A 57,218-nucleotide genomic window follows, 5' to 3' on the forward strand; every position below is an offset into this window, starting at 1 on the left:
GGTGACCAGCGCGGCCGAGGCCCAGGAGGCAGACTCGTTGCGGTCCGGCAGGGCACGGTGCACGTAGCCGCGCAGCTCCTTGACGCCCTCGATCCGGATGGTGCGGTCCGTCTGGATGGAGATGATGGCGCCCATCTTCTGCAGGACGGCAATCAGGTCCACGATCTCCGGCTCCGTGGCGGCACCGGACAGCTCGGTGATGCCCTCGGCGCGGGTGGCGGAGAGCAGCACCTGCTCGGTGGCGCCCACGGACGGATACGGCAGGGAGATCTTGGTGCCATGCAGGCCCTTGGGCGCGGAAATGTGGATGCCGCCGGGGCGCTTTTCAACGACGGCGCCAAACTGGCGCAGCACGTTCAGGTGGTAGTCGATCGGGCGGTCGCCGATCTTGCAGCCGCCCAGATCGGGGATGAAGGCCTCGCCGATGGCATGGATCAACGGGCCGCAGAAGAGGATCGGGATGCGGGAATCACCGGCATGGGCGTCAATGGCCGTGCTGGGCGCCGTCTTGGCATCCTTGGGGTCCAGGGTCAGATCCCCCGTCACCGGGTCCTTGACCACCGTGACGCCGTGCAGCTGCAGCAAGGAGGTGACAACCTCCACGTCCTTGATCTCCGGCACGTTGCGCAGCACGGAGGGCTCGTTGCCCAGCAGGGCCGCCACCATGGCCTTGGGAACCAGGTTCTTGGCACCTCGGACCGACACCCGGCCGGTCAGAGGCACGCCGCCGCGGACGCTCAGAACACTGCTCATCAATACCCAATTCCTCATTTAGATTGCGGACCAGTTGCGCACAGGCATGGCCGCAAAGGTCTCAGCTAAGCATAGTTTCTTGCCTCCGGATGCCGAAACAGGCCCTCCCCGGAACGCGAAACGGCACGTGCGGACAGTGTTCGGGTGGAACACTGTCCGCACGTGCCGTTTCGGTGCACGTGACAGGCCAGGTTGTGGCTAGACCTTGGCCGGCAGGGTGGTCGGCTTGAACGACGGGCGCTTCGCCTCGAAGGCCGTGATGTCCTCCTCGTGGCGCAGGGTCAGGCCGATGTCGTCCAGACCCTCCAGCAGGCGCCAGCGGGTGTAGTCGTCGATGTCGAACGGTGCAACGACGGTGCCGGCGGTGACCATCTTGGTGTTCAGGTCGACGGTGACCTCGGTGCCCGGCGCGTTCTCCAGGACTTTCCAGATCAGCTCGATGTCATCCTGCGCCACCTCGGCGGCCAACAGGCCCTGCTTGCCCGAGTTACCGCGGAAGATGTCGGCAAAGCGGGAGGACAGGACGGTCTTGAAGCCGTAGTCCTTCAGCGCCCAGACGGCGTGCTCGCGGGAGGACCCGGTGCCGAAGTCGGCGCCGGCCACCAGCACGGAGCCGCGGCTGAACGGCTCCTGGTTGAGGATGAACTCCGGGTTCTTGCGCCAGCTGGAGAACAGCGCGTCCTCAAAGCCGGTGCGCGTGATCCGCTTCAGGTAGACGGCGGGGATGATCTGGTCCGTGTCCACATTGCTCTGGCGCAGCGGGACACCAATGCCGGTGTGGGTGGTGAACTTTTCCATGGTTTCTCCTACGCTGCGGTGGTGGCGGCCAGCGGGGCCAGGTCGGACGGGGAGCTGAGTGTGCCGCGCACGGCCGTGGCGGCCGCGACGACGGGCGAGACCAGGTGGGTGCGTCCACCCTTGCCCTGGCGTCCCTCAAAGTTGCGGTTGGAGGTGGAGGCGCAGCGCTCCCCCGGGGCCAGCTGGTCCGGGTTCATGCCCAGGCACATGGAGCAGCCGGCAAAGCGCCACTCGGCACCGAAGTCGGTGAAGACCTTGTCCAGGCCCTCGGCCTCGGCCTCGAGCCGGACGCGGGCGGAACCGGGCACCACCAGCATGCGGATGGCGGGGTCCTTCTCGCGGCCGCGGATGATGTCCGCCGCGGCGCGCAGGTCCTCGATGCGGGAGTTGGTGCAGGAGCCCAGGAACACGGTGTCCACCCGGATGGCCTTCATCGGCGTGCCCGCGGCCAGGTCCATGTACGCCAGGGCACGCTCGGCGGCGGCCTTGGCGTTCTCGTCGCCAAAGTCCTCCGGCGACGGGACGGCGTCGTTCAGCGAGACGCCTTGGCCCGGGTTGGTGCCCCAGGTCACGAAGGGCTCCAGCGTGTCGGCGTCCAGGTCCACCTCGGCGTCGAACACGGCGTCGTCCTCGGTCACCAGCGTGCGCCAGTACTCGACGGCGGCATCCCAGTCGGCGCCCTGCGGCGCGTGCGGGCGGTCCTTCAGGAAGGCAAAGGTGGTCTCGTCCGGGGCGATCATGCCGGCGCGGGCGCCCGCCTCGATGGACATGTTGCAGACCGTCATGCGGGCGTCCATGCTCAGGGCCCGGATGGCGGAGCCGCGGTATTCGAGCACGTAGCCCTGGCCGCCGCCGGTGCCGATCTTGGCGATCACGGCCAGGATGATGTCCTTGCTGGTGACGCCCGGGCGCAGCGTGCCCTCAACGTTGATCGCCATGGTCTTGAACGGCTTCAGCGGCAGCGTCTGGGTGGCCATGACATGCTCCACCTCGGAGGTGCCGATGCCGAAGGCCAGTGCGCCGACGGCGCCGTGGGTGGAGGTGTGCGAGTCGCCGCAGACCACCGTCATGCCGGGCTGGGTCAGGCCCAGCTGCGGGCCGACGACGTGCACGATGCCCTGCTCGGCGTCGCCGAGGGAGTGCAGGCGGACGCCGAACTCCTTGCAGTTGTTGCGCAGCGTCTGGATCTGGGTCCGGCTGGTGAGGTCCGCGATGGGCTTGTCGATGGCCAGCGTGGGGGTGTTGTGGTCCTCGGTGGCAATGGTCAGGTCCGGGCGGCGCAGCGGCCGGCCGGCCAGACGCAGCCCCTCAAAGGCCTGCGGCGAGGTGACCTCGTGGATCAGGTGAAGGTCAATGTAGAGCAGGTCGGGCTGGGCGGCGTCGCCCTCGCCTTCGCCCTTGCGCACAATGTGGTCGCGCCAAACCTTTTCGGCCAGCGTCTTTGCTGTCTGCGTGTCGGGTGTGGTTGCCTCGTTCACGGCCAGCTCCCTTCATCTGGTGGACCGCCGCATGGCATCTTGTGCCATGTTGCATGTGGGTCCGGTGGACTGTCTCTGCCTCCACTGAACCAGCCACGGCGCGCAGGGCGCCAGCTGGACAATTTGCATCTCACATAATGAGACGGCAATATCATTACATGGACAATTCTAGCGGCGTTGGCGTCATCGATAAAGCGGCCCAGGTTTTGGATGCCTTGGAGGCCGGCCCCACCACCCTGGCCCAGCTGGTGGCCGCCACCGGCCTGGCCCGGCCCACCGTGCACCGGCTGGCCCTGGCCCTCGTGCACCACCGATTGGTCAGCCGGGACATCCAGGGGCGCTTTGTGCTCGGCAGCAGGCTGGTGGAGCTGGCCTCCGCCGCCGGCGAGGACCGGCTCATTGCGGCCGCCGGCCCCGTGCTGCTGCAGCTGCGCGACAGTACGGGCGAAAGCGCCCAGATCTTCCGCCGGCAGGGCGATTCCCGCGTCTGCGTGGCCTCCGCCGAGCGGCCCATCGGCCTGCGCGACACCATTCCGGTGGGCACGCAGCTGACCATGAAGGCAGGCTCCGCCGCCCAGGTGCTGCTGGCCTGGGAGGACCACGAGCGCCTGCTCGAGGGACTGCACAACGCCCGCTTCACTCCCACGGTGCTCGCCGGCGTCCGCCGCCGCGGCTGGGGCCAGAGCCTGGGCGAGCGCGAGCCCGGTGTGGCCAGCGTGTCCGCGCCGGTGCGCGGCCCCTCCGGCCGTGTGATTGCCGCCGTCTCCATCTCCGGACCCATTGAGCGCCTGACCCGCCAGCCGGGCCGGTTGCACGCCGAAATTGTCTGCAACGCCGCGCGGGTGCTCTCCGAGGCCCTGCGCAAGAACGCCGACTAGCCCATGGCCACCTCGGCTGGCACTAGTGCTTCCGGCACGGGCTCCTTGGGCCGCTACGCAGTGTTCCTGCGCGGCGTGAATGTGGGCGGCATCAACATCAAGATGGCCGACCTGCGTGCGGCGCTGAAGACCTTGCCGCTGGCCACCTTCTCCACCCTGCTGGCCAGCGGCAACATCGCCTGCACCGCAAAAGCCTCGGCACCGGAGCTCAAGGAGCTGGTGGAGGCACTGCTGCGCGAGCGCTTTGGCTACGACGCCTGGGTGGTGGTGTTCACCGCCGCCGAAGTGGACGCCGCCATCAAGGCGTGCCCCTACCCGGCCGATTCGCCTCTGCTGCACAGCTACATCACACTCAGCTCCGAGCCGGGCGTGCTGGACGAGCTGGAAACCCTCGGCAGCGCGCTGGAGGACACGGAACTGGTGCGGATCGCCCCGCGCGCCCTGGCCTGGCAGGCGCCCGTCGGCGGCTCGCTGGCGAGCCCGTTCAGCAAGCTCTCCGCCAAGGCCAAATACAAAAGCACGACGACGACGCGCAACCTCCGCACGCTGCTGAAGGTCCGCGACGCCCTCGCCTAGCGGGTCCAGCGCGACCACTCCGGCCACCGGGGTCTCGACGGGCTCGACCAACGCAGCCGGGCTCGCCTAGCCGGCGTCGTCCAGGGCCCGGCTGAACTCCCGGAACCGTGCAAGCTCCGCCTCGGCGGGGTCCACCACCTCAAGCTCGGCCACCTCGGCCACGGCGGCCCGCATGCGTTTCCTGGCCATGGCGGCCCGCCCGCGCGCCCCCGCCGCGGCGATGGCCTTGGTGGCCACCGCCAGCACGATGCCCAGCGCCACGCCCGCGGCCACCAGCAGGGTGGGCACCGGCCAGCCCTCCACCCGCGGGGCTTCCGGGACCGGCAGCTGGAAATAGCCCAGCAGTGCCAAAACACCGAGCCAGCCCAGCCCCGCCACCGCGGCTGCCAACGCCGTCCATTGAAGAACAGAGAACGGCAGCCACCACCAGGAGCCCTTGTTCGCCCTGAGGTCGGCGGCGGCCACCGCCTGGTCCAGCCTGTCCCCCAGCGTGTCCCGTCCGCTGCGGGCCGCGGCCCGGATGGCGGCCCGCCAGGGCCCGGGGGCGCCGGCGCTGGCCGCATCGGAGAAGGTCCGCACCGCGGTGTCCAGCAGCGCGGTCCCGGGCACCCCGGCGTCGGGCAGCGAGGTCCTGTTCAGCTCCGCGGGATCCGCCCGGCGCAGGCTCAGGCGGCGCAGCGGATCCCGGCGCAGCCGCGAGATCCACCGCGTCACGGGCCAGCCGGTGTGCCTGGTGGCCTCCAGCTGGTAGGAACGGCGCACGGCGTCGGCCACCACATCCACCCGGGCGGCGGCGGAGAGCTGCTCGGCCAGGGCGCGGCGGTCCTGCTGGTGGATGCCGGCCGCCTCGCCGTCCCCGGAGGCCTCGCGCAGCCGGGCGGCCGCCACTGCCACGTCCGCGGACAGCCGGGAGGTTGCCGCGGCACGGGCCGACACCACCTTGGCGATGGCGGCCCGCAGGCCCTCGATGCCCTCCCCCGTCCGGGCGGAGACCGGCAGCACGGCCACCGGACCCAATCCATCCGCGGCCAGCAGTCCGCGCAGCGACTCCAGCACCGGCCCCAGCTGGCCCGGCGCCAGCGTGTCGACCTGGTTGAGCACCACCAGCGTCACGGCGCCGTGCGCGGCGTAGCGGGCGATGAAATCGTGGTGGATGGCGGCGTCGGCGTACTTTTGCGGGTCCAGCACCCAGACCAGCACGTCCACCTGGCCGGCCAGCCGCTCCACGATCACCCGGTTGGCGAGCTGGGTGGAATCGAAGTCGGGCAGGTCCAGCAGCACCAGGCCGGGGCCGCCGTCGCCAGCCAGGCCGGGCACGGCGCCCCCCTCGCGCCGTTCGGCCACCTCCAGCCAATCCAACAAGGCCCCGTTCCCCGGCGGACCCCAGATACTGGCCAGCGGCGCACTGGTGGTGGGCCGCCGGACGGCAACCCGGGCGGCGTCGGTGGCGGCGACGGCGTTGAAGAGCGAGGACTTGCCGCTGCCGGTGGCCCCGAAGAAGCCCACCACCGTGTGCTCGGCGCTCAGCGATCGGCGCGAGGAGGCCCGTTCGAGCACCGCGTAGACCTCGGCCAGCACGCCGTCCTCCAGCCGCCCCTCGGCCAGTTCCCGGGCACGGTCCAGGGCGTCCAGGCGCGCGTCAAGGGCGGAGGCGTCCCGGGCGCTGCGGTGCCGGCTCATCCGGCCCGTCCCAGTGCCGCCAGTTCCTTGGCGCGGCGCTCCAGCGTCTCCACCCGCGCCCCCGTCCCGCCGTGGTCCGTCCCGGGTGCCAGCCGGTCCAGGAAACGGCGCGACTCGCGCTCCAGCAGTCGTTCACAGCGCCGTTCCAGCCCTGCGCGGACCTCCTCGGCGAGCCGGCGGACCGCGTCCTCGCCAAAGACGGCCTCCAGCAGCTTCTGGCCGACGACGGCGGTGCCGCCGGCAATCCCCACCTCGACGCCGGTCAGGCCGCCGGTGACCGAGAAGACCACCACCATCAGCAGCACCCCCAGCCCGTTGACGCCGAAGGACATCCAGCGGGCCTGGGCACGCTTGTCGGCCCCCTCGGAGCGGATCAGCGCCAGCACGTCCAACTGCCAGGCGCGGATCTCCGCGGCCACCTCCTCGCCGAAACCCTCGCTGGCCCCGGAGAGGTCATCGGAGCCCAGCAGGGCCCGGCCGGCGGGGTCCGAGCGCCAGCGCTGGTCGGCGTCCTCGGCGGCCTGCGCACCCTGGTCCACGACGACGGCGGCCAGACCAGTCTCGATGGCCTCCTCAACCCTCACGGCGGGCGGCGGCTGGCCGCGGAAGAAGGCACCAATCCTGTCCCTGAACCGGCCAATGCCGCTCTCCAGCGCACGGAAGAACTCCCCCGTGCCGACAAAATCCTGCCAGCGGGCGAGCACCTCCCCGCGCAGCAGCGAGCCGTCCGAACTCGCGGCCCGGATGGTGGCCAAGGCGTCGCGGTAGGCGGCGTTGACGTCGTCGGCGAGCTGGCCGGCGGCCTCGTCCTGTTCCAGCGCGGCCCGGGCCACGGATTCCACCCGCACGGCCAGGGAGCGCACCGTACCGTCCAGGGTGCGCCGGGCAATCTCGGCCCGCCCGGCGGCATTGGCGGCAATCCCGGCCAGCCAGCGGCGGATGGGCTCGGCGGCAGGGGCCGGGAGCATGCCCAGCGGGTCAAGGCCGGCTTCGGGGATCACAAAAAGCTCCGCGCCACCCAGTCCCTCTTGCTGAAGCATCCGCGACAGGTCCTCGCTGACCTCCGCCTCGGCGCCGGGCGGCACCCGGTCCAACACCACTGCCACCAAGATGTCGCGGGAGGCGGCGTCCACCAGCAGCCGCCACGGGACGGCGTCGGCATAGCGGTTGGCGGTGGTGACAAAGATCCACAGGTCGGCCGCCGCCAGCAATTGGCCGGCCAGCGCCCGGTTGTCGTCGGAGACGGAGTCCACGTCCGGGGCGTCCAGCAGGGCGATCCCGGCCGGGACGGCGCCGTCGGCGAGCAGGACCAGTTGGGCCATGGCGGACGGGTCGGGCGTGACGCCGGCCGCCGACGCCGGCACCGCGGGCCCGGTGAGCGTCCCGTGGACGCGGGAAAGCGTGGGCAGGACCCGGTCGGAGGCAAACCACGCCTCATCCGCCGGGTGGTGCAGCAGGATCGGCTGCCGGGTGGTGGGGCGGATGGCCCCGGTCCGGGTCACGGGATGGCCCACCAACGCGTTCACCAGCGTCGACTTGCCCGCACCGGTGGACCCGCCCACCACGGCCAACAGCGGGGCGTCCAGGCTGCGGTAGCGGGGCAGGATGTAGTCCTCCAGCTGTCCCAGCGAGGCACGCATGCTCTCCCTGGCGGCCGCGGCCCCCGGGAGTTCCAGCGGCAGCGTGAGCCCGGACAGGTCCGCCCGCACCGCTTCAAGAAGCTCGACGGCGGCGCTCTGGGCTCCGGCGGTGCCGGTTGGGGTGGGGTCGGGTTGGAGGCTCACAGCATCATCATGCCAGCAGCCCCGCCGCACGGCCGGGCATTTGCCGGGGACTATTTCCACGGGTTAATGAAAAAACCTCCGGACCCTATTGGATCCGGAGGTTTCTTTTGTGACCCCAGCGGGATTCGAACCCGCGTTATCGCCGTGAGAGGGCGACGTACTAGGCCGCTATACGATGGGGCCCTAATACTTGCTTGCCAAGTCAATCCCCGGCCAGCTCAAAATACTTTACACGAAATCCACCCGGCCCGCCTCCCGGCGCGGTGTGTGATGCGCCACTCCCCGCAGGGACTTTGGCGGCCCGTGGCACCGGGCCAGTGGCGGCTGCGGATGGCTGCGAATGGCCCCGTGGGCGCCTGTCGGCGGCAACGAAAAAAGCCTCCGAAACCAAGTGGTTTCGGAGGCTTTTAGTTGTGACCCCAGCGGGATTCGAACCCGCGTTACCGCCGTGAGAGGGCAGCGTACTAGGCCGCTATACGATGGGGCCCTAATACATTTGCTTTTGCAAGCGCTGGGATACCAGGACTCGAACCTAGAATAACGGTACCAGAAACCGTTGTGTTGCCAATTACACCATATCCCAATGGCACTAAATGGACGCTTCCGTTCAGGTTTTCCCTGTTCCGTTAGCGGCCCTTGCGCCGGGATAAAACTATACATGACGTTTGGCCCAACAACAAAATCGGGGCCGGGCAGGCTCCCCCGTGGGCCAAAAACCCCGCCGTTCCGGGGATTCCAGCGCCCCTGGCCGGCCCGGATCCGCCCCTGCCCGCACCCCGGATGGACGGATGTGGCGCAGAACACGCGGCCGTGTTCCACAGCCGCCATCCGCCGTCGTGCTTAAACGCCAACTGCCCCGCAGATAACGCTCGCTTGGGGCTCCAAGCAAGCGATAAGTGCGGGACAGTTGTGGTGCTGGATGGGCCCACGAACGCGAGGGCCCCAAACGTGGGCCCCCTGTCGCGAGGGGCCCGTTGTGAGCGTGCGAACAACGGGAGCGACAGGGGACTTGCGAGTTTGGGGAGCGTTTGGGGATTAGCCGCGGAAGGTCTTCAGCCGGGTCAGCGAGGAATCCTTGCCCAGGATCACCATGGACTCGAACAACGGCGGGGAGATGCGGCGGCCGGAGATGGCCGTGCGGACCGGACCAAAGGCCAGCCGCGGCTTGATCCCCAGATCCTCCACCAGAGCCTGCTTCAGCGCAGCCTGGAGGTTCTCCGCCGTCCACTCCTGCACGGGTTCCAGCGCCGCCAGGGCGGCGTCCAGGACCTCGGTGAGGTTCTCGGGCAGACCCTTGCGGGCGTCGTCCGCCACGTCCACGGCGTCGTCGGCCTTGAACAGGAAGCTGAGCATCTCCGGTGCCTCGCCCAGCAGCGTGATGCGCTCCTGGACCAGCGGGGCCGCCTCGGTGAGGATCTGCTCCTGGCGGTCCGTGGGCTGCTCGGGCAGCACGCCGGCGGCCTGCAGGTAGGGCACCAGGCGGTTGCGGAAGTCGGTGGCCTCCAGCAGGCGCACGTGCGTGCCGTTGATGGCCTCGGCCTTCTTGACGTCGAAGCGGGCCGGGTTGCCCAGCACGTTGTGGACATCGAAGGCCGCCACGAGCTCGTCGCGGGTGAAGATGTCCTGGTCCGCGGAGAGCGACCAGCCCAGCAGGGACAGGTAGTTCAGCAGGCCCTCGGGGATGAAGCCGTGCTCGCGGTGCAGGAACAGGTTGGACTCGGGGTCCCGCTTGGAGAGCTTCTTGTTGCCGTGGCCCATCACGTACGGCAGGTGGCCAAACAGCGGCATGTACTCGGCCACGCCCACGGCGATCAGCGCCTGGTACAGGGCCACCTGGCGCGGGGTGGAGCTGAGCAGGTCCTCGCCGCGGAGCACGTGGGTGATGCCCATCAGGGCGTCGTCCACGGGGTTGACCAGCGTGTACAGCGGGGCACCGTTGGGGCGGACGATGGCGTAGTCCGGGACTGATCCTGCCTTGAAGGTGATCTCGCCCCGAACCAGGTCGGTGAAGGTGATGTCCTCGTCCGGCATCCGCAGCCGCAGCGCCGGCTGGCGGCCCTCGGCCTTGAACGCGGCGATCTGCTCAGCAGTCAGGTTCCGGTCGAAGTTGTCGTAGCCGAGCTTGACGTCGCGGTCTGCGGCCTTGTGGCGCGCCTCAACCTCTTCGGGCGAGGAGTAGGACTCGTAGGCAAATCCACCCTCCACCAGCTTGGCGATGACGCCCTGGTAGATGTCCCCGCGCTGGGACTGGCGGTACGGCTCATGCGGACCGCCCACCTCCACGCCCTCGTCCCAGTCAAGGTCGAGCCACTTCAGGGCCTCCAGCAGCTGGTGGTAGCTCTCCTCGCTGTCGCGGGCGGCGTCGGTGTCCTCGATGCGGAACACCAGCTTTCCACCCGTGTGCCGGGCGTAGGCCCAGTTGAACAGCGCGGTGCGGATCAACCCGACATGCGGGGTTCCGGTGGGCGAGGGGCAGAAACGGACGCGGACGGGCGTCTCGTCGGTGACAGTGGGGAGTGCGGCAGCAGTAGTCATGATGGTTTCAAGTTTAGCCACCCGACGCACGGAATACGGCATCAAACGACGGCCGGGAAACGGAAACGGGCGGCCACATCCAACCGAAGTTGTCAGTGGCCGCCCGCCTGGGCTTCCGTGGAATCTCTGCGCTAGCGGCGCACCACGGGGTTGGACAGGCGACCGATGCCCTCGATCTCGACCTCGTACCTGTCGCCGTCGGAGAGCAGGTCCACGCCGGCCGGGGTGCCCGTCATGATGACGTCGCCGGGCAGCAGGGTGAACGCACGCGAGACGAGGGAGACCAGCTCCGGGATGCTGCGGACCATCTGGTTGGTGCTGCCGTCCTGGCGCAGTTCACCATTGAGCCAGCCCTTGATGGAGAGGTCCTCGGGGTCAAGGTCCGTCTCAATCCACGGGCCCAGCGGCGCAGCGGTGTCGAAGCCCTTGGCGCGGGCCCACTGCTGGTCCTTATCCTGTATGTCGCGGGCGGTGAGGTCGTTTCCGCAGGTGTAGCCGAAGATGACCTCGTGGACGCGGTCCTCGGGGACGTCCTTGCAGATGCGGCCGATGACCACGCAGAGCTCGGCCTCGTAGGAGACCTCCTCGGAGAACTCGGGCAGCACAATGGGCTCGCCCGGGCCGATCACGGAGGTGTTGGGCTTGAGGAACATCAGCAGCGACTCGGGCACCTCGTTGCCCAGTTCGCTGGCGTGGTCGGCAAAGTTGCGGCCGATGCCGATGACCTTGCTGCGCGGGATGATCGGCGCCACCAGGCGCACATCCGCGAGGTTGAACTTGATGGAGGTACGTTCCACGCCATGGAAGAAGGGGTCACCCTTGATGACAGTGATGACCTCACTACCGGACTCCCCCTCTACGACGCCGTACATGGGATCAGAATCAGCTACAAACCGGGCAATACGCATGGGTCACACTCTATCGGGAATGCCACTGCAGGCTTCAACGCAAGAACCTGTTTTACGTGCTCAGGGCGTTGCCGGGCCAATGCAAACTGCCCCGCACTTAACGCATGCTTGGGCGTCCAAGCATGCGTTAAGTGCGGGGCAGTTGATGGTGCGGGGGTTAGACCAGGCGGGTCAGCCAGCCGTGGGTGTCCTCGACGGTGCCGGTCTGGATGCCCAGCAGCTGCTCGCGGATGCTCATGGTGATTTCGCCGGGCTTGGCGTCGGTGGAGCCGATCTGCTCGTTGGCGTCCTTGAGCATGCCGATCGGGGTGATCACCGCTGCGGTGCCGCAGGCGAAGACCTCCGTGATGTCGCCGGAGGCAATGCCCTCGCGCCACTCGTCCAGGGTGATCTTGCGTTCCTCCACGGTCAGGCCGCGGTCCTTCGCCAGTTGGATGATCGAGGAGCGCGTGACCCCCTCCAGGATGGTGCCGCTGAGCGCGGGGGTGGCCACGGTGCCGTTCTTGAAGACGAAGAACACGTTCATGCCGCCGAGCTCTTCGACGGCGTTGTCGTTGAACGGGTCCAGGAAGAGCACCTGCTTGCAGCCGTTGGCCTCGGCCTCGAGCTGCGGGACCAGGGACGCGGCGTAGTTGCCGCCGCACTTGGCCGAGCCCGTGCCGCCACGGCCCGCGCGGGCGTACTCGTGGGAGATCCAGATGGAGACGGGCTTAAGCTCGCCGCCGAAGTAGTTGCCCGCCGGGGAGGCGATGACGCGGAAGGAGACCTCGCGGGCCGCACGCACACCCAGGAACGCCTCCGTGGCGATCATGAACGGACGCAGGTACAGGCTCTCGCCGTCGCCGGAGGGCACCCAGTTGGCGTCCACCTGCACCAGGCCCTTGACCGCGTCCAGGAACACCTGCTCGGGGAGGTTGGGCAGGGCCAGGCGGGTGGCGGACTTGTTCAGGCGCGCCGCATTGGCCTCGGGGCGGAACGTCCAGACCGAGCCGTCCGCGTGGCGGTAGGCCTTGAGCCCCTCGAAGATCTCCTGGCCGTAGTGCAGCACGCTGGCCGCCGGATCCAGGGAGATCGGACCGTACGGCTCAATGCGGGCGTTCTGCCAACCGCCGTTTCCCTGAGCGTCAACCACATAGTCCACCACGGCCGTGTGGTCGGTGAAGTGGTCACCGAATCCGGGGTTGGCCAGGATGGCGGCGCGCTGGGCGTCGGTCTTGGGGTTGGTGGAAAGCTGCTGTGCGAACGCCAGCTCACTCACGCTCTGGGTCATGGTTCCTCCACATCGTTGTGCCTGCCTCAGTTACAGGTCACTCACTCTAATAGGACCAGCGTACTCCTGCCCAGCGGCCGGTTTGGGGGCCGGCCGCAGGTGGCTAGAGCGCTGCGGCGATGGCGTCGCCGATTTGGCTGGTGCTGCGGGCCCCGGCGCCGGCGCGGGTGGCGATGTCGGCCACCACGGCGGCGTCGATCTTCGCCGCCGCCTCCGCGTAGCCCAGGTGGTCCAGCAGCAGCGCGGCCGAGAGGATGGCCGCCGTCGGATCCGCCTTCTGCTGGCCGGCAATGTCCGGCGCGGAGCCGTGGACGGGTTCGAACATGGACGGCGCGGTGCGGTCCATGTTGATGTTGCCCGAGGCGGCCAGGCCGATGCCACCGGTGACGGCGGCGGCCAGGTCGGTGATGATGTCGCCGAACAGGTTGTCGGTGACGATGACGTCGAAGCGGGCCGGGTCCGTGACCAGGAAGATCATCGCGGCGTCCACATGCAGGTAGTCCACGGCAACGTCGGGGAACTCGGCGGCCACGGCCTCCACTGTGCGCTTCCACAGGTGGCCGGCGTGGACCAGCACGTTGTGTTTGTGCACGTAGGTGAGCTTCTTGCGCGGGCGCTCGCTGGCGCGGCGGAATCCGTCGCGGACCACGCGCTCGACGCCGAAGGCGGTGTTGACGGAGACCTCGGTGGCAATCTCGTGCGGAGTGCCCTTGCGCAGCACGCCGCCGTTGCCGACGTACGGGCCCTCGGTGCCTTCGCGGACCACCACGAAGTCGATGGTGCCGGGGTTGGCCAGGGGGCTGGCCACGCCGTCGTACAGCCGCGACGGGCGCAGGTTTACATAGTGGTCCAGGCTGAAGCGCAGCTTGAGCAGCATCTCGCGTTCGATCAGCCCGGAGGGGATGCTGGTGTCCCCGGGGGCGGCGCCAACCGCACCAAAGAGGATGGCGTCGTGGCCGCGCAGGGCATCCAGCGTGGTCTCCGGCAAGGTCTCCCCCGTGGCCAGCCAGTGCTCGGCACCGAGCGGGTACTCGGTGAGGGAGAGCTGGACGCCGTCCGCTGCAGTGACCTTTTCCAGGACCTTGACGGCCTCGGCGATGACCTCGGGGCCAATGCCATCCCCCGGAATTACGGCAATATCAATCGATGCGCTCATGCCATCCAGCGTAGCCAAGGCATCCACATGATGGGCAAACCGTCTCAAAATGCGGACACGGCAAATCTGTGGGGACGAAATCCGCGGCGTCGCGCGGCTGGCTCCATCCATGGCGCAGTTCCCGTGGCCTTGGCGCCCCCAAGACACGCCCCCAAGGCCACGGGAACTGCGCCATGGTTTGCGACATCACGAAGCCACCCCCTTCCGGCCTGTGGATAACCGGATTCCGGACCCGGGTGCGGCGCACCATGGCAAGATGTTCAAGCCCGCCCCGCTTCCCGATGGCCTGCCGAATGGCTCGTTCACGCTCCGGGCGGCACGTGCCCTGGGCGTCACGGACAGCCGCGCACGGGCCTCCGACCTCTACATCCCCAGCCGGGAAATCAGGGTTCCCCGCCGCGTCCCACAGCCGCTGCTCGACCGGGTGCGCCCATACCTAAAACTGTTGCCCGATGCCGCCGCCAGCCACACCACGGCAGCGGCCCTGCACCGGATTCCGCTGCCGCTGCGGCACAGCAGTGAACCGTTTCTCCATCTGACCCGTCCCGCCGGCCGGACCATCAGCCGCCGGCGCGGGTGAAGGGCCACCACGCAGTCCTTGGACCGGAGGAGGTGGTGGAGCTCGACGGCGTCGCCCTCACCTCCCTGGCCCGGACATTCACGGACCTCGCCCAAATCATCTCCCTGGACGACCTGGTGGCTGCGGGCGACCATCTGGTGTGCGAGCACCACCGCAGTTTCGGCCCGGCCATTCCGGCGCGGGTGCCGCTGGCCGACCTGGCCGCGTACGTTTCGGCGCGAAAGGGCGTTCCGGGGTTGCGGCGGGCCCGTCACGGCGCTGGGCCTGGTGCGGCCGGACGTGGATTCGCCGCCCGAAACCAAGCTCCGCCTGATGCTGGCGCGTGCAGGCCTGCCGGTGTTTATCCCGGACTACGGCCTGGAGGACGAGCACGGCATCGCGCAGCTGTGGGTCGATCTGGGCTGCCCGGCGTTCAAGGTGTGCGCTGAATACGAGGGCAGCCACCACCTGACACCCGCGAAGCAGGCCGAAGACAAGACCCGGGACCGGTTGACCGCCGACCTGGGCTGGCGGCAGGTGAAGATCTACGCCGCGGACATGCGCTTCGGCGACGCCTGGGTGGTGCAGCAGTTCATCCAAGCGCTCCGGGCCCATGGCTGGACGGGCCGGTAGGACGAATCCGTAGAACGGCGCAGAAACTGCGGCACCGGAACCCGCAGCATTGAATCTGTGGCGCAGCTCCCGCGGGCTTCAACGTCCCAAGGCCACGGGAGCTGCGCCATGGCTGGACCGGGCCCTTGATCTCCACCCACGGGCCGATTCCGCGGGCAGCGGCCGCCGCATAGAGTGATTCCAATGGTCATGCACTCCCTCTATGAATGGTTCCGCACGCACCGCTTTGCCGTCGACTTGGCCGGCATGGCCGCGCTGTGGCTGCTCTTCTGCGGGCTCGCGCTCGTGGGCGGGAACGTGCAGATGGGCGCCGTCGGCACCCTGCTGGTGGTGCCGCTGGCCTGGCGGCGCACCCGCCCCGCCGCGGCCGGTATGGTGATCGCCGCCGTCGCGCTTTTCCAGTGGGCCAGCGGGATCCAGCCGATGCCGGCCAACGCCGCCGTCGTGCTGATTGTCTACGCACTGGCCGCCTACGGCCCGCGCTGGGCCAGCATCGGCGGGCTGGTGCTGGCCCTGCTGGGCGGCGTCCTGTTGGTGACCCGCTACTACATAGACCTGTCCATTTCACCCGTGGCCAATCTGCCGTTCTCGGCCCTGCTGGTGGTGATGGTGTGGGTGCTGGTGCTCTTCTCGTGGACGCTGGGCGACCTCACCCGGACCCGGCGGCTGCGCGAGCAGGCGCTTGAGGAGCGGGCCAACCGGCTGGAGATCGAGCAGACGCAGGAGCGCGAACTGGCCGCCTCGGACGAGCGCGCGCACATTGCCCGGGAAATGCACGACATCGTGGCGCACTCGCTCTCGGTGATCATCACGCAGGCCGACGGTGCGCGCTATGCCGCCGCGGCGGATCCGCAGGTGGCCATCACCACGCTCAAGACCATTGCCGACACCGGCCGCGGCTCCCTGCAGGAGATGCGCCGGCTGCTGGGTGTGCTCCGCGGCGCCGATGAGGCCACCACCCGCCCGCTGCCTGGCCTGGCCGACGTCGAACAGCTGCTGCTCAGCATCCGCGCGCTGGGCCTGCCGGTCCAGTATGCGGTGGTGGGGACGGCACGACGGCGGCTGCCGCCCGGCGCCGAGCTCACCGTCTACCGGGTGGTCCAGGAGGGGCTGACCAACGTGGTCAAGCACGCCGGCCCGAACGCCGCCGCCACCGTGTCGCTTCAGTGGCAGTCCCGCGGGCTCAACATCAGGGTGGAGGACGACGGCCGCGGCGCCGCCGCCCACCCCCTGCAGGACACCGGCCCGCTCGCCGCCCAGCATCCCGCCCCGAGGGTCCCCGGCAGCGGCAACGGACTGCTCGGCATGGCCGAGCGGGTCAAGCTCTACGATGGACAACTGAGCGCCAAACCGCGCCCCGGCGGCGGGTTCGCCGTCGCGGCCTTCATCCCCTACACGGAAGCCTGACATGAACCTCTCCCCCGACACCGCCCCGCCGATCCGGGTGGCGCTGGTGGATGACCAGCAGCTGGTCCGCCACGGCTTCAGCATGCTCATCAACAGCCAGAGCGACCTGGACGTGGTGCTGCAGGCCGGCAATGGCCACGAGGCGCTCGCCGGGCTGGCCGCCACCGCCGCCGACGTGGTGCTGATGGACGTGCGCATGCCCGGCATGGACGGCATCGAGACCACCCGCCGGCTGATGGAGCGCACCCGCGCCGCCGTGCCGGGATCGTGGCTGGCGGAGCTGAAGATAGTGGTGCTGACGACCTTTGACCTGGACGAATATGCGCTCTCCGCCATCCAGGCCGGGGCCAGCGGCTTCCTGCTCAAGGACGCCCCGCCCGAGGAGCTGCTGGAGGCCATCCGCACGGTGCACCGCGGCGACGCCGTCATCGCCCCCTCCACCACCCGGCGCCTGCTGGACCATGTGGCGCCGCTGCTCAGCGCCCCCAGCCCGGCCCGGGACGCCCATTCCGCTGCGGTGGCGAGCCTGACCGCCCGCGAGCGCGAGGTCTTCGGCCTGATTGCCCAGGGGCTGTCCAACCCGGAGATCGCCGCGCAGCTCTTTGTCTCCGAGGCCACGGTGAAGACCCATGTGGGGCACATCCTGGCCAAGCTTGGCGCCCGCGACAGGGTGCAGATCGTGGTCATCGCCTATGAGACGGGCGAGGTCTCCCCGGGATAAGCGTCCCGGGATAAGCGTCCCGGGATAAGCACCCCGGAAGGAGCATGGGTTCCTCCACCCACGGGAGGAGGGACCGCCGTCGTCCGCGCCGCCGAATCCATCCCTGGGCCGATCCGCTCCCCCGGGGCAGGGACATAGCGTGGACCCATGATCACCTCCACCGAACAAATCCAGACAACGCACTTCGCCGTCACGGCGCGGGGACTGTCCAAGACGTACGGCCGCGGGGAAACGGCCGTCGCCGCCCTGAAGGGCATCGACATCTCCTTTCCGGCCGGCAAGTTCACCGCCATCATGGGTCCCTCGGGCTCGGGCAAGTCCACGCTGATGCACTGCCTCGCCGGGCTGGACACCGCCACCTCGGGCACCATCCACCTGGGCGGCACCGAGCTGACCGGGCTCAGCGACAAACTCCTGACCCAGCTGCGCCGCGACCGGATCGGCTTTGTCTTCCAGGCCTTCAACCTCGTCCCCACCCTGACCGCCGAGGACAACATCACGCTGCCGGTGGCGCTCGCCGGCGGCACCGTGGACAAGGAATGGTTCACGTTCATCACCACCACGCTGGGCCTCACCGAGCGCCTGGCGCACAAGCCGCACGAGCTCTCCGGCGGCCAGCAGCAGCGCGTGGCCGTGGCCCGGGCCCTGCTGACCCGCCCGCAGGTGGTCTTCGGCGACGAGCCCACCGGCAACCTGGACTCGCGCGCCGGCGCCGAGGTGCTGGGCATGCTCCGGCGCAGCAGCCGCGAAATGGGCCAGAGCATCATCATGGTCACCCACGATCCCGTGGCCGCCGCCTACGCCGACCGCGTGGTGTTGATGAGCGACGGCGAGCTGGTGGGCGAGCTGGCGAACCCCACCGCCGAGTCCGTGATGGCCGCCCTCGCCACGCTGGGGGCATAGCCGTGCTTGCCGTAGCCCTGGGGCAGCTCAAGACCCATTCCCGGCGGTTCATCGCCATCTCCCTGGCTGTCATCCTGGCCGTCGCCTTCCTCACCGCCACCCTGACCGTAAACGCCTCCACCCAGGCGTCGCTGAAGGCCAGCATCGGCCAATCCTTCGGCACCGCGGACCTGGTGGTCTCCTCCACAGATGGCACCCCGCTGGATGCGAAGGCGGCCGACGCCGTTGCCTCCGCCGCGGGCGTGCGGGCCTCCTATGCCCAGCAGCTGGCGTACGTCCAGGCATCCACCGGCACCGCCGTCGTGTCGGGCGTGGTCAGCAACCTGCCGGCCGCCATGGAGCTGGAAACGGCAAAGCTGGTCTCTGGAGTGTGGCCCGCGGCCGCCGGTGAGGTGGCCGTCGACGCCGCCACGGCCACCCGCAACCAGCTCGCGCTGGGCGATGCCATCACCCTGCGCTCACTTTCGGCTCCCGGCACCGGACAGGCCCCCGGAGTCCCCGCCACCATCACCGGGCTGCTGGCCCCCACCAACGATCCCCTGATGTCCAGCCAGTCCCAGCTGCTGGCCCCGGCCGCCACCGTGGCCCAACTGGCCGGCAGCCCCACCAGCTACAGGCGCATCACCGTGGCGCTCGCCCCCGGCGCGGATGCCGGCGCCACCCGGTCTGCCATTTCCACGGCGCTCACCGGCGCGGGAGCCGCCACGGCATCGGTGCTGACGGCCGATGAGCAGACCAAGGCGCTGGTGGCCAGCTTCACCGGCGGCTCCAATGCGCTGACCATGGTGCTGCTGGCCTTCGCGGCCATTGCGCTGCTGGTCTCCGCCCTGGTGGTCTCCAACACCTTCTCCGTGCTGGTGGCCCAGCGCACGCGCGAACTGGCGCTGCTGCGCTGCGTGGGCGCCAGCCGGGCGCAGATCCACCGCTCCGTCCTCCTCGAGGCCCTGGTGGTCGGCGCCATCGCCTCCGCCGCGGGTGTGGCACTGGCCGCGGGCGGGATGTCCCTCCTGGTTGCCGGGCTGGCCCAAAATCCCGACTACGCCTTTGCCACCCTGGATGTACCGCCGTCGGCCATCATCACCGGTCTGCTGGTGGGCATTGCGCTGACGGTGCTCTCCGCTCTGGCGCCCGCGCGGGCGGCCACCGCCGTCGCCCCGCTGGCCGCCCTGCGCCCGCAGGAAGACGCCTCGCTGGCCAACTCCCGCGGCCGGGTCCGCCTCGTGGTGGGTGTGGTGTTGCTGCTCCTGGGCGGCGCGGGGCTGGTGGTTGGCGGACTGACTTCCCAACTGCTCATTGCCCTCCCCTCGGGTGCCTTGTCCTTCGTGGGGCTGTTGATGGCGGCCAGCCTGTTCATCCCCCGGCTGGTGGCCGCGGCGGGCAAGCTGGCCGCACCTGCCGGCGTCCCCGGCAGGCTCGCCGCCGTCAACGCCGTCCGCAACCCCGGCCGCACCACCGCCACGGCGTCGGCCCTGCTGATCGGCGTCACCTTGGTGACGATGATGATGACCGGGGCTGCCACCGCGCGCACCGCCTTCGACAACTCCCTTGACGGCCGATATCCGGTGGACGTGGCTGTCGAGGGGGCGCAGGTGCCCTTCACGGCCGCGCAGCTCGACAAGGTCCGGTCGCTGGCCGGTGTGAGCGCCGTGGCCCAGCTGCCGGTGGTGGGCTCCGTGGAATCCAGGGGAGCCACCGAACCCGTCTACGGCATCACCGGCGCCGATGCCCGGGCCGTGCTGGTGAATGCCGCGAACCGGCCCGCCCCCGGCACCCTCGTGATGCGCAAGGGAACCAAGGACACCTCGCTGTCGGTCGCCGCCGGTGCCGTGCAGACACCGCTGCCCGTGGCCATCGCCACCAGTTCATCGTTCCCCGCTCTGGTGTCGCTGGACACGCTGCCTGCCCTGCCCGCACCGCAGGCCGGCGCACTGCAGTCCGGGGCGCCGGAGGCCGGCGGGATGGATTCAGTGGCCGGTCGGATGGCCGGCACCTCGGCGCTCTGGGTGGCGGTGGACCCCGGCATCAGCCAGGACACGCTGCTGGGCCTGCGCCAGCAGATTGCCTCCGCCCTGGGCGTGGAGGAATACCAGGTGCAGGGCGGCGCCGTGGAAAAGGCCATGTTCAACCAGGTCATCGACGTGCTGCTTCTGGTGGTGACGGGACTGCTGGCCATCGCGGTGCTGATCGCCCTGATCGGTGTGGCGAACACGCTTTCGCTCTCCGTGCTAGAGCGCACCCGGGAGAACTCGCTGCTGCGCGCATTGGGCCTGACCCGCGGCCAGCTGCGCGGCATGCTGGCCCTGGAGGCGGTGCTCATTGCCGCCGTCGCGGCCACCATCGGCTCCGCCCTGGGGGTGGTCTACGGCTGGCTGGGCGCGCAGTCCGCACTGGGATCCTTCACCATCGTCACGGCCACCATCCCGTGGGGCCAGGTGGGGCTGGTCATCGGCGTCGCCGCGGCCGCCGGCCTGCTGGCCTCGGTGGTGCCGGCGCACCGTGCCGCACGCCTCTCCCCCGTGGCCGGCCTCGCCGCGGAGTAGCCGGGGTACGCACCGGAAACTGCCACCGTTTCCGTGTTCTGCCACCGCTGCACAGCGGTGGCAGAACCCGGAAGCGGGCGCAGAATCCGGCGGCGCGAAGGGCCTACGCCTGGACGGGCTCCTCGTACTTGGGGAAGATCGGCGTCGGGGCGGGAAGCGCCGTTCCGGGGACCAGCGGGGTGCCGAACGCGGCGAACTCGCGGGCGCCGTCGTGCTCCTGGCCCAGCACATCCAGCAGCTGGCCGGCGGCACCGGGCATCACGGGCTGGACCAGCAGGGACACCATGCGCAGCACCTCCAGGGTCACGTACAGCACCGTCTCCATCCGGGCCACGTCCGTCTTGCGGAGCACCCAGGGGGCCTGCTCGGCAAAGTAGGCGTTGGTGTCGCCCAGCACCGTCCAGATCTGCTCCAGCGAGCGGTGGAAGTCCTGCTTCTCGTAGGCGGCGCGGGAGAGCTCCAGCAGCGCACCGGCGGCCTCAAGGATGGTCTTGTCGGCCACCGTGAACTCGCCCGGTGCCGGCACAGCGGCGCCGCAGTTCTTCGCCACCATGGACAGCGACCGCTGGGCCAGGTTGCCGAGGTTGTTGGCGAGGTCGGCGTTCATCCGGCCGACGACGGCGTCGTGGTTGTAGGAGCCGTCGGCACCGAAGGGGACCTCGCGCAGCAGGAAGAAGCGCACCTGGTCCAGGCCGTACTGGGCCACCCACTCGGCCGGGGCCACGACATTGCCCAACGACTTGGACATCTTCACGCCGTTGTTCTGCAGGAAGCCGTGGATCATCACGCGCTTGGGCAGCTCGAGCCCGGCGGACATCAGGAAGGCGGGCCAGTAGACGGCGTGGAAGCGCGAGATGTCCTTGCCGATGACGTGGACGTCGGCCGGCCAGAACTTCTTGAAGGTCGCGGACTCGGTGTCGGGGTAGCCGATGCCGGTGAGGTAGTTGGTCAGCGCGTCCACCCAGACGTACATGACGTGCTTGTCATCGCCGGGCACCGGGACGCCCCAGTCGAAGGTGGTGCGCGAGATGGACAGGTCCTCCAGGCCGCCCTTGACGAAGCTGATGACCTCGTTGAAGCGGCTGCGCGGGGCGCCAAACTCCGGGCGCTCCTCGTAGAGCGCCAGCAGCTTGTCCTGGTAGTTGGAGAGGCGGAAGAAGTAGCTCTCCTCCTCCGTCCAGGTCAGCTCGGTGTCGGTGACCTTTGAGTAGCGCTTGCCATCCGCGCGCTCCTCGGTCTCGTCCTCGCCGTAGAAGGCCTCGTCGCGGACCGAGTACCAGCCCTCGTACTTGCCCAGGTAGATGTCTCCGGCGGCTTCCATCTTGGCCCAGATGGCCTTCGACGCGGCGTAGTGGTCGGCGTCGGTGGTGCGGATGAAGCGGTCGTAGGAGATGTCCAGGGCCTTGTGCGCGGCCTTGTAGGCCAGCACGTTGCGGTCCACCAGCTCCTTGGGCGTGATGCCCTCCTTCTCGGCCGTGTGGGCAATTTTCATGCCGTGCTCGTCCGTGCCGGTCAAGAACATCACGTCATGGCCGTCCAGCCGCTTGAAGCGGGCCATTGCGTCGGTGGCAATGTACTCGTAGGCGTGCCCGATGTGCGGTACGCCGTTGGGGTAGGTGATGGCCGTGGTGATGTAGAAAGGCGTCTTGCCTGCGTCAGAAGATGTCACCTTAAGAAATTACCCCGTCCGCGGCGCAAAAGCTCATTTGTCGGTTAAACGACGACGGCGGCTGCCCTGGACCGGGCGGCACGGTACACCGCAACCACCACCATCAGGACCACCAGTGCCGGAATGTACTGCCATCCGCCGTCAACGGGATCAAGGCGGCCGGAGGCATTCATGGACCCATGCAGGAGGCCCAGAATGAGGATGCTGCCGCCCGTTTCGCTGTACACCATGCCCATCAGGTACCGCAGGACGAGGGCAAAGCCGAACAGGATCCCCCAGGAGATGGCCACGCTGGTCCAGGGTGTGGCGGCAAAACCCCGGTCGGCGAAGGCCTGCGGCAAGTGGATCAGGGCGAACGGAATGGCGGTCAGCAGCGAACCGGTGAGCACACCCCTGCGTTCCATCAAACGGCGCTGCACCACCCCCGCCCACGCCAATTCCTCCCACACGTTCCCCAGGAGTGCGCCGATGACCACAGCCTGCACGAGGTAGAGCCCCACCGCGGCAGCCCACCCCTGGCCGGGTTCCCGGAGCGTTCCCGTCACCGCGGCGGCAAGAAGGGTCAGGGCGGGCACGGCCACGAGGGCCACCACATACCAACCGGCACCAACCCGCCAGCGCACCACACCGCCGAAAAGGCGTTTGATGCCCGCACGGCCGTTGGCCGCCGCCGTCACCAGCACCGAGAGGCCCAGCAGGAGGACCAGTTCAACGATGAGTCCGGGTGTAATGTCGCCCAGCAGCCAGATGGCCAGGCATTGGGCCAGCCAGGTCAGTGAGATCAAGGGGATCAAAAGGGCCATCACCGGATGGGCCGTGATCCGGGCGCGGCGGCTGCCCGCAGCGGGCGGGCCGGAACCCCCCGGGTCCGGGGTGCCAGGAGGCGGAATGTTTCGCTCAACGCTCATGGTGAGCCCTCTAACCAGGCCTAAAATCACCAACTTGCTTCTCAGGAACAGGCTACGCCCCCAGCGCCCGCGGAGGGGTGGCTGGCGAACGGGAGCCGAAACCCGGTGGGACGGCCGGGTCTCGGCAAGCCCGACCAGCGAGGCCGGAGGTCTCGGTCCCCGCTCGACCGGCGAAACCCCGGGAGGTTAAACGACGACGACGACGGCACCCGCGAAGGGGCCGTCGTCGTCGTTCTACTGCGGAGGGGTTCAGTCCTCCAGGTCGACCTCGCGGGCCATTGTGGCGCCGATCTCGGTCTTGATGGCGTCCAGCACCTCCTGCGGCACGGAGCTGTCGACGGTCAGCAGTGACAGGGCCTGGCCGCCCACCGTGTTGCGGGCCACCTGCATGCCGGCGATGTTGATGCCGTTCTCGCCCAGGATGCGGCCCAGCGTACCGATGACGCCCGGACGGTCGGCGTAGGAGATGACCAGCAGGTGGTCGCTCACCGGGATCTCGAGGTCGTAGCCGTTGACGGCAACAATCTTCTGGATCTGCTTCGGACCGGTCAGGGTGCCGGAGACGGAAACCGTCGAGCCGTCCGAGAGCGCGCCGCGGACGGTGAGCACGTTGCGGTACTCGGCGGACTCGGTGGTCTTGATCAGGCGGGTGTTGATGCCGCGCTGCTCGGCCAGGATGGGGGCGTTGACGTAGGAAACCTGCTCGGAAACGATGTCTTTGAAGACACCCTTCAGGGCGGAGAGCTCCAGGGCCTTGACGTCCAGGGCGGCAATCTCGCCGGCCACCTCGACGTCGATCTGGGTGACGGAGTCGTGGGTAAGCGCGGTGAAGATCCGGCCCAGCTTCTCGATCAGCGGGATGCCGGGGCGCACGTCGGGGGCGATGACGCCGCCGGCAACGTTGACGGCGTCGGGCACCAGTTCGCCGGCCAGGGCCAGACGCACGGACTTGGCCACGGAGACGCCGGCCTTTTCCTGGGCCTCGTCGGTGGAGGCGCCCAGGTGCGGGGTGACGACGACGTTGTCCAAGGACAGGAACGGCACATCCTTGGCCGGCTCCTTGACGAACACGTCAATGCCGGCGCCGGCGATCTCGCCGGTGGTCAGCGCGGTGTGCAGCGCCTCTTCGTCCACCAGGCCGCCACGGGCGACGTTGATGACATAGGCGGTGGACTTCATCTTCTTGAAGGCCTCAGCGCCGATCATGCCGACCGTCTCGGGGGTCTTGGGCATGTGGATGGTGATGAAGTCGCTCTGCTCCAGCAGCTCGTCCAGGGTGACCAACTTCACGCCCAATTGCGCTGCGCGCGCGGATGTTACGTAGGGGTCGTACGCCAGGATCTCCATGTCGAAGCCCTGGGCACGGGCGGCGATCAGCGCGCCGATGCGGCCCAGGCCGATGATGCCGAGCTTCTTTTCCAGCAGCTCGGTGCCGGTGTACTTGGAGCGCTTCCACTCACCGTGCTTGAGCGCGGTGCTGGCGGCCGGGATGTGGCGGGCCAGGGAGAGGATGTGGCCGATGGTGAGCTCGGCGGCGGAGACGATGTTGGAGGTCGGTGCGTTGACGACCATGACACCGGCCTGGGTGGCGGCCTTGATGTCCACGTTGTCCAGGCCAACGCCCGCGCGGGCAATGACCTTCAGGTTCTTGGCGGCGGCAATGGCCTCGGCGTCGACCTGGGTGGCGGAGCGCACCAGGATGGCGTCGACGTCCACGATTGCGGAGAGCAGCTCGGATCGGTCCGCCCCGTCGCAGTTGCGGATTTCAAAATCGGGGCCGAGAGCCTCGATCGTGGCGGGCGAAAGTTCCTCTGCAAGGAGTACAACTGGCTTGGCGGTTGTCACCGGTGACCTCTTTAGCTCTCGTTTAATTCTGGTGGGGATTTTGGTGAATGGTTTTCGACAGAAAAGCCGGACTCCAGCCTAGTGGAGTCCGGCTTCCCCGCCGTAACAAAGGACGACGGCGATTGGCCTCGGGTGCCGGGTGGCTGCGCGCCCTTCGGCTGGGCCGATGCCCACCCCGCCCGCTTCGCGGACGCCCGAAGCCGCTCCCGGGTGGGCCATCGGCCCAACCTCAGAGCGGGCGCGCAGCCACCCTCCGACAATCGCCGTCAGTGCTCGCAATTAGCGGGCGACGGAGCCTTCGGTGTAGTCGTCAGTGGTCTTCCAGGAGAAGAGGCTGCGCAGTTCGCGGCCGGTGGCCTCGATCGGGTGGGCCTCGCCCTTGGCGCGCAGCGCCAGGAACTCCGGCGCGCCGGCATCCTGGTCGTCGATGAAACGCTTGGCGAAGGCACCGCTCTGGATGTCGGCCAGAACGGCCTTCATGTTCTCCTTGACCTCCGGGGTGATCACGCGCGGGCCCGAGACGTAGTCGCCGTACTCTGCGGTGTCGGAAACGCTCCAGCGCTGCTTGGCAATGCCGCCCTCCCACATCAGGTCGACGATCAGCTTGAGCTCGTGCAGGACCTCGAAGTAGGCGATTTCCGGCTTGTAGCCGGCCTCGGTCAGGGTCTCGAAGCCGTACTGGACCAGCTGGGAGGCGCCGCCGCAGAGGACTGCCTGCTCGCCGAAGAGGTCGGTCTCGGTCTCTTCGGTGAAGGTGGTCTCGATGACGCCGGCACGGGTGCCGCCGATGGCCTTGGCGTAGGACAGTGCCAGTTCCTTGGCGCCACCGGTGAAGTCCTGCTCCACGGCGATCAGGTCCGGAATGCCGCGGCCTGCCTCGAACTCGCGGCGCACGGTGTGGCCCGGAGCCTTCGGGGCAACCAGGGCGACGTCGACGTCGGCCGGCGGGGTGATGTAGCCGAAGCGGATGTTGAAGCCGTGGCCGAAGAACAGGGCGTTGCCGGCGGAGAGGTTCGGGGCGATGTCCTCTGCGTAGACAAAGCGCTGGACCTGGTCCGGGGTCAGGATCATGATCAGGTCGGCTTCTGCCGTTGCTTCGGCAACGCTGAGAACACGCAGGCCCTCTGCCTCGGCCTTGGCGATGGACTTGGAGCCTTCCTTCAGGCCGACGCGGACGTCGACGCCGGAATCGCGCAGGTTCAGCGCGTGGGCGTGGCCCTGGCTGCCGTAGCCGATAACGGCGACCTTGCGACCCTGGATGATGGACAGGTCTGCATCGTCGTCGTAAAACATGTCGGTCACTTGTAACTCCTCATTAAATGGTTTGTACTGCTAAGTTTTTGCATTTAGTTTTCCCACCCACTGCACAGGCAGCGGGAAAACGGGAAAGCGCTTAGGAAGCGCGAAGTGCCCGGTCGCTCATGGAACGGGATCCCCGTCCAATGGCCAAGGTGCCGGATTGCACAATCTCACGGACGCCGAACGGCTCCAGCACGTTGAGCAGTGCTGCGAGCTTCTCCGGGTGGCCGGTGGCTTCAATGGTCAACGAGTCGGTGGACACGTCGACAACCGAAGCGCGGAACAGGTCTGCGGCTTGGGTGACCTGCAGCCTTGTTGCGGCGTCCGCACGGACCTTGACCAGGATGTGGTCCCGTTGCACGGAATTGTCTGAGACCAGTTCAACAATCTTGATCACATTGATCAACTTGTTGAGCTGTTTGGTGACCTGTTCGATCAGGTCGCCCTCGGCGTCGACCACCACAGTCATCCGGGAAATCCCGGGGACCTCGGTGGGGCCAACTGCCAAAGAATTGATGTTGAAGGCACGGCGGGCAAAGAGGCTGGCCACACGGGTCAGCACACCGGGCTTGTCTTCAACCAGAACGGAAAGTGTATGCCGGGTCATCTCTAGTCCTCCTCTTCCCACACAGGGGTCATGTTGCGGGCAACCTGGATCTGGTCATTGCTCACTCCGGCGGGCACCATCGGCCACACCATGGAGTCGGGGCTGACCACAAAGTCGATCACCACGGGACGGTCGTTGATGGCCAGGGCGGCCTCAATGGTGGCGTCGATGTCCTCGGTGCGCTCACAGCGCAGGCCGACGCAACCATAGGCGTCGGCCATCTTGACGAAGTCCGGGATGCGGACGGTGTCGTGGCCGGTGTTCAGGTCCGTGTTGGAGTAGCGGCCCTCGTAGAAGAGGGTCTGCCACTGGCGGACCATGCCCAGGGAGGAGTTGTTGATGATGGCAACCTTGATCGGAATGTTGTTCAAGGCGCAGGTGGCCAGTTCCTGGTTGGTCATCTGGAAGCAGCCGTCGCCGTCGATGGCCCAGACCACGCGGTCCGGGTTGCCCACCTTGGCGCCCATGGCAGCCGGGACGGAGTAGCCCATGGTGCCGGCGCCGCCGGAGTTCAGCCAGGCGTGGGGGCGCTCATACTTCACGAACTGGGCGGCCCACATCTGGTGCTGGCCCACACCCGCCACGTACACGCCCTCGGGGCCGGTCAGGGCACCGATCCGGGAGATGACGCGCTGCGGGGACATCAGGCCGTCTTCGGGTTCGGTCCAGCCCAGCGGGTAGGTTTCCTTGAGGTTGTTCAGGAACGCCCACCAGTCGCCCAGATCCGGGGTGCCCTTGGCCTCGAACTCGGCCTTCACGGCGGCGGTGAGGTCCGGGATGATCTCCTTGACCGAGCCAACAATCGGCACGTCCGCGATGCGGTTCTTGGAGATCTCCGCCGGGTCGATGTCCGCGTGGATGATCTTCGCGTGCGGGGCAAAGGTGGACAGCACACCGGTGACGCGGTCATCGAAGCGCGCGCCGAGCGTGATGAGCAGGTCCGCCTGCTGCAGTGCCGTGACGGCGGAGACCGTTCCGTGCATGCCGGGCATGCCCACGTGTTGCGGGTGCGAGTCCGGGAAGGCGCCGCGGGCCATCAGCGTGGTGGCCACGGGGGCCCCGGTCAGCTCGGCGAGGGCCAGCAGCTCCTTGGAGGCGTGGGCCTTGACGACGCCGCCGCCCACGTAGAGCACGGGCTTCTTGGCCGCGGCGATCAGCCGGGCGGCCTCACGCAGCTGCTTGGAGTGGCCGCGGAACACCGGGCGGTAGCCGGGCAGGTCGATGGTGGGCGGCCAAGAGAAGGTCATCTGGCCCTGCTGGGCATCCTTGGCCACGTCCACCAGGACGGGGCCGGGGCGCCCGGTCGAAGCCAGGTGGAAGGCCTCGGCCATGATCCGCGGGATGTCGTTCGGGTTGGTCACCAGGAAGGAGTGCTTGGTGATGGGCAGCGTGATGCCCACGATGTCCGCCTCTTGGAAGGCGTCGGTGCCGATGACACCGCTGGAGACCTGGCCGGTGATGGCCACCAGGGGCACGGAGTCCATGTGGGCGTCCATGATCGGGGTGACCAGGTTGGTGGCACCGGGGCCGGAGGTGGCGATGCAGACGCCCACCTGGCCGGTGACCATGGCGTAGCCCTGGGCGGCGTGGCCGGCACCCTGCTCGTGGCGGACCAGGATGTGGTTCAGGCTGGAGGCCATCAGCGGGTCGTAGGTGGGAAGGATCGCGCCACCGGGCAGGCCGAAGATGTCCTTGACGCCGAGCTCTTCAAGCGAGCGGACGATGGCCTCGGAGCCGGTCATCTGGATGGGGGCAACAACATTGTTGGGACCCATGACGGAGGAGGCGGGAAGCGCGGCGATATTGCCTGTGGGGGCTGCGCCGGCATGGCCGGGAGACTTTGCTGCCAGCAGCGAGGGGCTGGCGGGCGATCCTTTACTCATCGGATTCTTCCTTAGTGGAACTCAGGTTCACGTATAGAGATAGTCAGGGCGTCGTTCATGGTTCATGTGGTCTTGAGTTGCCGCTGGTGGTGGAAACAAAAAAACCCCTCAGCCTGTGAGGCTCGTGGAGGGGTTCGCACGTGATCGTAGTTCGACCCGGTTTGTGCCGGAGAGACGTAATCTTGTGGATTACTTTACGTCACGCGCTAGCTAATGACGACTACGAGTTTCAGTTGCATATCTGTAGTTTTCCTTTTAGGTCTCCGCAGTGTCAAACAGTGCAGCCAGCGTCTCACATATTGGACACGAGCGTCCACTAGGTGGTCATGCCGGTTGAGCGTGCCGGGGCCAAAGGGGCCTCGGCACGCTCAATCGGCGCGGACGGCTGCTAGCCGCAGTAGGCGCCCGTGGAGGCGCTGTTGACCAGCTTGGCGTACTTGGCCAGCACACCGGTGGTGAACTTGGCCGGCAGCGGCTTCCAGCCCACCTTGCGGGCCTCGAGCTCGGCCTCGTCCACCAGCAGGTCGAAGCTGCGGCCGGCGATGTCCACGCGGATCTTGTCGCCATCCTGGACGAACGCGATCGGGCCGCCGTCGGCGGCTTCCGGAGCCACGTGGCCGATGCACAGGCCGGTGGTGCCGCCGGAGAAGCGGCCGTCCGTCAGCAGCAGGACATCCTTGCCCAGGCCGGCACCCTTGATGGCGCCGGTGATGGCGAGCATCTCGCGCATGCCCGGGCCACCCTTGGGGCCCTCGTAGCGGATGACGACGACGTCGCCGGCCTTGATCTGGCCGTTGTCCAGTGCCGCCAGCGCACCCTGCTCGCGGTCGAAGACGCGGGCGGTGCCCTCAAAGACATCGGCATCGAAGCCGGCGGACTTCACGACGGCGCCTTCCGGAGCCATCGTGCCGTGCAGGATGGTGATGCCGCCGGTCTTGTGGATCGGGTTGTCCATGGCGCGCAGGATCTTGCCGTCAAGGTCCGGCGGGTTGATCGAGGCGAGGTTCTCCGCCACGGTCTTGCCGGTGACGGTGAGGCAGTCCCCGTGCAGCAGGCCGGCGTCGAGCAGGGCCTTCATGATGACGGGCACGCCGCCGATCTTGTCCACATCGGTCATGACGTAGCGGCCGAACGGCTTCAGGTCACCCAGGTGCGGGATCTTGTCGCCGATGCGGTTGAAGTCCGCCAGCGTCAGGTCGACGTTGGCCTCGCGGGCAATGGCCAGCAGGTGCAGCACGGCATTGGTGGAACCACCGAAGGCCATGGTGACGGCGATGGCGTTCTCGAAGGCCTTCTTGGTCATGATGTCGCGGGCGGTGATGCCCAGGCGCAGCAGGTTGACCACTGCCTCGCCGGACTTGCGGGCAAAGTCGTCACGACGGCGGTCCGCGCTCGGCGGCGCGGCGGAGCCGGGCAGGGACATGCCCAGGGCCTCGCCGATGCAGGCCATGGTGTTGGCGGTGTACATGCCGCCGCAGGCACCCTCGCCGGGGCAGATGGCGCGCTCGATGCGGTCCAGGTCGCCACGGCTCATCTTGCCGGCCGCGCAGGCGCCGACGGCCTCGAAGGCGTCGATCAGGGTGACTTCCTTTTCGGAGCCATCCTCCAGCTTGACCCAGCCGGGCATGATCGAGCCGGCATACAGGAACACGCTGGCCAGGTCCAGGCGGGCGGCGGCCATCAGCATGCCGGGCAGCGACTTGTCGCAACCGGCCAGCAGCACGGACCCGTCAATGCGCTCGGCCATCATGACCGTCTCCACGGAGTCGGCGATGACCTCGCGGGAGACCAGCGAGAAGTGCATGCCCTCGTGGCCCATGGAAATGCCGTCGGAGACGGAGATGGTGCCGAACTGCATCGGGAAACCGCCACCGGCGTGGACGCCTTCCTTGGCGCCCTGGGCCAACCGGTTCAGGGACAGGTTGCAGGGGGTGATCTCGTTCCAGGAACTGGCCACACCAATCTGCGGCTTGGCGAAATCGTCGTCACCCATGCCGACGGCGCGGAACATGCCGCGCGCGGGGGCGGCATGAATGCCGTCGGTGACCGCACGGCTGCGCGGCTTGATATCTGGCTTGCCGTCGGCGGTGAATACCTTGGGCGTATTTGAATTTGTTTCCACACTCATGGGATGAGTCTATGACCGCCGCCGGAGGGCTAACCATCCTTGGGGCATCTTGGATCACTTTGCGGGCAGATTCACCGCCTATTACGCATGCGCGCGCCAGCATGGCGGCCCGGCCTGCCCGGCCCCCTCCCCCGGGACCTGGAACCACCGGCGCACCCGGCGCCACAGCCACTGGCCAGCCCATCGGCCCGTGGCTGTGAACTGCATCTCTCTTCGCTGCCGATCCGGCCCAAAAAGGCTCCGTGGAACCCCGGAACAGATTTTCCCGTGGGGCCGTCCAAGGGCCGGGATCCGCACGTTTCCGGGATTTTTGGGTCCGTGCACCTAGGCTGAAACCCCCTGTACACCTCCGGTTCGGGCCCCGATTTCACACGCGCCCCAAATCCATGTATAGTTTCATGTCGTTGCGGGGTACGGAACGGGGAAACAAACCGGGAAGTTGCCACAAAACATGCCAAGCACTCCTAGCTCAATTGGCAGAGCAATTGACTCTTAATCAATGGGTTCCGGGTTCAAGTCCCGGGGGGTGCACTGCAAAGAACCGCTCCACCACTGGCCGCAAAGCCGTGGTGTGGCGGTTTTCTTTTTGCCCTATTAATAGTGCGGAGCCCATAAAAAGCACGGGGGTGCGGGGAGACCCTTCCCCGCCAAACCGCGGATCCTGGCGCATCCCGCCGGCGCGGATGGGCAGGTGCACACGCAACCCAAAACATCGTGTATAGTTTTAGATGCGCCAAGCACTCCTAGCTCAATTGGCAGAGCAATTGACTCTTAATCAATGGGTTCCGGGTTCAAGTCCCGGGGGGTGCACAGAGGCAAAGACCCCCGATTCGCTCCGGCGAATCGGGGGTCTTTTTTCACGTTGCAAACATTAGGAGCTTTCATGTCCGCGCACCTGACCGCCGGCGGCACCGCCCCCGCCTTCACGCTGGCAGATTCCACCGGAGCGCTGCACAGCCTCTCCGACTATGCCGGCCGCAAGGTGGTGGTGTACTTCTACCCCGCAGCGTCCACGCCCGGTTGCACCAACCAGGCGTGCGATTTCCGCGACAGCCTGGCCGCACTCCAGGGCGCCGGCTACGAGGTGCTGGGCATCTCCCCCGACCCCGTGGCCAAGCTGGCCAAGTTCGCTGGCAAGGAAGAGCTGACCTTTCCGCTGCTCTCGGACGAGGACCACGCGGTGGCCGAGGCCTACGGCGCCTGGGGCGAGAAGAAGAACTACGGCAAGACCTACACCGGCCTGATCCGCTCCACCGTGGTGGTGGACGCCGACGGCACCGTGGCGGTGGCACAGTACAACGTGCGCGCCAAGGGCCACGTGGCCAAGCTCCGCCGGGACCTGAAGATCGACTCAGCGGTGTCCGCCGCAGCGTAGCACCGCGGGTAGAATGGATGACGGCCAGCACCTGCCGCAAGGCAGCGGTGCGGTCCGCGCGCGAGTGGTGAAATTGGCAGACACGCAGGATTTAGGTTCCTGTACCTTCGGGTGTGCGGGTTCAAGTCCCGTCTTGCGCACACATTGCCTGCCAACCCCATTGGGCTGCAGGCATGGGAAAGGCCCCTGGCAACAGGGGCCTTTCCCATGCCTGCAGGCCTTCGACGCACCTTCCGGAGCCCGCGCCAAGTGTCCGAAGCCACCGGCGGACCTCCAGCGTGCGTCCATGGGCGTGGCCTAGAATGGGCGGTTGGTGGATTGATCGTCCACCCCGGTTTCAAGGGAGTGGTGTCTGTAGTGCGTGGTGTGGCGGCTCGACGAGCGATTGCGGGACTGGCTGCGCTGGCGCTCATTGCCCCCTTGGCGGCCTGCACCTCCACCGCCGATCCGAGTCCGGCGGCCAGCACCAGCACCGCCACCGCCGCCCCGTCCGCCGTGTTCAACTTTGGCACGGGGGCCGAGCCGGCCGGGCTCGATCCGGCGCTGGTCAAGGACGCCGAGTCCTACCGTGTCACCCAGCAGGTCCTGGAGGGGCTGGTCACGGTGGATCCCACCACCGGCGATCCCGCCCCCAGCCTGGCCACCAGCTGGAGCGAAGGCAACGATGGCCTGTCCTACACCTTCGCCCTGCGGGACAAGGTGCTCTTCCAGGACGGCACGCCGCTGGACGCGGGCGCCGTCTGCACTAACTTCGAGCGCTGGTACACCCTGCCGCCGGCCACCCGCGGGGACTCCGGTGCCGTGACCTTCAAGCAGCTCTTTGGCGCGTTCTCCGAGGACCCCGAGCACTCGATCTACAAGAAGTGCACGGCGGTGGATCCGGCTCATGTGAAGATCGAGCTGGGGCTGCGGCTGACCGGTTTCCTGCAGGCGATGACGCAGCCGGCCTTTGCCATCTCCTCGCCCAAGGCCCTGGCCGCGCTGGACGCCAACAACCTCAAGGACCAGGTGGGCGGCCGCAAGGTCTCCGCCTATGGGCTGCACCCGGTGGGCACCGGGCCCTTCACCTTTGGTTCGTGGAAGGACGGCCGGATCACCCTGACCGCGAACCCCGGTTATTGGGGCGACAAAGGCCAGATTTCGGTGCTGAATTTCATCACCTACGACCAGCCCGAGAACCGCCTGCTGGCCCTGAAGGACGGCAGCATCGACGGCTTCGACCCGGTCACGCCGGGCAACTTCGACGAGCTGGTCAAGAACGGCACCCAGATCCTCCAGCGCGATCCCTTCTCCGTCATGTATTTGGGCATCAACCAGAGCATTCCGGTGCTGGCCGATGAAAAGGTCCGCCAGGCGATGGCCATGGCCATCGACAAGGACACCCTGATCCATGACTTCTTCATCGATGGCACCGGTGCCGCCGCGCAGTTCATCCCCCCGAAACTGAGCGGTTTCAACAAGTCCGTCACGAAGTACGCGTTCGACCCCGACAAGGCCAAGAAGCTGCTGGCCGAGTCCTCCTACAAGGGCGAGCCGCTGAAGTTCTACTACCCCACCAATGCCACGCGCGCCTATCTGCCGACGCCGGAAAAGGTGTACGCGGAGATCGCCCGCCAGCTCACCGCCGTCGGCTTCACCATTGTGCCGGTGCCCGTGGACTGGGCCGACGACTACGTGGGCAAGGCCGCCGGCAGCCCGGACCATGCGCTGGACCTGATGGGCGTGAACGGGCTCTACGCGGATCCCGACAACTTCGTCGGCACGCTTTTTGGCACCCCCAACACCGAGCTTGGCCTCAATGATCCCCAGCTGGTGTCCAAGATCATCCGCGCCCGCTCGCTGCCCAACGGCGCCGAGCGCACGGAGGCCTACCAGTCCATCAGCGAGCAGATCGCCAAGACCGTCCCGGCCATCCCGATCGCGTTCCCGATTTCCGCCGTCGCCCTCTCCTCCCGGGTGTCCAGCTACCCCGTCAGCCCGGTGCTGCACGAGGTTTTCAACAAAATCACGCTCACCGACCAGCGGTAGTTGACCCCCTGTGACGCAGGTCGCCTGATTTAGGCTTCCTCCCCGGGGCGCGATACGCTTCTTCCGCTAGGACAAGCCGCTACCGGAGATGGACTGTGACCTTCATTTCGAACACCCAAGACGCCGACGTCGTTCTCATCGGAGGCGGCATCATGAGCACTACGCTCGGTGCCATGCTCAAGCAGCTGGAGCCGACCTGGAAGATCGCACTCTTCGAGCGCCTCGACGAGGTGGGCCTGGAAAGCTCCAGCCCGTGGAACAACGCCGGCACCGGCCACGCCGCGCTCTGCGAGCTCAACTACTCCCCCGCGGCCAAGGATGGCTCCGTCGATCCGGCCAAGGCCATCAGCATCAACGAGCAGTACCACCTGTCCCGGCAGTTCTGGTCCCACCTGGTGACCAACTCGATGGTCGGTTCGCCCAAGAAGTTCATCCACACGGTCCCGCACATGAGCTTCGTCACAGGCGCCGCCCACACCGCGTTCCTGAAGACGCGCTTCGAGGCCCTCAAGCCCAACGCGCTCTTCTCCTCCATGGAGTACTCCGAAGACCACGACCAGATTGCCCGGTGGGCGCCGCTGGTCATGAAGGGCCGCGACAAGTCCCAGCAGGTGGCCGCCACCCGCGCCGCCGAGGGCACCGACGTCGACTTTGGCGCCCTGACCCGCGAGCTGGTGGACTACCTGGCCGCGAACGGCGCCGAGATCAACTACGGCACCGACGTCACCGATGTCCAGCGCGACGCCGACGGCCGCTGGGACGTCTCGCTCAAGCACCTCGCCTCCGGCGAGCACGGCAGGATCAAGGCCCGCTTTGTCTTCATTGGCGGCGGTGGCGGCGCCCTGCACCTGCTCCAGCGCTCGGGCATCCCGCAGGGCAACGGCTTTGGCGGCTTCCCGGTCTCGGGCCAGTTCTTCCGCTGCACCAACGAGGAGCTCGCGGCGCAGCACAGCGCCAAGGTCTACGGCCAGGCCTCCGTGGGCGCCCCGCCCATGTCCGTCCCGCACCTGGACACCCGCTACGTGGACGGCCAGCGCTCGCTGCTGTTCGGCCCGTACGGCGGCTTCTCCACCAAGTACCTCAAGACCGGCAGCTACCTGGACCTTCCCGGCTCCATCCGCCCCGGCAACATCATCCCCATGCTGGCCGTGGGCAAGGACAACCTGGGCCTGGTGAAGTACCTGGTCTCGGAGGTTCTGAAGACCCGCACCGCCAAGGTCGATGCCCTGCAGGAGTACTTCCCCGAGGCCGACGGCGGCGACTGGGAACTGATCACCGCCGGCCAGCGGGTGCAGATCATCAAGAAGGACACCAAGAAGGGCGGCGTCCTGCAGTTCGGCACCGAGGTCATCACGTCCTCGGACGGCTCCATCGGCGCCCTGCTGGGTGCCTCCCCGGGCGCCTCCACCGCCGTGCCGATCATGCTTGAACTGCTCCAGCGCTGCTTCCCGCGCAAGTTCAAGCTGGAATGGCAGGACTCGCTGCGCACCATGATGCCCACCTACGGCATCAAGCTCAACGACAATCCGGACCTTGCCGCGGAGACCCTGGCCAAGACGGCCGTGGCTCTGGGCCTGAATACCGACACCGTCTAAGGCCCACCGCAGTCCGCGCCGGCGGATAGCATGGCGGGACAGGCCAGCACCTTTGGGAGTGTACTTATGTTCCGCCTTGCCAAAATGTCCCTCGGAAACCGGGCGCTGATCGCACTCATCACCATCTTTGCGGTGGTGTTCGGCGTCATCACGCTCGGTTCCCTGAAACAGGAGCTCATCCCCTCGATCGAGTTCCCGCAGATCACCGTCGTCGCTGCCATGCCCGGCGCGTCCCCCGACGTGGTGGACAAGCAGGTCAGCGGGCCGCTCAATGCCGCCCTGGGCGCCGTCGAGGGGCTGGAATCAAGCACCGCCACCTCGCGCAGCGGGCTGTCCACGATCAATCTGGCCTTCGCCTACGGCACCAATCTGGACCGTGCCCGGAACCAGATCGACCGTGCCATCTCCAACGCGCGCTCCGCACTGCCGGATTCCGTCCAGCCGCAGGCCATCGCCGGCTCCATCGCCGATTTCCCGATCGTCTTTCTGGCCGTGTCCTCGGACAAGTCCCTGGGTGAGTTGAACTCGAACCTGCAACGCCTGGTGGTGCCCGCGCTGCTCAAGATCGAGGGCGTGCGCAGCGCCGATGTCACGGGCGCCAATGCGGCGCACATCGCGATCCTGCCCGATGCCGGCAAGCTGTCAGCGGCGGGCGTGGGCCCGGGCGCCATCGCCAGCGCCCTGTCCAGCAACGGCGCGCTGGTGCCGATCGGCTCGCTCAGCGGCGACGGCAGCACGCTCCCGGTCCAGGCCGGCAGCCCGGTGGATTCCCTCGACGCCGTCAAGGCGCTGCCGCTGGCCGGCTCCAAGTCCGCCGGCGGCGGACCGGCGACCATTGGCGACGTCGCCGATGTCAACATTGCCGATGACGCCACCACCTCCATCACGCGCACCAACGGGCTGCCCACGCTGGCGCTCTCGGTGACCAAGAAGCCCGAGGGCGACACCGTCGCCATCTCCCGCCAGGTCAAGGAGCAGCTGCCCGCCCTGGCCGCCGCGCTCGGGTCCAACGCGAAATTCACCACCGTGCTGGACCAGGCGCCGTTCATCGAGAAGTCCATCAAGGACCTCACCACCGAGGGCCTGCTGGGGCTGGGCTTCGCCGTCGTCGTGATCCTGCTCTTCCTGCTCTCCGTCCGCTCCACGCTGGTCACGGCCATCTCCATTCCGCTCTCGCTGCTGATCACCTTCATCGGGTTGTGGGCCACCGGCTATTCGCTGAACATCCTCACCCTGGGGGCGCTGACCATCGCCATCGGGCGGGTGGTGGACGATTCCATCGTGGTGATCGAGAACATCAAGCGGCACCTCAGCTACGGGGAGGACAAGCGCACGGCCATCCTCGCCGCCATCCGCGAGGTGGCCGGGGCCGTCACGGCCTCGACGCTGACCACCGTTGCGGTGTTCCTGCCGATCGCCTTCGTGGGCAGCCTGGCCGGCGAGCTCTTCCGGCCGTTCGCGCTGACAGTGACCATTGCCCTGCTGGCCTCCCTGGCCGTGGCGCTGACCATCGTGCCGGTGCTGGCGTACTGGTTCCTGAAGTCCCCGCAGCCGGGCAGCGGCGCCGCCGGCACCGTTGGCGGTCCCGGCGCCCTGGGCGGTTCCGGCGCCGGCAAGGCGCTGGCGGGCAAGGCGCTGCTGGACGCCGTCGAGGCCAAGGAACGTGCCTCCTGGCTGCAGCGCGGCTACCTGCCCGTCCTGGCCAAGACCCAGAGGCACCCCGTCATCACGCTGGTGGCGGGCGTCCTGATCCTGGTGGGGACCTTGGCCATGACGCCGCTGCTGCCCACCAACCTGCTGGGCAATTCCGGCGAGAATTCGCTCTCGATCAAGCAGTCCCTGCCCCCGGGCAGCAGCCTGGAGGCAACCTCGGCGGCGGCCAAGACGGTGGAGGACAAGCTGAAGGGGATCGAGGGCGTGAAGGACGTCCAGGTCACCATCGGCAACGCCTCCGGCGGCTTCTCCGCGCTGCGCTCGGCCGGTGCCTCGACGGCGTCGTTCCAGGTGGTCACGGACGAGAAGGCCAACCAGGGGGCACTGGCCGAGACGGTCCGCGCCGCGCTGAAGACCACCACCGGCGCCGGAACCATCACCATGGGCTCCGCCGGCGGCGGCTTCGGCACCTCCAACAGTGTCGACGTCACCATCAAGGCCTCCACGGGAGCGGACCTGCAGACCGCCGCCGATGCCGTAACCGCCGCCATGTCGGGCATCCCCGGCGCCGCCAGCGTCACCTCCAACCTCTCCGCGGCCCAGCCGGTGGTGCAGGTGTCGGTGGACCGGACCAAGGCCGCCGCCAAGGGTCTGACCGAGCAGCAGGTCACCGGCCTGCTGGCCGGGACCGTCTCCCCGCTGCCGGGCGGCACGGTGCGCATCGACACCACCGACTACCGGGTGCTCATTGGCACCGGGACGGCGTTCACCAGCGTCGAGGCCCTGCGCGCCGTCCAACTGCCCACGCCCGCCGGACCCATCGCCCTGGCCAGCGTGGCCGCCGTGCAGCAGGTGGACACCCCGCTGTCCGTCACCTCCGCCAATGGCCAGCGCACCGCCACCGTCTCCATCACACCCTCGGGCAGCAACCTGGGGGCGCTCAGCGCCGACGTCGCCAAGCGCTTGGCCGATGCCACGCTCCCGGCCGGCGCCACGGCCGCCGTCGGCGGAGCCAGCACGCAGCAGGCGGAATCCTTCGGCCAGCTGGGGCTGGCGATGCTGGCCGCCATAGCCATCGTCTACGTGATCATGGTGGCCACGTTCAAGTCGCTCATCCAGCCGCTGATCCTGCTGGTCTCCATCCCCTTCGCCGCCACCGGCGCCATCGCCCTGCTGCTGGTGACCCAGGTGCCGCTGGGGCTGCCGTCGCTGATCGGCATGCTGATGCTGGTGGGCATTGTGGTCACCAACGCCATCGTGCTGATCGACCTCATCAACCAGTACCGCAGACCCTCGGCGGACCGGCCGGCCATGAACGTCGCCGATGCCATCGAGCATGGTGCCCGGCAGCGTCTGCGGCCGATCCTGATGACGGCGCTGGCCACCATCTTCGCCCTGACGCCGATGGCGCTGGGCGCCACGGGCGGCGGCGGATTCATCTCCCAGCCGCTGGCCATTGTGGTGGTGGGCGGGCTGGTCTCCTCCACCGCCCTGACGCTGGTCCTGGTGCCGGTGCTCTACCGCCTGGTGGAGGGCCGCCGGGAGCGCAAGGCCCTGGTGAAATCGCTGCATGTGCTCCACCAGCCCGTCGCCACCGTGGTGCACAACAACGGCAAGACCCCCGCCATGGCCTCCGTGCTGGTGCCGGCCTCGCAGGACTGGACCACCGGGGCCATCCCGAAGGTCCGCGGCCGCCGCGCCGCCCCAAACGAGTAGCCCCGGCTAGCCTGGAGCAACTGGGTGGGCCCACGGTTGCGAGGGCCCCGCAGCGAGCCCGCGAGCTGTGGGAGCCCGGGAGCTGTGGGAGCAACTGGGGCGCACCAACTGTTGAAAATCCGCGGATTTCGTACAGTTAGTGCGCCCTAGTTGCATCCCGTCCAACCGGAGTCGCGCAGCGCCCTCCGGACCTTGGCGACGGCGGCGCGGGCATCATTGTCCATGTGGCGCTTGGAGATCCGCACCTGGGTCCAACCGCCGTGCAGGTAGTCCTCTTCGCGACTGATGTCCCGTTCGATCTGCAGCGGATCCGAGTGTCCACGGCCTTCGTATTCCACAGCCACTTTGAATTCGGGAAACGACAGATCGGGTTCACGTTCGACGGCGCCGGCCAGAGGGACGGCTATGTTCAGGTCCGGTTCCGGGAGGCCTGCCCGGACCAACGCCAACCGGAGCCTCGTCTCCGGCGCAGAGTCGGCACCGGCCCGGGCCTGGTCCAGGGCGAGCCTGGCTTTGCGGATCCCCGGCGTCCCTTGTGGCGGTCCAGAATCTGCTCAAGATCCGCCCTGACAGCGTAGGGCTCGGACCGGCCCTCGAATTGTGGGCGCGGCCGCCGCAGCAAATGGTCCGCAACAACCGTCAGCTCGTCGATGGCCATGCGCCGGGCGCAGTCAAGCCACGTCCGGACGCGGGTGGTGATCCAGAACCCATCGGTAAAGACCACCTCGCCATCGAAGAATGCGGTCTTGTGGCCGACCACTCCAACACGGCGCAGCGTGGTGTGCGGCGACTGCCGTGCGATGTGGATCCCGGGCTTGACCGACGGCGGGAGGAAACCGGGGAAGCCCCAGATCCGGAAGGCCGTCTCGTGGGACACGGCAGAATAGCCGGTGACCAGGCTGTAGGGGCGGGCCAGCAGCGCCAGCGAGGCATCGCCGTCGTCGTCCAGTGACCGGATGCCGCGGCTGAGCCGCAGGATCCGTCCGTGCCGCAGCTGGCCGTCCGTGAGCTTCAGTGCACGCGCTTGGGCGACAGTGAAGGGTCCTTCGCGCAGCTGGGGCGGCAATCGATCGGGATCGAACATGGCCCCATGATCGCAATTTCCCGGCAACGGCGCAGAAGTTGTCCACAGCTGGCCCGCTTGACTGCCGGAGAATGCAACTGAGGCGCGCCAACTGCACGGAATCCGCCGGTTTTGTGCAGTTGGCGCGCCCCAGATGCTCCCGCAGCTCGCACGCTCACTGTGGGGCCCTCGCATCCGTGGGCCCACCCACTTGCTCCCGCAGGTGCCGCGCCTCACACGCCCGCCCGGGAACATATTGCCGCCGGGCCCGGTTGAGCAGTATATTAGATGCAAACGCATATATCTCCGGGTGGTTTCTCCCGGGGGCTGAGGAGAGAAAAATGCAGTTCGGGATTTTCAGCGTCGGGGACATCACCATGGACCCCACCACCGGCCGGACCCCCACCGAGCACGAGCGCATCAAGGCGATCACCACCATCGCCAAGCATGCCGAGGACATTGGCATGGACGTCTTTGCCACGGGCGAGCACCACAACCCGCCGTTCTACCCCAGCTCCCCCACCACCATCCTGGGCTACATCGCCGCCCAGACGGAGAGGATCATCCTCTCCACCTCCACCACGCTGATCACCACCAACGATCCGGTGAAGATCGCCGAGGACTTTGCCACCCTGCAGCACCTGGCCGATGGCCGCGTGGACCTGGTCCTGGGCCGTGGCAACATGGGCGCCGTCTACCCCTGGTTCGGCAAGAACAACCAGAATTCGGTGGAACTGACGGTGGAGAACTACAACCTGCTCCGCCGCCTCTGGGACGAGGAAGTGGTCAACTGGGAGGGCAAGCACCGAACTCCGCTGCGCGGCTTCACCGCCACCCCCCGCCCGCTCGACGGCGTGGCCCCCTTTGTCTGGCACGGCGCCATCCGCACGCCCCAGGTGGCCGAGATCGCCGCGTACTACGGCGACGGCTTCTTCGCGAACAACATCTTCTGGCCCAAGGAGCACTACCAGCAGCTGATCAACCTCTACCGCGAGCGCTACGCCCACTACGGCCACGGCACGCCGGACCAGGCGATCGTGGGCCTGGGCGGCCAGTTCTTCATCCGGCCCAACTCCCAGGACGCCGTCAAGGAGTTCCGCCCCTACTTTGACAACGCACCGGTCTACGGGCACGGCCCGTCGCTGGAGGACTTCACCTCGCAGACCCCGCTGACCGTGGGCAGCCCGGCGGAGATGATCGAGAAGACACTCGCCTTTGCCGACTACTTTGGCGACTACCAGCGCCAGCTCTTCCTCGTGGACCACGCCGGTCTGCCGTTGAAGACGGTGCTCGAGCAGCTGGACCTCTTCGGCGCCGAGGTGCTGCCCACGCTGCGCGCCGAGTTTGCCGCCCGCCGCCCCGCCCACATCCCCGATGCCCCCACCTTTGCCAACCGCAAGGCTGCCTTGGCAGAGAAATTGGCAGCGAAGACTGCGGACACGGACGCCACGGCGGCCGTTGACGCATCGGCGGCCCTCTGATGGCCAGCGCTGCCACCCACCGCAGGCTGGCCACGGAGACCTGGGAGTCGCTCTTCCGCACCCAGGTGACCATCATGCGCCAGCTGAGCCAGGAACCGGCGTTCAAGAAGGTGGGCGCCGGCGAGTACGACATCCTGTACACCCTCACCCGCTGCCCCAGCGGCTGGCTGCGGCTGAACGAGTTCAACGACAAGGTCCTGATCTCCCAGCCCAGCATCTCGCGCATGGTGGAGCGGATGGAAAAGCGCGGGCTCATCCAGCGCAGAACCGCCGACGGCGACCGCCGGGGCGTGCTGATCGGCCTGACCGAGGCCGGCGCCGCCCTGCAAAAGGAAGTGGGCCGCGAGCACGTCAAGCACGTCGCCGAGCTGTTGGGCGCGGGGCTGGACGAGGACGAGATGCACACCCTGTTGGCGCTGACCACCAAGCTGCGCACCGCCGTCACCGGCAAGTAGCCCCCGCCGCGCCCGCCGGCACCGGCGGGCGCGGCGGCGTTCTATGCTGGACGGAGGCAGCCACACGGTCCGGGTCCTCCGGGGCGCCGCTGCCCGGCAAAGGAGTGCGCCAGTGCAGGGATTCAGTGCCGGCACCATGGCCGACCAGCAGGGCAAGTCCGTGCTGGTCACCGGGGCCAACAGCGGTCTGGGCTTCGCGGCCGCGCTGGCGTTTGCTGCCAAGGGTGCCGCGGTGACGCTCGGTTGCCGCAACATGGAGCGCGGCCGGGCGGCCTTGGAGGGGATCCGCTCCACCACCGGCACCACCACCGCCACGCTGGCCGAGCTGGACCTGGCCAGCCTGGATTCGGTGCGGGCCTTCGCCGCCGGGTGGGACGGGCCGCTGGACATCCTGGTCAACAATGCCGGGCTGATGGCCCCGCCCCGCTCCACCACCGTGGACGGCTTCGAGCAGCAGCTGGGCATCAACCACCTGGGCCATTTTGCGCTCAGTGGCCTGCTGCTCCCGGCGCTGCGCCGTGCCCCCGCCGCCCGGGTGGTGGTGGTCTCCAGCATCGCCCACCGCCGCGGCGTGATCAATTTCGACGACCTCATGAGCCAGAGCCGGTACCGGCGCTGGCAGGCCTACAGCCAAAGCAAGATCGCCAATCTCTACTTCGCCATGGAGTTTGCCCGCCGGCTGTACGAGCACGGGGAGAACATCATCGTCGCCGCCGCGCATCCGGGCGTGGCCAACACCAACCTGCCGGCCAGCATGGGACGCGACCCGCTGGCCCTGATCACCGGTGCCGTCATGAGGCTCACCGCCCAGCCCGGCAGCACCGCCGTGCTGCCGGTGCTTTATGCGGCCGCCGCCGCGGATGTGCGCGGCGGCGATTTCTACGGCCCCAGCGGGCTCTACGGCGCCGCCGCCGGCGGAGTCTCCATCGAGGCGCCGGCGGCCCGCGTGGCGGACCACCTGGTGGCGCTTCGCCTCTGGGAGGTCAGCGAGGCCCTAACCCAGGTGCACTTCGCGGACCTGCCCCCGGTGGGCGGCTAGCCGACCTTCAGCGAGGTGATCATCCGGGCGATGTTCTGGAACTCGCTGGTGAGCATATAGGCCTGCGCCTGGGCCAGGGTGTCGAAGGTGCGCAGTCCGGCGGCGCCATCGGGCGTCCCGGAGAACTCCTGCACATCGCCGAACATGTAGTGCCCCATCCCGGTGTCGCTGACCGTGTTGTAGATCTGGCAGGCCTTGCCCCCGGCGCCGGCGATGTGGTCGGTGATGCCGTAGGAGGCATAGAACGCCGTGGTTCCCTGCACCAGGCGGTAGACGAAGCGCGGCGAGACCGCGCCGCCGTCGTCGCTGGTGGAGGGAATGCCCATCGGCACGCTGGCCAACACCGTGTAGTCGCGGGCGTCCTCCGGCGCGCAGCCGCCGCCCAGGACCGCCGGACTGGTTTTGAAGGTGGCCACCACCTCGCCGGCGGAATTCTTCACCTCCACGGTGGTTTCGGCCACGGCGGTGGCCGTGGGCCGTTGGGTGGTCCACTCCTGCGGCAGCTCAAAGCTGATCTTGCGGTCCGGGTCGGTGTAGGTCTTCCACGCCGACGCCGTGGGTCCGGCCGTGGGTGCGCCGCCGGATGTGGCCGCCGACGACGACGGTCCTGCCGTGCCGCTGGTGGACGCGGCCGCCGTGGAACCTGCCGGGCTTGAAGCCGCCGTCGATTGCGTGGCCGAGGGCGCTGGCGCACTGCCGCCGTCGCAACCGGCCAGGGCCACCACTGCCGCCACTGCCATGCCCAGGATCAACGCCCGCTGTGCCATGATGCCTCCTGCCGGTGCCAGCAGCCGCCGAGACCGGAACCGGCTGGTACGGGCCATCCTAGCCCCGCACCGCGGCCGGCGGCAGTCCCCCGCCGGGGCGCGCCGGGCGGTGCGGGAGCGTAGCGGCCGCGGCGTAATCTGGGCGCGGGGATCGCCCCGGAAGGTAGGATGTCCGCATGACTTCCGCCGTTTACCGCATCGCCCGTGTCCGCCCGCTGGATTCCGTTGCCGGCACCCCCGGGATGGACGAACAGTTCTTCGTCCGCAACAACGCCGCGGACTTCGCCTCCGCCGAAGGAAGCGTCTGGGAGATCGTCCCGACGCCGTTCACCGGCTCCTGGGCCAACCAGAACAGCCCCGCGCGCGGCGCCTGGACCGTGGGCAACACCGTTCCCGAGGACGAGTTCACCTTCCTGGCCCCCTGCTCCCCGGCCAATGTCTTCGGCATGGCACACAACACCGGCGCCGCGGGCCGCGCCCTGCCGCCGCAGGCCTTCCACAAGGCCGCCACCTCCGTGGTGGGCCCCGGCGAGGCCATCGTGCTCAGCTCCACCGTGGGCTATGTGGACCCCGAGGCCGAGCTGACGGTGGTGGTGGGCACGCACAGCCGCAACCTCACCCTGGACAACGCCCGGGACGCCATCCTGGGCTTCACCATCGGCAACGATGTCTCCGCGCGCGACCTGCAGAAATCGGACGAGCTGTGGATCAGTGCCAAGAGCCAGGACACCTTCACCCCGCTGGGCCCGTGGATCGTCGTCGGCCTCGACGACGCCGACGCCGCGATCTCCATCGTGCACAACGGCACCGAACTGGCCGCGGCCAGCAGCAAGGACCTGGGCTGGGGCGTGGACGAGATCCTGGTCTACCTGAGCTCCTTCATGACCCTGCACCCGGGGGATGTGGTGCTGACCGGATTCCCGTCCGAGTGCCGCCAGATCACTCCCGGCGACACGGTGGTGTGCCGCGTGGCAGGCATAGGCGATCTCAGCAACCCCGTGGTGGCCCTCTAGTCCTGGCCACAGCCGGTTCACAGCCGGTGCATGGTCCGCCCTCGGACTAGTGGCAGAATCTTAGGAGCATGGCAACCACAATGGAGGACGACGCGGCGGTCCCGGCACCCGGGACCGGGGTCGAACACACCCTGTCCGAGCCGACCCTCCCCTGGCCGGTGCGCACCGGCGCCGCCGATCCCCGGCGTTTTGCCACGCTCCGCCACCAGGTGCGCTCGTTCCTGGTGGTGGCCGTCATCTGCACCGCCACCTCCGTGGCCATTTTCGCCGCGCTGCGGCCGGCGACCGGCGTGCAGTGGGCCAATGGCATCTCACTGGTGCTCTGCTCCGTGCTGAACACGGAGCTGAACCGGCGGATGAGCTTTGGCATCTCCGGGATCAAGGACTGGGTCAAGGACCAGCGCCGCGGCCTGTGGGTAATGCTGCTGGCCCTGGGGCTGAGCAGCGGCAGCCTCTGGCTGCTGCACGAGCTGGCCCCGGACGCCAGCATGGCCACCGAGCTGGTGGTGATCACGGGGGCGAATGTGGTGGCCGCCGTAACGCGGTTTATGCTGCTGCGCTACTGGATCTTCCGCCGCGTGCGCCGCGCCCGCGCACTGTAGCGAGCGCGTCCACCAATTTTTCCACCGCCGCGTCCAGGTCTTCGGCCGCAATCCCCGCACCAAAGCTGAAGCGCAGCGCCGTCTGGGCCACCTCCGGGGCGATCCCGCAGGCCAGCAGCACCGGCGATGGCTCATCCGAGCCCGCCGCGCAGGCGGAGCCGGAGGAGCACAGCACGGAGGCGCGCTCCAGTTCCAGCAGCACCGATTCCCCGCTGGTGCCCGGGAAGACGAAGGACGCCACGGAGGGCAGCCGCTCGCTGCGGTGGCCGGTCAGCCGCGCCTCGGGGACCCGGGCCAGCACCGCGGCGATGAAATCCTCCCGCAGCGCCGCCACCCGCCCGTGGGCCTGCGGCCGCTCGGCCTCGGCCAGGCGCAGGGCGGCCGCCAGTGCCGCCGAGAAGGCCACGTTTTCCGTCCCGGACCGGGCGCCGTGCTCCTGGCCGCCGCCATGGACCAGCGGCTCGGCGTGGATCCGGCTGCGCAGGAACAGCACCCCCACCCCCTTGGGTGCACCCAGCTTGTGCCCGGAGATGCTCAGGGCATCCACCCCCAGGGCCGCCACGTCCAGCGGCAGCCAGCCGGCCGCCTGCACGGCGTCCGTGTGGAAGGGCACCCCCGCGGTCCGCGCCGCAGCTGCCAGCTCCGCAATGGGCTGGACAGTGCCGATCTCGTTGTTGGCGTACATCACCGAGGCCAGGGCGACGTCGGGCCCCAGCAGGGCCGCAAAGGCCGCCGGCGCCACCCGGCCGTCCGCATCCACGGGCACGGTGTCGACCGCAAAGCCGTGGACGCGGGCCAGATAGTGCGCGGATTCGGCCACCGCCGGATGCTCGACGGCGGAGACCAGCACGCGGGTGCGCCGCGGGTCCTCGGCCCGGCGGGCCAGCGCAATGCCCTTCACCGCCAGATTGTCCGCCTCCGTGCCGCCGGCGGTGAAGACGATTTCCCCGGGCAGGCAGCCCAGCACGGCGGCCACCCGTTCCCGGGCCTCCTCAAGCGCCCGCGCCGCCTCCTCCCCTAGTCCATAGTGGCTGGAGGGGTTGCCGAACTGGCTGGTCAGCAGCGGCCACATGGCCTCGATGGCCTCGCGGCGGACCGGGGTGGTGGCGGCGGCGTCGAGAAAGATCATGTCGGTCAGGCCTCGATGGCGATGTCCAGGCCCAGGTCCAGGGCCCGGACGCTGTGGGTCAGGGCGCCCACGGAGATGATGTCCACGCCCGTGGCGGCGATGCCGGCGATGGTGGACAGGTTGACGTTGCCGCTGGCCTCCACCAGCGCTCGTCCGTTGACCTGGGCGACGCCGGCGCGCAAGCCGGCCAGGCTGAAGTTGTCCAGCATGATGGTGTCCACCCCGGCGGCCAGCACGGGCTCGATCTGCTCGGCGCTGTCCACCTCCACCTCGAAGTGCACCGTGTGGCCCAGCTGCGCGCGCACGCCCGAGAGGGCCTCGGTCAGCTTGGCGGGATCCCCGCCGGTGAGCACGGCCAGGTGGTTGTCCTTGGCCAGCACGGCGTCCGAGAGCGAGAAGCGGTGGTTGTGCCCGCCGCCGCAGCGCACGGCGTAGCGTTCGAGCACGCGCAACCCGGGGGTGGTCTTGCGCGTGTCGGTGACGCGGGCCTTGGTGCCGGCGAGCTGCGCGGCGTACTGGGCGGTGGTGGTGGCGATGGCGCTCATCCGCTGGACCAGGTTCAACCCCACGCGTTCGCCGGTGAGGACGGCCCTGGCCAGTCCCTCCACCTTGGCCAGCCGCGCCCCGGCGGCAAAGGCTTCGCCATCGGCCACCAGCAGCTCCACCACAGCGGCCGGATCCTGGGCAACCATGGCCGCGGCAAAGACGGCTCCACCGGAGAAGATGCCGCTCTCGCGCGCCACCAGCCATGCCGTGGCCCGCGCGGTGGCCGGCAGCAGCGTGGCGGAGGTGATGTCCCCGTACGGGGCGTCCTCGGCAAACGCCGTGGCCAGGACGCGGGCGACGGCGTCGGCCGGGAGCGCGGGCAGCGTCGCCGGGTGCCAGGTGGCGGCTTCGGCCAGGGTGGGTTCGACGGCGTTCATGCGCTCTCGCTTTCGGTGGAACTGTGGGTGGACGCGCCCACCAGCGGGCGGCCAATCTCATCGGTGGCGGCGGCAAAGTACTGCGAGCGCCGCCCGCCGGCCGCGGGTGCGGACGGGAAATCAACGCGCACGTGCGCGCCGATGGAGTTTTCCCGGGCGGCCGCCGCCTGGACCAGCAGGGCGGCGGCGAGGTGCAGGTTGGCCAGCTCGCGCTCCGCCACCGTGGCTCCGGCAGGGTCCTGCACCGGCGCCGTGCTGCCCGCCAGGCGGTCGGTGGCCCGGGCCAGTCCGGCCCCGCTGCGCACCACGCCGGCCTCGGCGGACATCAGGCGGCGCAGGCCGGCCCGGTCCAGGGGTGCGGATCCTGCCGGGGCTGGTCCGGCCGGTGCGGCGCCGTCCAGTGCCGCACCCTCCAAGGCCGCACCGTCCAGCGGCGCGGCCGCGAAGGCCACGGGCCAGCCCAGGCCCGCGCCGCCGTCGCCGGCACCGCCATCGGAACCGTCAAACCCGCCGCCGTGGAAGCCGCCGGCAGCCGTGCCGCATTCGGCCAGATAGGCGGCCACGGCGCGGCGGCCGAACACCAGCCCCTCCAGCAGCGAGTTGGAGGCCAGCCGGTTGGCGCCGTGCACGCCGGTGCAGGCCACCTCGCCGGCGGCGTACAGCCCCGGGATGGAGGTGCGTCCGTGCAGATCGGTGGCCACGCCCCCCATCCAGTAGTGCGCGGCCGGGACCACGGGCAGCCATTCACGGCACCAGTCGAAACCCAGCGCACGGGTCTGCGCGTCGATGGTGGGGAACCGGCGGGCCAGGTAGCCCTCGCCGTTCTCCGCCTCCACGCCCGTGGCGTCGAGGAACACGGTGGCGCCCGGCGCAGCCCCGGTCGAGCGCAGATGCGCGGCAATGGCGCGGGAGACGACGTCGCGCGGGGCCAGGTCCGCCAGCGGGTGGTGGTCCGGCATGAACCGGTGGTCCGCGGCGTCGCGCAGCACTGCGCCGGCGCCGCGGACGGCCTCGGAGATCAGGAAGTTCCCGCCCACGGCCAGCGCCGTCGGGTGGAACTGGAAGTATTCAAGGTCGGCGACGGCGGCACCGGCCCGCCAGGCCAGTGCCAGACCGTCCGCCGTGGCGACTGCGGGGTTGGTGGTGAACTCGAAGAGCTGGCCCGCGCCGCCGGTGGCCAGCAGCACGGCGCCGGCGTCCAGCCGGTGGAGAGCACCATGCTGGAGGTAGCGCACACCGGTGGTGCGCGCGGCGGTGGTGCACAGTTCGGTGGCGAAGGCGTGCTCGTGCACGGTGATGCGTCCGGCGGCCGCCGCACTGTGCACGGCGGCAATCAGCGCGTCGGCAATCGCGGCACCGGTGGCGTCGCCGCCGGCGTGCAGGATCCGGGCGGCGGAATGCGCCCCCTCCAGGCCCAGTGCCCGTTCCCCGGTGGCCGGGTCGCGGTCAAAGGCGACACTGAAGCGCTCCAGGGCGGCAATGTCCCCGCAGGCCTCGGTGCACAGGATCCGCACGGCCTCGGCATCGCACTGCCCCGCACCGGCGGCCAGCGTGTCGGCGATGTGCGCCGCCACGGTGTCCCCGGGCGCCGCATCGCCGGGCGCCAGCACGGCGCAGATGCCACCCTGGGCCAGATGCGTGTTGGAGGCCGCCAGCACGCCCTTGGTCAGCAGGACCACCGGCACCCCGGCCTCGGCGGCCAGCAGTGCGCTGTAGAGGCCGGCGATCCCGCTGCCCACCACCACCAGCGGCTCGGCGCCGCCATCCGGCACGCCGCGCCCCGCTGCCGGACGCCCCGCTGCCCCAGTCGTGCCTGTCATGGCCGGGCCGCCAGCATCCGTTCCAGCGCCACCCGTGCCGCCACCGCCGTGTCCTCCGCGACGGTGATGCGGTTGTTGACCTCACCGGCCACCAACCCCTCCAGCACCCAGGCCAGGTAGCCGGGGTGGATGCGGTACATGGTGGAACAGGGGCAGATCACCGGGTCAAGGCAGAAGATGGTGTGCTGCGGGTACTCCGCCGCCAGCCGGTTGACCATGTTGATCTCCGTGCCGATGGCAAAGGTGCTGCCGGCCGGAGCCGCCTGGATGGCTTTGAGGATGTAGTCCGTGGAGCCGGCCGCGTCGGCGGCGTCCACCACGGGCATCGGGCACTCCGGGTGGACGATCACGCGCACGCCGGGGAAATCCGCACGGGCCTTTTCGATCTGGCCCACGTTGAAGCGCTTGTGGACCGAGCAGAAACCGTGCCAGAGGATCACCCGGGCGTCCTGGAGTGTCTGCTGGTCGGTGCCGCCCCAGGGCTTGCGCGGGCTCCACATGGGCATCTGCTCCAGCGGAACCCCCATGGCCTTGGCGGTGTTGCGGCCCAGGTGCTGGTCGGGGAAGAACAGCACACGCTGGCCGCGCTCGAAGGCCCACTCCAGCACCGTGGCGGCGTTGGAGGAGGTGCAGACGATGCCGCCGTGCCGGCCGCAGAACGCCTTGAGGGCGGCGGAGGAGTTCATGTAGGTGACGGGGATGACGGGTACCCGGCCGTCCTCGTCGGGTTCGGTGCCGTAGAGCTCCTCGAGCTGCTCCCAGCAGGCCTGCACGGATGCCTCGTCGGCCATGTCGGCCATCGAGCAGCCGGCGGCGAGGTTGGGCAGGATCACGGCCTGGTCGGGGCGGGAGAGCATGTCGGCCGTTTCGGCCATGAAGTGCACGCCGCAGAAGACGATCGCCTCGGCATCGGGCCGGGTCATGGCGGCATTGGCCAGCTGGAAGGAATCTCCCACAAAGTCCGCGTAGGCCAGCACCTCGTCGCGCTGGTAGAAGTGGCCCAGGATGACCACCTTCTCCCCCAGCGTTGCCTTGGCCGCGAGGATCCGGCCGGCCAGCTCCTCGTCGCTGGCGTCCTTGTACTCCTGCGGCAGCTGGCCCTGCCGCGGGGTGGCGGGCGGGGCGGCGTCGGCCACGGAGGCTCCGGGGCCGTAGCCGGGCGTGCCGGCCAGCGCCTCAGCCAGGTCGAACTCCCACGGGCCCTTGGCCAGCTCGGTGCTGCAACTGCTCTGCGCGCGGCCCGGGGAACCCTGCGGCAGGGCTGAGTCGTTGCGGCGCTCGGCCTCGTCGCGGGTGATGAGTTGAATGGCCGTATTGACGCTGGTCATGGTCTGCTCCGTGGTGTCTAAGGCGTTGCTGCTGTGAAAAGTGCTGCGGGATGGGGTTGGCTCGGACTGTGGCCGCCGGGCGGCCCGCCGGAGTCCACCCCGGTGTAGCGGTACAGGCGCGGCGGGCGGTGCTTGCCGCCCTGCAGGTACTCGTCCGTCGGCTCGATCTGCGGGGCTGCCTTGAGCTGGCGGCGGAAGTTGGCCGGATCCAGGCTCCGGTCGAGCACGGCCTCGTAGACCTCGCGGACGGCCGCCAACGTGAACTTCTCGCCCAGGAAGTGGTAGGCAATGGACCCGTAGGCCATCTTGTTCCGCAGCCGCCAGAGCGCGTAGTCCACGATCTCGTTGTGGTCGAAGGCCAGCGTGTCCAGCCCGTCCGCCCGGAACCACTTCACATTGGCCGATTCCTCCGCCATGGCCGCCTCGGTGGGCTGGACCAGCGCCCAGTACACGATGGAGACCACGCGCGCACTGGGCGAGCGGTGCAGGCCGCCAAAGGCGTACAGCTGCTCCAGATAATCCGGTGACAGCCCCGTGGTCTCGCGCAGATTGCGCGCGGCGGCGTCCTGCAGGGACTCCGCCTGGGTCAGCGGCCCGCCGGGCAGCGCCCAGAGCCCGTCAAAGGGTTCGCGGATGCGCTTGACCAGCGGCAGCCAGAGGGTGGGACGGCCCGAGTTCACCGAGGGCCGGAGCGCGAAGATCACCGTGGAGATGGCCAGCTCCGGGGGTGCGGCGAGCCGCTCGCTGACGTTTGCCGAGCTGGGGAACATCCGCTTTCCTCCCTTCCACCGCTCCGCGGCACCCGGACGGGGCGCCGTCGTTAGTTAAAGTCACTTTGACTGAAACTGATCTTACGCCCAGCGGGGCACTCTGCAAAATATGGCGTCCGTCACACGCGGGTGGCCATGTGGTCCGGACGCGTCCGCGCAAGGAGGGATAATCGTCTACTGACCCACTGCAACGCTGCCGGGCAGCATGCAGCCCACCTATGGACGAGAGCACCGGTTATGCCTGCACTTCCCACCTCCCCCGCGCAGCACCGACCCTTCCCCGCTGCCGGGGCGCCCGCCGGGGGCCTGGGCCACACGCTCAAGACCCGGCAGCTGACCATGATGGGCCTCGGCAGTGCCATTGGTGCCGGGCTCTTCCTGGGCTCCGGCCAGGGCATCGCCGCCGCCGGACCCGCCGTGCTCGTCTCCTATCTGGTGGCCGGGACGCTGATCATCCTGGTCATGTGGGCGCTGGGCGAAATGGCGGCGGCCAACCCCGACTCCGGCGCCTTCTCCGTGTACGCGCAAAAGGCCCTGGGGGCCACCGCCGGCGCCACCCTGGGGTGGCTGTGGTGGCTGCAGATGATCGTGGTGATCGCCGCCGAGGCCCTGGGCGCCTCCGGCCTGCTCTACAGCGTCTGGCCGGTGGTCCCCGTCTGGGCGCTGACGCTGGTCTTCATGAGCATCTTCACCGCCATCAACCTGACCTCGGTGAAGAACTACGGGGAGTTCGAGTTCTGGTTCGCCATCCTCAAGGTGGGCGCCATCGTGCTCTTCCTGCTCTTCGGCACGGCCCTGCTGCTGGGCTGGATCCCGGGTGCCCCCTCCCCCGGGCTGGGCAACCTGGTGGCCCACGGCGGATTCGCCCCCAACGGCATCAGCGGCATTGCCACGGGCCTCTTCGTGGTCGCCTTCGCCTTCGGCGGGACGGAAATCGTCTCCATTGCCGCCGCCGAAACCGCCGATCCGGCACGCAGCGTGGCTGTGGCCATCCGCACTGTGGTCTGGCGCATCCTGGTCTTCTACATCGGCTCCATCTTCGTGATCGCCGCCGTGCTGCCGTGGACCTCCCCCGAGCTGGCGTCACCCTTCGCCGGCGTGCTGGACTCCGCCAACATCCCGTGGGCCGGCACCGCCATTACGCTGGTGGCTGTGGCCGCGCTGCTCTCGGCCCTGAACGCCAACCTCTACGGGGCCTCGCGGATGATCTACTCGCTCGGCGAACGCCACGAGGCCCCGGCCTTCGTCACCCGCCTCACGGCCAAGCACGTGCCGATGGCGGCCGTGGCCGTCTCGGTGGCCTTCGGCTTTGCCGCCGTCGTCCTTGAACTGCTCTTCCCGGACAAGGTGCTGCCGGCACTGCTGAACCTGGTGGGTTCCACCTGCCTGGTGGTCTGGGGCGTGGCCCTGCTCTCGCAGTTCATCCTGCGCCGGCGCGCCGACGCCGAGGGATCGGCGCTGCCGCTGCGGATGAAGGGCTTCCCGGTGCTGACCCTGGTGGGCCTGGTGCTGCTGGCCATGGTCTTCGCCGTCGGGTTCATCGGCGAGGACAGCCGCCAGCAGCTCTTTGGCACCTTTGCCCTGATTGCCGGCATCGCCGTGGCCTGCTGGATCAGCCTGCGCGTCCGCGCCGCCCGTGCGGTGGCCGCCGGCGAGCCGGCGGACATTGCGCGGCACTGGTTGAGCCACTAGCCTCAGCGGTAGAACGCCCGCTGCGGGCACCAAGTGAGGAGCGGCCACGTGGAACACGGCAAGCATTCGGCGCCACCGCACAGCCACACGGTGGAGGGATCCGATCCGGGGCTGAACATCCGGCACCTGCCCGCGGCGCACACCCCGGGGGCCCCGCAGCGCCCGGTGCTGCTGATCCACGGCTTCGCCTCTTCGATCGCGCTCAATTGGGATGCCCCGGGCTGGCTGGCCGCCCTGCACGCCGCGGGCCGGGAGGTCATCGCCGTGGACCTGCCGGGCCACGGTGCCAGCAGCGCTCCGGAGGACCTGGATTCCTACACGCCCAGCCGGATCCGGGCCGATCTGCTCCAGATTGCCGTGGACTGCGGCGCCCGCCCGCTGCGGGCGGACGACGCCGGCAGCGGCCTGGACGTGATCGGCTACTCCCTGGGCTCCCGGCTGGCCTGGGAGTTTGGCGCCACCCAGGGCGAGCTGGTGCACCGGATGGTGCTGGGCGGGCCGAGCGCCGCCGATCCGCTGGCCGCCTTTGACCTGGCCGCGGCCCAGCGTTTCCTGGCCGACGGTACGCCGATTGCCGATGCCTCCACCGCCGCCCTGCTCAAGATGGCCCAGCTGGTGCCCGCCAACAACATCTTCGCCCTGCTCTCGCTCGTGCAGGCCATCAAGTCCGAGCCCTTCGACCCGGCCGAGGCCGTGCCGAAGATGCCCATCCTGCTCATCGCCGGCGACGCTGACGAGCGTGCCTCCGGGCTGGACGCACTGGCCGCCCTCAGCGGCTCCGCCACCACGCACCTGATCCCCGGCCGGACCCACGCCAATGCCGTCACCTCCCGGGACTTCAAGACCGCCGCCATCGACTTCCTCGCCGCCTAAAGCCGCCCGCACCGGCGCCCGCCGGCCGCCACCGGCGTAGGCTGGATGGTGGGTGCAACCAGAATGGACAGGCGGGAGTATGCGGACCGGACGGCCGCAGGCAGGACGCTGGCCGGGGCCCTGCAGAGCTACGCGGGCCGGCCCGGCACCATGGTGCTTGGCTTGGCGCGCGGCGGCATCCCGCTCGCCGCGTCCCTGGCGGAACACCTCCGGCTCCCGTTGGGCGCACTCGTCGTGAAAAAGCTGGGCGTCCCGGGCCACGAGGAGACGGCCTTCGGCGCCTTGGCCACGCTGGATGGCACGGTGGTCGAATGGCTCAACACGCCGTTCCGCGAGCGGCTGCTGCGCGAGGGCTATTCCCCCACCGGGCTGGACGCGGTGCGCACCCGCGAACGCGCGGCGCTGCTGGACCGTTTCGCCCGCTATCCCGCCCCTGACCTGCCGCCGGCGCCCGCCACGCTGATCGTGGCCGACGACGGCCTGGCCACCGGCGCCACCATGTGTGCCGCCATCCTGGCCGTGCGGGCGTGCGGGCCCGCCGAGGTGGTCGCGGCGGCGCCCGTGGGATCGCGGGAGGCCTGCGCCGCCGTCGGCGCCCTGGCCGACAGGGTGGTGTGCCCGCGCATGCCGCCGCATTTCTTCGCCGTCGGCAACCACTACCTCGACTTCCGGCAGACCACCGACGCCCAGGCGTTGGCGCTGCTGGCACGCTAGCCCAGCGGCACCCGGGCCCGCCGCCGGATCAGCACCACGGCCAGGATCCCGACGACGGCGCCAATGACTGTCTCGAGCCCGCGTTCGAGCACCAGCCGCACCGGGTCCACGGGCACGGCCAGCTGGGTCATCAGCAGGATCACCGGCGTGAAGAACACCATCGCCAGCCCGTAGTGCCGGACCATGAACAGCTCGGTCGGGAACTGGCACAGGACGACGACGACGGCCAGCACCAGGGCCTCGCGGCCCGGGAAATACTGCAGCGGGGACAGCGGCCCGGGGAAGAGCACCACCGCCACCACCAGCAGCCCCAGGAACGTCCCCACGATCCGGTGGATGCCGCGGTGGACGCTGCTGGGCAGGTCGGCCCCGGCCAGCGGCACCGCGGCCGCGGCCATGGCCCAGTGCGGATGTCCGATCCCGCTCAGGACGGCAACCACCCCGGCAACACCGACGGCGGCCAGGTAGCGGCCGGCGTGGACCATCGCGTCCCGGCGCAGGCCGGCGGTCCACGGGGTGGGTTCGCGGGTGGCTCCCGGGGACCAGTTCCTGCCGCGGAGCCAGCCGCTGAACCCCACCAGCACCGAAAAGGCCGCCGAGCCCGCGCAGACCAGGGCCACGACGTGGAGCGGAACGGCCAGCGGGACCGAGGCGCAGGCACCGAGGGCCAGGATGCCGAAGAACGGCCCGTTGGGCCGGAGCCTGACCTTGTCGGCGAACAGGGATCCGAGGCCGGCAAACACCGTCTCGACCAGGACCAGCCCCCGAGGGCCAAGGTGCAGGGCGGAGACGGCGGTGCCCGCCAGAACGCCGGCCAGCAGGAATGCCCCCGCCTGGGCCTGGTGCTTGAGCCGGAGCTGGTGCGGTTCGGTGCGCCCGTACATGCCGGTGAACGCACCGAGCACCGCGTAGACGACAAGCTCGGGATGCCCCAGGGCCACCAGGAGCATGCTCGGCACTGCGATGCCCAGGGCCACGCGGAGGGCGGGCAGGTGGTCCCCGCTCGCCGGGCCGATGCTGTGCAGGCCGCGGACATGCGCCATCATCGTCCGCACAGCCACCACCACCCATCACTCAACCGTCCTTTGGAATTTATCAGGACGGCCAGATCGCGGCCATATCGCCCGTCACACCGCGTCAGATGCCCGCAGCAGCAGACCCCGGGTCTGGTTCCGCCGCGGCGCCGGGCCGTCCGACCAGCGCCGTCGTCATTTCCTCGCCCGCCTGCGTGACAATGCGGCGCATGGCGGTTTCGGCCTCCGCTGCCATGCCACGCTGGATGGCGTCCGCCACCACGTAGTGCAGGTGGCGGGCCTCCTGCCGGGGCACCTCCGGCATCAGTCCATAGTGGGTCCGGCCGGTCAGCACCTCCGCCACGGCCGATTCCAGATGCGAGAGCATCTCATTGCCCGAGGCCCGCAGGATCAGGGCATGGAATTCGATGTCCAGGGCCAGGAACGCTTCCAGGTCGCCCGCATTGCCGGTGGCGACCAGTTCACCGGCCACCTTCATCAGCTGGCGGCCGTCGGCCACGGAGATGGCCCGGGCGGCCAACCCTGCCGCCAGCGGTTCGACGGCGGAACGGAGCTGGGTGAGGGACTGCAACTGGGCTTCGCGGTTGGCACCGGCCAGCCGCCACCGGATCAGCAGCGGATCAAAGACATTCCAGCTCGAGGATCCCAGGATGGACACCCCCACATTGCGGCGCGAGGAGACCATGCCCAGCGTTTCAAGCACCCGCAGCCCCTCCCGCACCACCGAACGGGAGCTCTCAAACCGTTCCTCCAGATCCCCGGATTTGAGGACCAGCCCCTCGGGCAGCTCCCCCGCGGTGATCTGCTGCCCCATCAGCTCGACGAATCTGCTGTGGCGGCTGTGCACTTTCGCCGGCACCGTTGCCATGGCCACCCTTTCACGGCGTTTTGCCGGATTCCTGTTGAAAGGTCCCATCTTATCGCCGGACGGCACTTCATCCGATGACAAGGCGTGACGGAGATCATAAGTCAGCCTTACTGTTAACGAAGCTTGAATAAATCGTATTTTCTCCGTAATCTTGCTCACACAAGTCTTTCCGGAGCACTCTGCCATCGTGGCCGGATGCGCTCCGGGCCATAGGTCTGGCTCCAGACCAGCTAAGGAACCATTCGTGAAACCACTCGCAACGTTGGCAGCGGCACCGCAGCCGTGGTCAGCCCATGACACCCAATTGGTGGTTGTGGCCGCCATTGGCATCGCCCTGATCGTGCTCTTGATCGTCAAGGCAA

Annotated in this window: 47 protein-coding genes and 6 tRNA genes (2 of these 53 only partly in view); 24 read left to right on the forward strand and 29 right to left on the reverse strand. The window is 68.8% G+C overall.

All coding sequences use genetic code 11. From position 1 onward, the window contains the following. From murA to leuC, 3 genes are all read right to left on the reverse strand, one after another. A protein-coding gene (gene murA, locus ACQCSX_RS07560) for a UDP-N-acetylglucosamine 1-carboxyvinyltransferase (RefSeq protein WP_427018398.1) crosses the window boundary here: on the reverse strand, window positions 1–753 show its 5' portion. 579 nt of this gene lie to the left of the window's left edge; the window shows 753 of its 1,332 coding nt (coding positions 1–753); it begins with the start codon at window positions 751–753; its stop codon lies beyond the left edge, outside the window. 198 nt (window positions 754–951) lie between these two features. After that, window positions 952–1,551 (reverse strand): 3-isopropylmalate dehydratase small subunit, encoded by a 600-nt coding sequence (gene leuD / locus ACQCSX_RS07565; protein ID WP_427018399.1) that lies wholly within the window; start codon window positions 1,549–1,551, stop codon window positions 952–954. 8 nt (window positions 1,552–1,559) lie between these two features. Further along, window positions 1,560–3,029 (reverse strand): 3-isopropylmalate dehydratase large subunit, encoded by a 1,470-nt coding sequence (gene leuC, locus ACQCSX_RS07570; RefSeq protein ID WP_427018400.1) that lies wholly within the window; start codon window positions 3,027–3,029, stop codon window positions 1,560–1,562. Between the two features lie 158 nt (window positions 3,030–3,187). On the opposite strand from leuC, the gene ACQCSX_RS07575 reads away from it, so the two are divergent. Together ACQCSX_RS07575 and ACQCSX_RS07580 are read left to right on the forward strand one after the other, a co-directional pair. Beyond that, window positions 3,188–3,907 carry an IclR family transcriptional regulator gene (locus ACQCSX_RS07575; RefSeq protein ID WP_427018401.1) on the forward strand — a complete coding sequence of 240 codons (720 nt, stop codon included), beginning with the start codon at window positions 3,188–3,190 and terminating at the stop codon, window positions 3,905–3,907. A gap of 45 nt (window positions 3,908–3,952) precedes the next feature. Beyond that, entirely contained in the window at window positions 3,953–4,483 is a 531-nt protein-coding gene (locus ACQCSX_RS07580) for a DUF1697 domain-containing protein (protein WP_427019001.1), read from the forward strand. Window positions 4,484–4,549: 66 nt separating this feature from the next. Here ACQCSX_RS07580 and ACQCSX_RS07585 read toward each other — a convergent pair whose 3' ends face one another. From ACQCSX_RS07585 to ACQCSX_RS07625, 9 genes are all read right to left on the reverse strand, one after another. Next, on the reverse strand, window positions 4,550–6,163 hold the full coding sequence (locus tag ACQCSX_RS07585) for a GTPase (RefSeq protein WP_427018402.1): 1,614 nt from the start codon (window positions 6,161–6,163) through the stop codon (window positions 4,550–4,552). Next, window positions 6,160–7,947 carry a dynamin family protein gene (locus ACQCSX_RS07590; protein ID WP_427018403.1) on the reverse strand — a complete coding sequence of 596 codons (1,788 nt, stop codon included), beginning with the start codon at window positions 7,945–7,947 and terminating at the stop codon, window positions 6,160–6,162. The genes ACQCSX_RS07585 and ACQCSX_RS07590 overlap by 4 nt, the downstream gene beginning before the upstream one ends. A gap of 110 nt (window positions 7,948–8,057) precedes the next feature. After that, window positions 8,058–8,130 (reverse strand) — tRNA-Glu (locus ACQCSX_RS07595). Window positions 8,131–8,361: 231 nt separating this feature from the next. Further along, window positions 8,362–8,434: transfer RNA gene (locus tag ACQCSX_RS07600), tRNA-Glu, on the reverse strand. Between the two features lie 24 nt (window positions 8,435–8,458). After that, a tRNA-Gln gene (locus tag ACQCSX_RS07605) sits at window positions 8,459–8,530 on the reverse strand. 452 nt (window positions 8,531–8,982) lie between these two features. Then, the gene (gltX, locus tag ACQCSX_RS07610) at window positions 8,983–10,482 is read right to left on the reverse strand and encodes a glutamate--tRNA ligase (protein ID WP_427018404.1); all 1,500 of its coding nucleotides are present in this window, start codon (window positions 10,480–10,482) and stop codon (window positions 8,983–8,985) included. A 131-nt stretch (window positions 10,483–10,613) separates the two neighbouring features. Continuing rightward, entirely contained in the window at window positions 10,614–11,390 is a 777-nt protein-coding gene (locus tag ACQCSX_RS07615) for a fumarylacetoacetate hydrolase family protein (protein WP_427018405.1), read from the reverse strand. 157 nt (window positions 11,391–11,547) lie between these two features. Then, entirely contained in the window at window positions 11,548–12,660 is a 1,113-nt protein-coding gene (locus ACQCSX_RS07620; RefSeq protein ID WP_427018406.1) for a branched-chain amino acid aminotransferase, read from the reverse strand. 103 nt (window positions 12,661–12,763) lie between these two features. Further along, a complete protein-coding gene (locus ACQCSX_RS07625) occupies window positions 12,764–13,816 on the reverse strand; it encodes a 3-isopropylmalate dehydrogenase (protein ID WP_427018407.1) in 1,053 nt (350 codons plus the stop codon). Between the two features lie 256 nt (window positions 13,817–14,072). Between ACQCSX_RS07625 and ACQCSX_RS07630 the strand changes: the two genes are divergently transcribed. The 6 genes from ACQCSX_RS07630 (at window position 14,073) to ACQCSX_RS07655 (ending at window position 20,579) form a co-directional block, all read left to right on the forward strand. Further along, complete coding sequence (locus ACQCSX_RS07630) at window positions 14,073–14,396, forward strand: hypothetical protein (RefSeq protein WP_427018408.1); 324 nt, start codon at window positions 14,073–14,075, stop codon at window positions 14,394–14,396. A 312-nt stretch (window positions 14,397–14,708) separates the two neighbouring features. Then, window positions 14,709–15,008, forward strand: a complete 300-nt coding sequence (locus ACQCSX_RS07635; protein WP_427018409.1) for a hypothetical protein — start codon at window positions 14,709–14,711, stop codon at window positions 15,006–15,008. 189 nt (window positions 15,009–15,197) lie between these two features. Beyond that, window positions 15,198–16,415: a sensor histidine kinase gene (locus ACQCSX_RS07640; protein WP_427019002.1), complete on the forward strand. Its 1,218-nt coding sequence runs from the start codon at window positions 15,198–15,200 to the stop codon at window positions 16,413–16,415. Between the two features lies 1 nt (window position 16,416). Beyond that, window positions 16,417–17,136, forward strand: coding sequence for a response regulator (locus ACQCSX_RS07645; RefSeq protein ID WP_427018410.1), 720 nt, complete (start codon window positions 16,417–16,419; stop codon window positions 17,134–17,136). Between the two features lie 147 nt (window positions 17,137–17,283). Next, window positions 17,284–18,039, forward strand: a complete 756-nt coding sequence (locus ACQCSX_RS07650) for an ABC transporter ATP-binding protein (RefSeq protein WP_427018411.1) — start codon at window positions 17,284–17,286, stop codon at window positions 18,037–18,039. A 2-nt stretch (window positions 18,040–18,041) separates the two neighbouring features. Further along, the gene (locus ACQCSX_RS07655; protein ID WP_427018412.1) at window positions 18,042–20,579 is read left to right on the forward strand and encodes an FtsX-like permease family protein; all 2,538 of its coding nucleotides are present in this window, start codon (window positions 18,042–18,044) and stop codon (window positions 20,577–20,579) included. A gap of 103 nt (window positions 20,580–20,682) precedes the next feature. Here ACQCSX_RS07655 and metG read toward each other — a convergent pair whose 3' ends face one another. The 7 genes from metG to ilvD form a co-directional block, all read right to left on the reverse strand. After that, window positions 20,683–22,248, reverse strand: coding sequence for a methionine--tRNA ligase (gene metG, locus ACQCSX_RS07660; RefSeq protein ID WP_427018413.1), 1,566 nt, complete (start codon window positions 22,246–22,248; stop codon window positions 20,683–20,685). Window positions 22,249–22,292: 44 nt separating this feature from the next. Then, on the reverse strand, window positions 22,293–23,156 hold the full coding sequence (locus ACQCSX_RS07665; RefSeq protein WP_427018414.1) for a CPBP family intramembrane glutamic endopeptidase: 864 nt from the start codon (window positions 23,154–23,156) through the stop codon (window positions 22,293–22,295). Between the two features lie 249 nt (window positions 23,157–23,405). Continuing rightward, window positions 23,406–25,001 (reverse strand): phosphoglycerate dehydrogenase, encoded by a 1,596-nt coding sequence (gene serA / locus ACQCSX_RS07670; RefSeq protein WP_427018415.1) that lies wholly within the window; start codon window positions 24,999–25,001, stop codon window positions 23,406–23,408. A 279-nt stretch (window positions 25,002–25,280) separates the two neighbouring features. Continuing rightward, the gene (gene ilvC / locus ACQCSX_RS07675; protein WP_427018416.1) at window positions 25,281–26,303 is read right to left on the reverse strand and encodes a ketol-acid reductoisomerase; all 1,023 of its coding nucleotides are present in this window, start codon (window positions 26,301–26,303) and stop codon (window positions 25,281–25,283) included. Window positions 26,304–26,394: 91 nt separating this feature from the next. Then, a complete protein-coding gene (ilvN, locus tag ACQCSX_RS07680) occupies window positions 26,395–26,907 on the reverse strand; it encodes an acetolactate synthase small subunit (RefSeq protein ID WP_427018417.1) in 513 nt (170 codons plus the stop codon). 2 nt (window positions 26,908–26,909) lie between these two features. Next, entirely contained in the window at window positions 26,910–28,790 is a 1,881-nt protein-coding gene (locus tag ACQCSX_RS07685; RefSeq protein WP_427018418.1) for an acetolactate synthase large subunit, read from the reverse strand. A 388-nt stretch (window positions 28,791–29,178) separates the two neighbouring features. After that, on the reverse strand, window positions 29,179–30,918 hold the full coding sequence (gene ilvD, locus ACQCSX_RS07690; protein ID WP_427018419.1) for a dihydroxy-acid dehydratase: 1,740 nt from the start codon (window positions 30,916–30,918) through the stop codon (window positions 29,179–29,181). Between the two features lie 458 nt (window positions 30,919–31,376). Here ilvD and ACQCSX_RS07695 point away from each other — a divergent pair. From ACQCSX_RS07695 to ACQCSX_RS07725, 7 genes are all read left to right on the forward strand, one after another. Beyond that, window positions 31,377–31,449, forward strand: a tRNA-Lys gene (locus ACQCSX_RS07695). 206 nt (window positions 31,450–31,655) lie between these two features. Further along, window positions 31,656–31,728, forward strand: a tRNA-Lys gene (locus ACQCSX_RS07700). Window positions 31,729–31,801: 73 nt separating this feature from the next. Next, complete coding sequence (gene bcp, locus ACQCSX_RS07705; protein WP_427018420.1) at window positions 31,802–32,293, forward strand: thioredoxin-dependent thiol peroxidase; 492 nt, start codon at window positions 31,802–31,804, stop codon at window positions 32,291–32,293. Window positions 32,294–32,351: 58 nt separating this feature from the next. Then, window positions 32,352–32,433 (forward strand) — tRNA-Leu (locus tag ACQCSX_RS07710). Between the two features lie 208 nt (window positions 32,434–32,641). Beyond that, window positions 32,642–34,321, forward strand: coding sequence for an ABC transporter substrate-binding protein (locus tag ACQCSX_RS07715; protein WP_427018421.1), 1,680 nt, complete (start codon window positions 32,642–32,644; stop codon window positions 34,319–34,321). A gap of 95 nt (window positions 34,322–34,416) precedes the next feature. Next, window positions 34,417–35,916, forward strand: a complete 1,500-nt coding sequence (locus tag ACQCSX_RS07720) for a malate:quinone oxidoreductase (protein ID WP_427018422.1) — start codon at window positions 34,417–34,419, stop codon at window positions 35,914–35,916. 66 nt (window positions 35,917–35,982) lie between these two features. Next, window positions 35,983–39,285, forward strand: coding sequence for an efflux RND transporter permease subunit (locus tag ACQCSX_RS07725; protein WP_427018423.1), 3,303 nt, complete (start codon window positions 35,983–35,985; stop codon window positions 39,283–39,285). A 146-nt stretch (window positions 39,286–39,431) separates the two neighbouring features. Here ACQCSX_RS07725 and ACQCSX_RS07730 read toward each other — a convergent pair whose 3' ends face one another. Beyond that, on the reverse strand, window positions 39,432–39,629 hold the full coding sequence (locus ACQCSX_RS07730; protein WP_427018424.1) for a hypothetical protein: 198 nt from the start codon (window positions 39,627–39,629) through the stop codon (window positions 39,432–39,434). A gap of 65 nt (window positions 39,630–39,694) precedes the next feature. After that, window positions 39,695–40,369 carry a hypothetical protein gene (locus ACQCSX_RS07735; protein ID WP_427018425.1) on the reverse strand — a complete coding sequence of 225 codons (675 nt, stop codon included), beginning with the start codon at window positions 40,367–40,369 and terminating at the stop codon, window positions 39,695–39,697. 320 nt (window positions 40,370–40,689) lie between these two features. Here ACQCSX_RS07735 and ACQCSX_RS07740 point away from each other — a divergent pair, with 320 nt between their 5' ends. The 3 genes from ACQCSX_RS07740 to ACQCSX_RS07750 all read left to right on the forward strand — a co-directional run bounded on the left by ACQCSX_RS07740 (window position 40,690) and on the right by ACQCSX_RS07750 (window position 43,323). Continuing rightward, entirely contained in the window at window positions 40,690–41,829 is a 1,140-nt protein-coding gene (locus ACQCSX_RS07740) for an LLM class flavin-dependent oxidoreductase (protein WP_427018426.1), read from the forward strand. Continuing rightward, on the forward strand, window positions 41,829–42,284 hold the full coding sequence (locus tag ACQCSX_RS07745; RefSeq protein WP_427018427.1) for a MarR family winged helix-turn-helix transcriptional regulator: 456 nt from the start codon (window positions 41,829–41,831) through the stop codon (window positions 42,282–42,284). The genes ACQCSX_RS07740 and ACQCSX_RS07745 overlap by 1 nt, the downstream gene beginning before the upstream one ends. A 112-nt stretch (window positions 42,285–42,396) precedes the next feature. Continuing rightward, window positions 42,397–43,323, forward strand: a complete 927-nt coding sequence (locus ACQCSX_RS07750; protein WP_427018428.1) for an oxidoreductase — start codon at window positions 42,397–42,399, stop codon at window positions 43,321–43,323. On the opposite strand, the gene ACQCSX_RS07755 is transcribed toward ACQCSX_RS07750, so the two are convergent. Continuing rightward, window positions 43,320–44,090 carry a hypothetical protein gene (locus ACQCSX_RS07755; RefSeq protein WP_427018429.1) on the reverse strand — a complete coding sequence of 257 codons (771 nt, stop codon included), beginning with the start codon at window positions 44,088–44,090 and terminating at the stop codon, window positions 43,320–43,322. The genes ACQCSX_RS07750 and ACQCSX_RS07755 overlap by 4 nt on opposite strands. Window positions 44,091–44,266: 176 nt before the next feature. Between ACQCSX_RS07755 and ACQCSX_RS07760 the strand changes: the two genes are divergently transcribed. Continuing rightward, on the forward strand, window positions 44,267–45,103 hold the full coding sequence (locus tag ACQCSX_RS07760; protein ID WP_427018430.1) for a fumarylacetoacetate hydrolase family protein: 837 nt from the start codon (window positions 44,267–44,269) through the stop codon (window positions 45,101–45,103). 68 nt (window positions 45,104–45,171) lie between these two features. Continuing rightward, window positions 45,172–45,705: a GtrA family protein gene (locus tag ACQCSX_RS07765; protein ID WP_427018431.1), complete on the forward strand. Its 534-nt coding sequence runs from the start codon at window positions 45,172–45,174 to the stop codon at window positions 45,703–45,705. Here ACQCSX_RS07765 and ACQCSX_RS07770 read toward each other — a convergent pair. Genes ACQCSX_RS07770 through ACQCSX_RS07790 form a run of 5 tightly spaced genes read right to left on the reverse strand, consistent with a single transcriptional unit; the run spans window position 45,650 to window position 51,675 of the window. Beyond that, a complete protein-coding gene (locus tag ACQCSX_RS07770; protein WP_427018432.1) occupies window positions 45,650–46,834 on the reverse strand; it encodes a cysteine desulfurase family protein in 1,185 nt (394 codons plus the stop codon). The genes ACQCSX_RS07765 and ACQCSX_RS07770 overlap by 56 nt on opposite strands. Before the next feature lie 5 nt (window positions 46,835–46,839). Then, window positions 46,840–47,757: a carboxylating nicotinate-nucleotide diphosphorylase gene (nadC, locus tag ACQCSX_RS07775; RefSeq protein ID WP_427018433.1), complete on the reverse strand. Its 918-nt coding sequence runs from the start codon at window positions 47,755–47,757 to the stop codon at window positions 46,840–46,842. After that, window positions 47,754–49,577 carry an L-aspartate oxidase gene (locus ACQCSX_RS07780; RefSeq protein WP_427018434.1) on the reverse strand — a complete coding sequence of 608 codons (1,824 nt, stop codon included), beginning with the start codon at window positions 49,575–49,577 and terminating at the stop codon, window positions 47,754–47,756. The genes nadC and ACQCSX_RS07780 overlap by 4 nt, the downstream gene beginning before the upstream one ends. Next, entirely contained in the window at window positions 49,574–50,905 is a 1,332-nt protein-coding gene (gene nadA, locus ACQCSX_RS07785) for a quinolinate synthase NadA (RefSeq protein WP_427018435.1), read from the reverse strand. Before nadA ends, ACQCSX_RS07780 begins: the two co-directional genes overlap by 4 nt. A 17-nt stretch (window positions 50,906–50,922) precedes the next feature. After that, complete coding sequence (locus ACQCSX_RS07790; protein WP_427018436.1) at window positions 50,923–51,675, reverse strand: NUDIX hydrolase; 753 nt, start codon at window positions 51,673–51,675, stop codon at window positions 50,923–50,925. 237 nt (window positions 51,676–51,912) lie between these two features. On the opposite strand from ACQCSX_RS07790, the gene ACQCSX_RS07795 reads away from it, so the two are divergent. From ACQCSX_RS07795 to ACQCSX_RS07805, 3 genes are all read left to right on the forward strand, one after another. After that, on the forward strand, window positions 51,913–53,367 hold the full coding sequence (locus ACQCSX_RS07795) for an amino acid permease (RefSeq protein WP_427018437.1): 1,455 nt from the start codon (window positions 51,913–51,915) through the stop codon (window positions 53,365–53,367). Between the two features lie 48 nt (window positions 53,368–53,415). Beyond that, complete coding sequence (locus ACQCSX_RS07800) at window positions 53,416–54,240, forward strand: alpha/beta fold hydrolase (RefSeq protein WP_427018438.1); 825 nt, start codon at window positions 53,416–53,418, stop codon at window positions 54,238–54,240. 63 nt (window positions 54,241–54,303) lie between these two features. Further along, window positions 54,304–54,954, forward strand: coding sequence for a phosphoribosyltransferase (locus ACQCSX_RS07805; RefSeq protein WP_427018439.1), 651 nt, complete (start codon window positions 54,304–54,306; stop codon window positions 54,952–54,954). Here the strand turns inward: ACQCSX_RS07805 and ACQCSX_RS07810 are convergent. Together ACQCSX_RS07810 and ACQCSX_RS07815 are read right to left on the reverse strand one after the other, a co-directional pair. Continuing rightward, window positions 54,951–56,000: an FUSC family protein gene (locus tag ACQCSX_RS07810; RefSeq protein WP_427018440.1), complete on the reverse strand. Its 1,050-nt coding sequence runs from the start codon at window positions 55,998–56,000 to the stop codon at window positions 54,951–54,953. The two genes, ACQCSX_RS07805 and ACQCSX_RS07810, sit on opposite strands and share 4 nt — an antisense overlap. A gap of 91 nt (window positions 56,001–56,091) precedes the next feature. Beyond that, window positions 56,092–56,856: a FadR/GntR family transcriptional regulator gene (locus tag ACQCSX_RS07815; RefSeq protein WP_427018441.1), complete on the reverse strand. Its 765-nt coding sequence runs from the start codon at window positions 56,854–56,856 to the stop codon at window positions 56,092–56,094. Between the two features lie 244 nt (window positions 56,857–57,100). On the opposite strand from ACQCSX_RS07815, the gene ACQCSX_RS07820 reads away from it, so the two are divergent. Further along, a protein-coding gene (locus ACQCSX_RS07820) for a gluconate:H+ symporter (RefSeq protein ID WP_427018442.1) crosses the window boundary here: on the forward strand, window positions 57,101–57,218 show its 5' portion. 1,289 nt of this gene lie beyond the right edge of the window; only the first 118 of its 1,407 coding nucleotides appear in the window; it begins with the start codon at window positions 57,101–57,103; its stop codon lies beyond the right edge, outside the window.

Source organism: Pseudarthrobacter sp. P1, from assembly GCF_050156935.1.
Taxonomy (GTDB): Bacteria; Actinomycetota; Actinomycetes; order Actinomycetales; family Micrococcaceae; genus Specibacter.

Bases quoted from the DNA above. Each gene is read 5' to 3' on its own strand.
- ACQCSX_RS07640 (WP_427019002.1), top strand. From the start codon at position 15,198: ATGCACTCCCTCTATGAATGGTTCCGCACGCACCGCTTTGCCGTCGAC.
- ACQCSX_RS07810 (WP_427018440.1), bottom strand. From the start codon at position 56,000: ATGATGGCGCATGTCCGCGGCCTGCACAGCATCGGCCCGGCGAGCGGG.
- nadA (WP_427018435.1), bottom strand. From the start codon at position 50,905: ATGACCAGCGTCAATACGGCCATTCAACTCATCACCCGCGACGAGGCC.
- ACQCSX_RS07795 (WP_427018437.1), top strand. From the start codon at position 51,913: ATGCCTGCACTTCCCACCTCCCCCGCGCAGCACCGACCCTTCCCCGCT.
- ACQCSX_RS07620 (WP_427018406.1), bottom strand. From the start codon at position 12,660: ATGACCCAGAGCGTGAGTGAGCTGGCGTTCGCACAGCAGCTTTCCACC.
- ACQCSX_RS07805 (WP_427018439.1), top strand. From the start codon at position 54,304: ATGGACAGGCGGGAGTATGCGGACCGGACGGCCGCAGGCAGGACGCTG.
- ACQCSX_RS07630 (WP_427018408.1), top strand. From the start codon at position 14,073: ATGTTCAAGCCCGCCCCGCTTCCCGATGGCCTGCCGAATGGCTCGTTC.
- ACQCSX_RS07585 (WP_427018402.1), bottom strand. From the start codon at position 6,163: ATGAGCCGGCACCGCAGCGCCCGGGACGCCTCCGCCCTTGACGCGCGC.
- ACQCSX_RS07625 (WP_427018407.1), bottom strand. From the start codon at position 13,816: ATGAGCGCATCGATTGATATTGCCGTAATTCCGGGGGATGGCATTGGC.
- ilvD (WP_427018419.1), bottom strand. From the start codon at position 30,918: ATGAGTGTGGAAACAAATTCAAATACGCCCAAGGTATTCACCGCCGAC.
- ACQCSX_RS07755 (WP_427018429.1), bottom strand. From the start codon at position 44,090: ATGGCACAGCGGGCGTTGATCCTGGGCATGGCAGTGGCGGCAGTGGTG.
- ACQCSX_RS07615 (WP_427018405.1), bottom strand. From the start codon at position 11,390: ATGCGTATTGCCCGGTTTGTAGCTGATTCTGATCCCATGTACGGCGTC.
- ACQCSX_RS07575 (WP_427018401.1), top strand. From the start codon at position 3,188: ATGGACAATTCTAGCGGCGTTGGCGTCATCGATAAAGCGGCCCAGGTT.
- ACQCSX_RS07650 (WP_427018411.1), top strand. From the start codon at position 17,284: ATGATCACCTCCACCGAACAAATCCAGACAACGCACTTCGCCGTCACG.
- ACQCSX_RS07635 (WP_427018409.1), top strand. From the start codon at position 14,709: ATGCTGGCGCGTGCAGGCCTGCCGGTGTTTATCCCGGACTACGGCCTG.
- ACQCSX_RS07780 (WP_427018434.1), bottom strand. From the start codon at position 49,577: ATGACAGGCACGACTGGGGCAGCGGGGCGTCCGGCAGCGGGGCGCGGC.
- ACQCSX_RS07685 (WP_427018418.1), bottom strand. From the start codon at position 28,790: ATGAGTAAAGGATCGCCCGCCAGCCCCTCGCTGCTGGCAGCAAAGTCT.
- ACQCSX_RS07760 (WP_427018430.1), top strand. From the start codon at position 44,267: ATGACTTCCGCCGTTTACCGCATCGCCCGTGTCCGCCCGCTGGATTCC.
- ACQCSX_RS07665 (WP_427018414.1), bottom strand. From the start codon at position 23,156: ATGAGCGTTGAGCGAAACATTCCGCCTCCTGGCACCCCGGACCCGGGG.
- ACQCSX_RS07790 (WP_427018436.1), bottom strand. From the start codon at position 51,675: ATGTTCCCCAGCTCGGCAAACGTCAGCGAGCGGCTCGCCGCACCCCCG.
- ACQCSX_RS07765 (WP_427018431.1), top strand. From the start codon at position 45,172: ATGGCAACCACAATGGAGGACGACGCGGCGGTCCCGGCACCCGGGACC.
- gltX (WP_427018404.1), bottom strand. From the start codon at position 10,482: ATGACTACTGCTGCCGCACTCCCCACTGTCACCGACGAGACGCCCGTC.
- ACQCSX_RS07770 (WP_427018432.1), bottom strand. From the start codon at position 46,834: ATGATCTTTCTCGACGCCGCCGCCACCACCCCGGTCCGCCGCGAGGCC.
- ACQCSX_RS07745 (WP_427018427.1), top strand. From the start codon at position 41,829: ATGGCCAGCGCTGCCACCCACCGCAGGCTGGCCACGGAGACCTGGGAG.
- ACQCSX_RS07815 (WP_427018441.1), bottom strand. From the start codon at position 56,856: ATGGCAACGGTGCCGGCGAAAGTGCACAGCCGCCACAGCAGATTCGTC.
- nadC (WP_427018433.1), bottom strand. From the start codon at position 47,757: ATGAACGCCGTCGAACCCACCCTGGCCGAAGCCGCCACCTGGCACCCG.
- ACQCSX_RS07725 (WP_427018423.1), top strand. From the start codon at position 35,983: ATGTTCCGCCTTGCCAAAATGTCCCTCGGAAACCGGGCGCTGATCGCA.
- ACQCSX_RS07645 (WP_427018410.1), top strand. From the start codon at position 16,417: ATGAACCTCTCCCCCGACACCGCCCCGCCGATCCGGGTGGCGCTGGTG.
- ACQCSX_RS07735 (WP_427018425.1), bottom strand. From the start codon at position 40,369: ATGTTCGATCCCGATCGATTGCCGCCCCAGCTGCGCGAAGGACCCTTC.
- ilvN (WP_427018417.1), bottom strand. From the start codon at position 26,907: ATGACCCGGCATACACTTTCCGTTCTGGTTGAAGACAAGCCCGGTGTG.
- bcp (WP_427018420.1), top strand. From the start codon at position 31,802: ATGTCCGCGCACCTGACCGCCGGCGGCACCGCCCCCGCCTTCACGCTG.
- ACQCSX_RS07740 (WP_427018426.1), top strand. From the start codon at position 40,690: ATGCAGTTCGGGATTTTCAGCGTCGGGGACATCACCATGGACCCCACC.
- leuD (WP_427018399.1), bottom strand. From the start codon at position 1,551: ATGGAAAAGTTCACCACCCACACCGGCATTGGTGTCCCGCTGCGCCAG.